General features: G+C 69.9%; 59 protein-coding genes and 1 tRNA gene (1 of these 60 cut by a window edge). 23 read left to right on the top strand and 37 right to left on the bottom strand.

The window, feature by feature from the left end; genetic code table 11:
* The 7 genes from ACFPFQ_RS36845 to ACFPFQ_RS36815 all read right to left on the bottom strand — a co-directional run.
* On the bottom strand, positions 1–1,560 hold the 5' portion of the coding sequence (locus ACFPFQ_RS36845) for a Z1 domain-containing protein (RefSeq protein ID WP_379627382.1). It extends 1,401 nt beyond the left edge of the window; the window shows 1,560 of its 2,961 coding nt (coding positions 1–1,560); its start codon is at positions 1,558–1,560; the stop codon falls past the left edge of the window.
* Positions 1,557–2,546, bottom strand: coding sequence for a PD-(D/E)XK motif protein (locus ACFPFQ_RS36840; protein WP_379627380.1), 990 nt, complete (start codon positions 2,544–2,546; stop codon positions 1,557–1,559). The genes ACFPFQ_RS36845 and ACFPFQ_RS36840 overlap by 4 nt, the downstream gene beginning before the upstream one ends.
* A complete protein-coding gene (locus ACFPFQ_RS36835; RefSeq protein ID WP_379627378.1) occupies positions 2,539–4,041 on the bottom strand; it encodes an ATP-binding protein in 1,503 nt (500 codons plus the stop codon). Before ACFPFQ_RS36835 ends, ACFPFQ_RS36840 begins: the two co-directional genes overlap by 8 nt.
* A complete protein-coding gene (locus tag ACFPFQ_RS36830; protein ID WP_379627376.1) occupies positions 4,035–4,334 on the bottom strand; it encodes a hypothetical protein in 300 nt (99 codons plus the stop codon). The genes ACFPFQ_RS36835 and ACFPFQ_RS36830 overlap by 7 nt, the downstream gene beginning before the upstream one ends.
* Before the next feature lie 1,754 nt (positions 4,335–6,088).
* Positions 6,089–6,625 (bottom strand): MauE/DoxX family redox-associated membrane protein, encoded by a 537-nt coding sequence (locus ACFPFQ_RS36825; protein WP_379627375.1) that lies wholly within the window; start codon positions 6,623–6,625, stop codon positions 6,089–6,091.
* Complete coding sequence (locus ACFPFQ_RS36820; protein ID WP_379627373.1) at positions 6,622–6,963, bottom strand: hypothetical protein; 342 nt, start codon at positions 6,961–6,963, stop codon at positions 6,622–6,624. The genes ACFPFQ_RS36825 and ACFPFQ_RS36820 overlap by 4 nt, the downstream gene beginning before the upstream one ends.
* Before the next feature lie 819 nt (positions 6,964–7,782).
* Positions 7,783–8,172: a helix-turn-helix domain-containing protein gene (locus ACFPFQ_RS36815; RefSeq protein WP_379627530.1), complete on the bottom strand. Its 390-nt coding sequence runs from the start codon at positions 8,170–8,172 to the stop codon at positions 7,783–7,785.
* A gap of 308 nt (positions 8,173–8,480) precedes the next feature.
* Between ACFPFQ_RS36815 and ACFPFQ_RS36810 the strand changes: the two genes are divergently transcribed.
* Positions 8,481–8,867: an SCO5389 family protein gene (locus ACFPFQ_RS36810; RefSeq protein WP_379627371.1), complete on the top strand. Its 387-nt coding sequence runs from the start codon at positions 8,481–8,483 to the stop codon at positions 8,865–8,867.
* A 67-nt stretch (positions 8,868–8,934) separates the two neighbouring features.
* Here ACFPFQ_RS36810 and ACFPFQ_RS36805 read toward each other — a convergent pair whose 3' ends face one another.
* Positions 8,935–9,699, bottom strand: a complete 765-nt coding sequence (locus ACFPFQ_RS36805) for a GntR family transcriptional regulator (RefSeq protein WP_379627369.1) — start codon at positions 9,697–9,699, stop codon at positions 8,935–8,937.
* Between the two features lie 147 nt (positions 9,700–9,846).
* Here ACFPFQ_RS36805 and ACFPFQ_RS36800 point away from each other — a divergent pair, with 147 nt between their 5' ends.
* The 14 genes from ACFPFQ_RS36800 (at position 9,847) to ACFPFQ_RS36735 (ending at position 17,281) form a co-directional block, all read left to right on the top strand.
* Positions 9,847–10,224, top strand: coding sequence for a hypothetical protein (locus ACFPFQ_RS36800; RefSeq protein ID WP_379627367.1), 378 nt, complete (start codon positions 9,847–9,849; stop codon positions 10,222–10,224).
* 14 nt (positions 10,225–10,238) lie between these two features.
* Complete coding sequence (locus ACFPFQ_RS36795) at positions 10,239–10,385, top strand: hypothetical protein (RefSeq protein ID WP_379627365.1); 147 nt, start codon at positions 10,239–10,241, stop codon at positions 10,383–10,385.
* 170 nt (positions 10,386–10,555) lie between these two features.
* On the top strand, positions 10,556–10,804 hold the full coding sequence (locus tag ACFPFQ_RS36790) for a hypothetical protein (RefSeq protein WP_379627363.1): 249 nt from the start codon (positions 10,556–10,558) through the stop codon (positions 10,802–10,804).
* On the top strand, positions 10,804–10,995 hold the full coding sequence (locus ACFPFQ_RS36785) for a hypothetical protein (protein ID WP_379627361.1): 192 nt from the start codon (positions 10,804–10,806) through the stop codon (positions 10,993–10,995). Before ACFPFQ_RS36790 ends, ACFPFQ_RS36785 begins: the two co-directional genes overlap by 1 nt.
* Positions 10,932–11,396: a M50 family metallopeptidase gene (locus tag ACFPFQ_RS36780; RefSeq protein ID WP_379627359.1), complete on the top strand. Its 465-nt coding sequence runs from the start codon at positions 10,932–10,934 to the stop codon at positions 11,394–11,396. Before ACFPFQ_RS36785 ends, ACFPFQ_RS36780 begins: the two co-directional genes overlap by 64 nt.
* Before the next feature lie 19 nt (positions 11,397–11,415).
* Positions 11,416–11,730: a hypothetical protein gene (locus tag ACFPFQ_RS36775; protein WP_379627357.1), complete on the top strand. Its 315-nt coding sequence runs from the start codon at positions 11,416–11,418 to the stop codon at positions 11,728–11,730.
* Between the two features lie 4 nt (positions 11,731–11,734).
* On the top strand, positions 11,735–11,920 hold the full coding sequence (locus ACFPFQ_RS36770) for a hypothetical protein (protein ID WP_379627355.1): 186 nt from the start codon (positions 11,735–11,737) through the stop codon (positions 11,918–11,920).
* A gap of 121 nt (positions 11,921–12,041) precedes the next feature.
* A complete protein-coding gene (locus ACFPFQ_RS36765; protein WP_379627353.1) occupies positions 12,042–13,511 on the top strand; it encodes an FtsK/SpoIIIE domain-containing protein in 1,470 nt (489 codons plus the stop codon).
* The gene (locus tag ACFPFQ_RS36760) at positions 13,508–13,774 is read left to right on the top strand and encodes a hypothetical protein (protein ID WP_379627351.1); all 267 of its coding nucleotides are present in this window, start codon (positions 13,508–13,510) and stop codon (positions 13,772–13,774) included. Before ACFPFQ_RS36765 ends, ACFPFQ_RS36760 begins: the two co-directional genes overlap by 4 nt.
* Complete coding sequence (locus ACFPFQ_RS36755; RefSeq protein ID WP_379627349.1) at positions 13,771–13,989, top strand: hypothetical protein; 219 nt, start codon at positions 13,771–13,773, stop codon at positions 13,987–13,989. Before ACFPFQ_RS36760 ends, ACFPFQ_RS36755 begins: the two co-directional genes overlap by 4 nt.
* Complete coding sequence (locus ACFPFQ_RS36750; RefSeq protein WP_379627347.1) at positions 13,986–14,420, top strand: hypothetical protein; 435 nt, start codon at positions 13,986–13,988, stop codon at positions 14,418–14,420. Before ACFPFQ_RS36755 ends, ACFPFQ_RS36750 begins: the two co-directional genes overlap by 4 nt.
* A gap of 94 nt (positions 14,421–14,514) precedes the next feature.
* Positions 14,515–15,936: a replication initiator gene (locus ACFPFQ_RS36745; protein ID WP_379627345.1), complete on the top strand. Its 1,422-nt coding sequence runs from the start codon at positions 14,515–14,517 to the stop codon at positions 15,934–15,936.
* Entirely contained in the window at positions 15,933–16,142 is a 210-nt protein-coding gene (locus ACFPFQ_RS36740; RefSeq protein ID WP_379627343.1) for a helix-turn-helix domain-containing protein, read from the top strand. The genes ACFPFQ_RS36745 and ACFPFQ_RS36740 overlap by 4 nt, the downstream gene beginning before the upstream one ends.
* Positions 16,139–17,281, top strand: a complete 1,143-nt coding sequence (locus ACFPFQ_RS36735) for a site-specific integrase (RefSeq protein WP_379627341.1) — start codon at positions 16,139–16,141, stop codon at positions 17,279–17,281. The genes ACFPFQ_RS36740 and ACFPFQ_RS36735 overlap by 4 nt, the downstream gene beginning before the upstream one ends.
* A 155-nt stretch (positions 17,282–17,436) precedes the next feature.
* Here the strand turns inward: ACFPFQ_RS36735 and ACFPFQ_RS36730 are convergent.
* From ACFPFQ_RS36730 to ACFPFQ_RS36675, 12 genes are all read right to left on the bottom strand, one after another.
* Positions 17,437–17,510: transfer RNA gene (locus ACFPFQ_RS36730), tRNA-Pro, on the bottom strand.
* A gap of 216 nt (positions 17,511–17,726) precedes the next feature.
* A complete protein-coding gene (locus tag ACFPFQ_RS36725) occupies positions 17,727–18,929 on the bottom strand; it encodes a sensor histidine kinase (protein ID WP_379627339.1) in 1,203 nt (400 codons plus the stop codon).
* A gap of 28 nt (positions 18,930–18,957) precedes the next feature.
* A complete protein-coding gene (locus ACFPFQ_RS36720) occupies positions 18,958–19,626 on the bottom strand; it encodes a response regulator (RefSeq protein ID WP_379627337.1) in 669 nt (222 codons plus the stop codon).
* Between the two features lie 72 nt (positions 19,627–19,698).
* Complete coding sequence (gene der / locus ACFPFQ_RS36715) at positions 19,699–21,114, bottom strand: ribosome biogenesis GTPase Der (protein WP_379627528.1); 1,416 nt, start codon at positions 21,112–21,114, stop codon at positions 19,699–19,701.
* A 26-nt stretch (positions 21,115–21,140) separates the two neighbouring features.
* Positions 21,141–21,803 carry a lysophospholipid acyltransferase family protein gene (locus tag ACFPFQ_RS36710; protein ID WP_379627335.1) on the bottom strand — a complete coding sequence of 221 codons (663 nt, stop codon included), beginning with the start codon at positions 21,801–21,803 and terminating at the stop codon, positions 21,141–21,143.
* A complete protein-coding gene (cmk, locus tag ACFPFQ_RS36705) occupies positions 21,800–22,471 on the bottom strand; it encodes a (d)CMP kinase (protein ID WP_379627526.1) in 672 nt (223 codons plus the stop codon). Before cmk ends, ACFPFQ_RS36710 begins: the two co-directional genes overlap by 4 nt.
* A 184-nt stretch (positions 22,472–22,655) precedes the next feature.
* Complete coding sequence (gene aroH / locus ACFPFQ_RS36700) at positions 22,656–23,018, bottom strand: chorismate mutase (protein WP_379627334.1); 363 nt, start codon at positions 23,016–23,018, stop codon at positions 22,656–22,658.
* 3 nt (positions 23,019–23,021) lie between these two features.
* Positions 23,022–23,807: a pseudouridine synthase gene (locus ACFPFQ_RS36695; RefSeq protein ID WP_379627332.1), complete on the bottom strand. Its 786-nt coding sequence runs from the start codon at positions 23,805–23,807 to the stop codon at positions 23,022–23,024.
* 20 nt (positions 23,808–23,827) lie between these two features.
* Complete coding sequence (gene scpB, locus ACFPFQ_RS36690; protein WP_379627330.1) at positions 23,828–24,520, bottom strand: SMC-Scp complex subunit ScpB; 693 nt, start codon at positions 24,518–24,520, stop codon at positions 23,828–23,830.
* 10 nt (positions 24,521–24,530) lie between these two features.
* A complete protein-coding gene (locus ACFPFQ_RS36685) occupies positions 24,531–25,391 on the bottom strand; it encodes a segregation and condensation protein A (protein ID WP_379627328.1) in 861 nt (286 codons plus the stop codon).
* Positions 25,392–25,416: 25 nt separating this feature from the next.
* A complete protein-coding gene (locus tag ACFPFQ_RS36680; protein WP_379627326.1) occupies positions 25,417–26,307 on the bottom strand; it encodes a ParA family protein in 891 nt (296 codons plus the stop codon).
* 201 nt (positions 26,308–26,508) lie between these two features.
* Positions 26,509–27,942: a lipopolysaccharide biosynthesis protein gene (locus ACFPFQ_RS36675; RefSeq protein ID WP_379627324.1), complete on the bottom strand. Its 1,434-nt coding sequence runs from the start codon at positions 27,940–27,942 to the stop codon at positions 26,509–26,511.
* A gap of 349 nt (positions 27,943–28,291) precedes the next feature.
* Between ACFPFQ_RS36675 and ACFPFQ_RS36670 the strand changes: the two genes are divergently transcribed.
* The 5 genes from ACFPFQ_RS36670 to ACFPFQ_RS36650 are packed head-to-tail and all read left to right on the top strand — an operon-like array spanning position 28,292 to position 33,270.
* The gene (locus ACFPFQ_RS36670; protein ID WP_379627323.1) at positions 28,292–29,410 is read left to right on the top strand and encodes a Gfo/Idh/MocA family protein; all 1,119 of its coding nucleotides are present in this window, start codon (positions 28,292–28,294) and stop codon (positions 29,408–29,410) included.
* Positions 29,407–30,423: an NAD-dependent epimerase/dehydratase family protein gene (locus ACFPFQ_RS36665; protein ID WP_379627321.1), complete on the top strand. Its 1,017-nt coding sequence runs from the start codon at positions 29,407–29,409 to the stop codon at positions 30,421–30,423. Before ACFPFQ_RS36670 ends, ACFPFQ_RS36665 begins: the two co-directional genes overlap by 4 nt.
* Before the next feature lie 8 nt (positions 30,424–30,431).
* Positions 30,432–31,556, top strand: a complete 1,125-nt coding sequence (locus ACFPFQ_RS36660; protein WP_379627319.1) for a DegT/DnrJ/EryC1/StrS family aminotransferase — start codon at positions 30,432–30,434, stop codon at positions 31,554–31,556.
* Positions 31,553–32,692: a DegT/DnrJ/EryC1/StrS family aminotransferase gene (locus ACFPFQ_RS36655; protein WP_379627317.1), complete on the top strand. Its 1,140-nt coding sequence runs from the start codon at positions 31,553–31,555 to the stop codon at positions 32,690–32,692. The genes ACFPFQ_RS36660 and ACFPFQ_RS36655 overlap by 4 nt, the downstream gene beginning before the upstream one ends.
* Positions 32,689–33,270, top strand: coding sequence for an acyltransferase (locus ACFPFQ_RS36650; protein WP_379627315.1), 582 nt, complete (start codon positions 32,689–32,691; stop codon positions 33,268–33,270). Before ACFPFQ_RS36655 ends, ACFPFQ_RS36650 begins: the two co-directional genes overlap by 4 nt.
* 75 nt (positions 33,271–33,345) lie before the next feature.
* Here the strand turns inward: ACFPFQ_RS36650 and ACFPFQ_RS36645 are convergent, their stop codons facing one another.
* From ACFPFQ_RS36645 to ACFPFQ_RS36635, 3 genes are read right to left on the bottom strand one after another with little or no spacing between them, the layout of a single operon-like run.
* Positions 33,346–34,719 (bottom strand): glycosyltransferase, encoded by a 1,374-nt coding sequence (locus ACFPFQ_RS36645; RefSeq protein WP_379627313.1) that lies wholly within the window; start codon positions 34,717–34,719, stop codon positions 33,346–33,348.
* Complete coding sequence (locus ACFPFQ_RS36640; protein WP_379627311.1) at positions 34,716–35,861, bottom strand: glycosyltransferase family 2 protein; 1,146 nt, start codon at positions 35,859–35,861, stop codon at positions 34,716–34,718. The genes ACFPFQ_RS36645 and ACFPFQ_RS36640 overlap by 4 nt, the downstream gene beginning before the upstream one ends.
* 38 nt (positions 35,862–35,899) lie before the next feature.
* Positions 35,900–37,150 (bottom strand): lipopolysaccharide biosynthesis protein, encoded by a 1,251-nt coding sequence (locus ACFPFQ_RS36635; RefSeq protein ID WP_379627310.1) that lies wholly within the window; start codon positions 37,148–37,150, stop codon positions 35,900–35,902.
* A gap of 390 nt (positions 37,151–37,540) precedes the next feature.
* Here ACFPFQ_RS36635 and ACFPFQ_RS36630 point away from each other — a divergent pair, with 390 nt between their 5' ends.
* Positions 37,541–38,380 (top strand): polysaccharide deacetylase family protein, encoded by an 840-nt coding sequence (locus ACFPFQ_RS36630; RefSeq protein WP_379627308.1) that lies wholly within the window; start codon positions 37,541–37,543, stop codon positions 38,378–38,380.
* Between the two features lie 472 nt (positions 38,381–38,852).
* Here the strand turns inward: ACFPFQ_RS36630 and ACFPFQ_RS36625 are convergent, their stop codons facing one another.
* Both ACFPFQ_RS36625 and ACFPFQ_RS36620 read right to left on the bottom strand, forming a co-directional pair.
* Positions 38,853–39,707 carry a glycoside hydrolase family 16 protein gene (locus ACFPFQ_RS36625; protein WP_379627306.1) on the bottom strand — a complete coding sequence of 285 codons (855 nt, stop codon included), beginning with the start codon at positions 39,705–39,707 and terminating at the stop codon, positions 38,853–38,855.
* A gap of 172 nt (positions 39,708–39,879) precedes the next feature.
* Positions 39,880–40,653, bottom strand: a complete 774-nt coding sequence (locus tag ACFPFQ_RS36620) for a DeoR/GlpR family DNA-binding transcription regulator (RefSeq protein ID WP_379627305.1) — start codon at positions 40,651–40,653, stop codon at positions 39,880–39,882.
* Between the two features lie 52 nt (positions 40,654–40,705).
* Between ACFPFQ_RS36620 and ACFPFQ_RS36615 the strand changes: the two genes are divergently transcribed.
* Complete coding sequence (locus ACFPFQ_RS36615; RefSeq protein ID WP_379627303.1) at positions 40,706–41,098, top strand: DUF4406 domain-containing protein; 393 nt, start codon at positions 40,706–40,708, stop codon at positions 41,096–41,098.
* Between the two features lie 21 nt (positions 41,099–41,119).
* Here ACFPFQ_RS36615 and xerD read toward each other — a convergent pair whose 3' ends face one another.
* Both xerD and ACFPFQ_RS36605 read right to left on the bottom strand, forming a co-directional pair.
* Positions 41,120–42,031, bottom strand: a complete 912-nt coding sequence (gene xerD, locus ACFPFQ_RS36610) for a site-specific tyrosine recombinase XerD (protein WP_379627301.1) — start codon at positions 42,029–42,031, stop codon at positions 41,120–41,122.
* A 68-nt stretch (positions 42,032–42,099) separates the two neighbouring features.
* Positions 42,100–43,086, bottom strand: a complete 987-nt coding sequence (locus tag ACFPFQ_RS36605; RefSeq protein WP_379627524.1) for an LLM class F420-dependent oxidoreductase — start codon at positions 43,084–43,086, stop codon at positions 42,100–42,102.
* Positions 43,087–43,212: 126 nt separating this feature from the next.
* Here ACFPFQ_RS36605 and ACFPFQ_RS36600 point away from each other — a divergent pair, with 126 nt between their 5' ends.
* Positions 43,213–43,734: a DUF1707 domain-containing protein gene (locus tag ACFPFQ_RS36600; RefSeq protein ID WP_379627299.1), complete on the top strand. Its 522-nt coding sequence runs from the start codon at positions 43,213–43,215 to the stop codon at positions 43,732–43,734.
* A 10-nt stretch (positions 43,735–43,744) separates the two neighbouring features.
* Here the strand turns inward: ACFPFQ_RS36600 and ACFPFQ_RS36595 are convergent, their stop codons facing one another.
* From ACFPFQ_RS36595 to ACFPFQ_RS36550, 10 genes are all read right to left on the bottom strand, one after another.
* Positions 43,745–44,371 (bottom strand): NUDIX domain-containing protein, encoded by a 627-nt coding sequence (locus tag ACFPFQ_RS36595; RefSeq protein WP_379627297.1) that lies wholly within the window; start codon positions 44,369–44,371, stop codon positions 43,745–43,747.
* Positions 44,368–46,095, bottom strand: a complete 1,728-nt coding sequence (locus tag ACFPFQ_RS36590; RefSeq protein ID WP_379627295.1) for a CTP synthase — start codon at positions 46,093–46,095, stop codon at positions 44,368–44,370. The genes ACFPFQ_RS36595 and ACFPFQ_RS36590 overlap by 4 nt, the downstream gene beginning before the upstream one ends.
* A gap of 154 nt (positions 46,096–46,249) precedes the next feature.
* On the bottom strand, positions 46,250–47,167 hold the full coding sequence (locus ACFPFQ_RS36585) for a copper transporter (RefSeq protein ID WP_379627293.1): 918 nt from the start codon (positions 47,165–47,167) through the stop codon (positions 46,250–46,252).
* A complete protein-coding gene (gene steA / locus ACFPFQ_RS36580; RefSeq protein ID WP_379627291.1) occupies positions 47,164–48,348 on the bottom strand; it encodes a putative cytokinetic ring protein SteA in 1,185 nt (394 codons plus the stop codon). The genes ACFPFQ_RS36585 and steA overlap by 4 nt, the downstream gene beginning before the upstream one ends.
* A 167-nt stretch (positions 48,349–48,515) precedes the next feature.
* Complete coding sequence (gene recN, locus ACFPFQ_RS36575) at positions 48,516–50,333, bottom strand: DNA repair protein RecN (RefSeq protein ID WP_379627290.1); 1,818 nt, start codon at positions 50,331–50,333, stop codon at positions 48,516–48,518.
* Between the two features lie 33 nt (positions 50,334–50,366).
* Positions 50,367–51,284 (bottom strand): NAD kinase, encoded by a 918-nt coding sequence (locus tag ACFPFQ_RS36570; RefSeq protein WP_379627288.1) that lies wholly within the window; start codon positions 51,282–51,284, stop codon positions 50,367–50,369.
* Positions 51,281–52,075 carry a TlyA family RNA methyltransferase gene (locus ACFPFQ_RS36565; protein ID WP_379627522.1) on the bottom strand — a complete coding sequence of 265 codons (795 nt, stop codon included), beginning with the start codon at positions 52,073–52,075 and terminating at the stop codon, positions 51,281–51,283. The genes ACFPFQ_RS36570 and ACFPFQ_RS36565 overlap by 4 nt, the downstream gene beginning before the upstream one ends.
* Before the next feature lie 5 nt (positions 52,076–52,080).
* Complete coding sequence (locus tag ACFPFQ_RS36560) at positions 52,081–52,281, bottom strand: hypothetical protein (RefSeq protein ID WP_379627286.1); 201 nt, start codon at positions 52,279–52,281, stop codon at positions 52,081–52,083.
* Complete coding sequence (locus ACFPFQ_RS36555; protein ID WP_379627284.1) at positions 52,278–53,342, bottom strand: HAD-IIA family hydrolase; 1,065 nt, start codon at positions 53,340–53,342, stop codon at positions 52,278–52,280. Before ACFPFQ_RS36555 ends, ACFPFQ_RS36560 begins: the two co-directional genes overlap by 4 nt.
* Entirely contained in the window at positions 53,339–54,415 is a 1,077-nt protein-coding gene (locus ACFPFQ_RS36550; RefSeq protein WP_379627282.1) for a hypothetical protein, read from the bottom strand. The genes ACFPFQ_RS36555 and ACFPFQ_RS36550 overlap by 4 nt, the downstream gene beginning before the upstream one ends.
* Positions 54,416–56,128 lie beyond the last annotated feature (1,713 nt).

The following is a 56,128-nucleotide window of genomic DNA, read 5'->3' as shown; positions in this document are numbered from 1 at the left end:
GTGAACCAGCATCGTGTGGTGTCGATGGAGCTTGCCTGTCTTTGCCTCGCGGAATTTCTTGATGGCGCCGCTAAGGACCCAGGCGTCGAGAGCCTCGCCGAGTTCCTTCTTCCGAAGTCCGGGGTCGTGGTCCGCGGCGCCCTCGATGGCGCGAACGTAGGCGAGTTCGTTCGAGGTGGCGATGGACTTGGGTGTGCTCTCCCAGTCGGGGTCGATGTCATGGAACTCCTGGACTCCCATGTACTCAGGCGGCCGCGGCAGAGACAGCACAAAGTCGGACGGGAACAGGTTCGTGTCGTCGTCGGGGTCGATGAACACATTGGCGAACGGCGTCGCGGTGTAACCCACGTACTGTGCACGTGGGATGATCTCGGTGATTTCGGTGATCAGCTTGTTGATGATCGTGCGGTCGTTCGACTTCTTGGGGTCCTTAGTGTTAACCGAGGCGAGGTCCGATTCGTCATCGATGATCAGCGCCGGGAGCTCTTTAAGCATGGACTGCATCGGCTTGAGGTCCTTAATGAGCTTCCTGAGCGGTGCCGAGTTCTTCTTGATGATCACCACGTATGCGTCTGTGTGGAAGAGGTTCTCCACGGCGTTGAGTGGCTTGGTCTTGTCTAGACGGTCGTACCGGAGTTGCGACATGCCCTGCGGAAGACTCTTATAATCTCCCTTGTGGGTGGTAACGCGTCGGATCCGGACAGCGCCGGGCTGGTCGAGCGCTGCCTGGGTGTGCTTGACGAACTTGTCTGCGAGCCAGTCCTCGTCCTGCTGATAGTCAAGTCCCTTGGCGACCTCGACGTCGCTGGGCTCCTGCCCGGCAAGCACATTTTCGACGCCCATCAGTTCCATGTCGATGCGGCGCTGAGTCTGGGCTCGAAGAATCTCAATGGTACCAGTCATGACGATCACGAGGCGATAGCCCGCATCGATGGCCTTGGCGATCACGCCCGTGAAGTTGGCGGTCTTGCCGCTCTGGACGTAGCCCACCACGAGGCCCTTAGTCGGCTTGATCTCGGCGCGGATCGGGTCGGTGAGTCGCTCAACCACGGCGTCGGTGCTCCGGTCGAGGGTTGTGATCGAAGACGCCGGCCACTTCTTGACCTGGGTGAGGTACTTCTCGTAGTCGTCCCAGTAGAGGGTGCTGCGCTTGTGGCGTGCCTCTTCGTACCAGGGCTCGAACTCCTTGGTAATGACGATGATGTCTTGGACGTGCACCGGAATCTTCTCCCGGAGCATCCCTTCAGCGTGCTGGCTGAGACCGAGCTTATTGACGACCGCGACGCGACGGGCGATGGTGCCCGACCCCGTTTCGGTGCTGTGCGGGTCGTTGAGCTTGAGATCCTCGCTGGCGTCCCACTTAGCCAGTGCGAGACGCAGTTGGATCACGCCTGCGTCATTCGGCGGAGCTGATTCAACGAACTTGAGGAGCTCATCCTCCGAGACCGGCTGATTTGCGAAGAGTGTCAGCATCGGCAGGAGCGGCGCCGGAGCCTGTTCGGCGAGGCCTTGGAGAAGGTTCTTCAGGGGCTGGGACAGGTTGGGAGCGTCCACGCTCATGGGGCTTCCTCCGGGGGATTTACAAGACCCGCAAGAGGGCCAGGCAGGGTTTGATTCGTGAACTGGGTGACATCGACTCGGTACGACAGGTCGCTCACGAACTCCATGTTCGGAATGACCTGGATCAGCCGCTTGAGTGTGAACGCTGGGAAGCGGTCGTCCACGTCATAAGCACACGGCTTGGTCCGCTTGGTCCAGAAGGTGGTGTAGAGTTCCTTGTCTTCATCTTTCCAGCCCCATGCTTCGAGCGCGTCGTCCACCCTGGGCCGGTAGCCGCCTGACTTCGCGCGAAGCTGGGAGACAATCCGCGAGAGCGTTCGGCCACCCTCGTGGTTGCTCCGTGTGAGCTGAACTGAGATCAGGCTCAGTGGCACGCCGCGCAAGGGAACAAGCTGCGTGAAGCCGTGCATCATGTGTCGCCGCTGCTCACCGGAGGTCGTCTTGATCTCCAGATGGACATCGTTGAAGACGAAGTCGTGCTCCTCGTTCAGCGGTCCCTGCCACGACTCCACCGCTGGGCCAACGCCGATCTCGCCGATCAGATATTCAAGCACCAGCAGTTCGCCGAACAGCCCCACTTCCTTGTCCTGGCTGAGTGCCGCCTTGCCCGCGAACATGCTTCGATGCTTCGCAATGGCCGTTGCCGCGGCGGCAGCCAGCGGCTCACTCCGAAGTTGCACTTGGTCCGCAATGCTCGTCACCAGACCGTAGGCAGCATGAAGATTGTCCTCGACCATGACGGTCAGTTCGGCCACGTCGCCCTGGTCCGATGTGATCACCCTGAAGCTGATGTTCTGCCACTTGGCGACGTCGGGCTCGGGGGGCGTGAACGGCGTGGTGAGGGTGATGATCCCGTTGACGGGATGGATGTCGAGGGTGCACTCCGGCCTGCCTGCGATGGGCAACACGATGGGGTTGGCGGCGTCCCAAAACGCGTCGACGTTAGCCAGTGAATAATGGCGCGCATCTTTGATGGGCTCACTCACCACGCATCTCCTCTTCAGCCTCGACAGCCGCGCCGAGGATAGCGCGCCACAACGCAATGTTGTCTTTGTCCTTCGGGCCCAGGTTGGTGCCTTCGAAGATATGGTGAGTAAGAAGGAACATCAGAGCCTTGGTGACGGGCGCATCGTTCAGGCTCCCCCCGCTCGGCGCGAAGAGGTAGCGGTAGCGCTGGTTCAGCAGGAGCGTCCTGTTGCCGAAGTCAATGTCGAAGAACTGTCCCTCAGCCAGGCGGGTCCACCGAATATCGAGAGCCTCGGACTTATTCAGGCCCAGCTCGGCCTCGATTTGCTTACGTACAGCCGGCGCAAATCCCCGGGTAGGCGCGATGACCGGATGGCGCCGCATTACTCTCTTGTTGGCAGTCTTGTACGTATCCTCGACGTCGGCTAGAAACTGATCAAACGTAGTGCCGTCGGCGGCCTTGGCACTACCCAGGGCATCTCGAAATCGTGGCTCGAAGCGCAGCCCGGCCTTCTCGGGGTTCATCGTCAGAAAGGTACCGATGGCCAATGCGTCGTCGATGACCACGCGACCCAGCTGTCGCTGGACAGATTCGTTTGCCACCTCTGACCAGCCGCCCACTTGCAGGAGGCGGTCATTTCTGTAGATGTAAAATCCCTGGAACTTGTCGCCGGACTTGCCTTTGATGCGGAAGCCCGGGATGTCCGTCTTGCCCGGCCAGATGTGACACTGGAGTGCCACTTCCTGCCTTCCCGCGGTCGCGACGATTGTCTTCGGGTATCCGGGCCGTCCAGAGTTGGCGTAGCAGAACGGGTCGATGGCTTTGACGGGGGTGCCAATGGCATCGTCGGCGTACCCCAACTCATCGACGACGATGTCGATCTCGAGGAGCTTCCTCGTGATCAGCCGGTGGAACGTCACGCCCAGGTGCGAGCGGACCTTCAGCTCGGTCTGAGTCATCCACGTGCGTGCCTCGTCGACATTGGCGCCGCGGTAGGTGCTCCGCAGTGCCGACCAAACGATGGTGGTCCCCCACTGCAGATTCACCTGCATTGCGCGCTTGATTTGTGCAGCAGCCGCCGCCTCCCGAGACAGGCGCTCACAGGAGAAATCCCTGGAGAAGTCTGTACGCCGAATCCGTCGGCCAACCGAGATTGCGCCGTTCTTGCTCGACCATACTGTCAGCACATCGCTGTGACTGAACGAGGCAGCCTTCAGCCCCATACCGAAGTGGCCAAGGTCGTTGTCGCCATACGCCCGCTGGTGCCCGAGGGTCATCGCCTTGTCGGCAGCCTCGGCGTCCATTCCCTTGCCGTTGTCGACCACCTCAACCTGGACAAGCCGGTCGTCCTGGGTGAGGAGCCGGATCGAGATCCGGGTGGCCTCAGCGTCCAGGCAATTATCGACGAGATCAGCCATCGCAGACTCGAAGGTATGGTGGGTGCCGAGGCTCTTGACCAGGCCCGCGTCGGGCTTGAGCTTGATTGTCTCGACAACGTCCGATTCGACTACCACTCGATGTCCCCGAACTCACTGACGTCGACTCTGAGAAGCCGAGTGTTCTTCTTAATTGTGCGTGCGACGCACCCGCTGAAGCCAAGCGAGTTCCCCGCACGAACATAAATGAGGATCTCGACGTTCTCGGCGAGCTCAGCGAAGAGCACGACATGGGCCGCAGCCCGGGCCTGCCAGGCCAACCCGAGGTCAAGCGTCAAGCGGTGCAGCCGAATGCTCTTCTCCTGAGCGGACCCCTTGTTGATCGCCTCCAGTGGCCGCGAGACTTCCATCAACTTGCGCTTCGGCGGCACCAGTGCTCCATCGTCGTACCACGAGCACTCCGGTGCGCTCGCTCAGAGGTTCAACCTATCGAGAACTTCCGACATATGCCGAGACTTCGGCGATGAGCTACACGTGCGGGCGGCTGCGGCGGACCAGAACCGGAAGTTTGCGCCGTTGGCAGAACGAGACGGTCCCGTCGGGTTCGGGCTGGCGGCGCCCAGAAGGCCACGCTGCGGACCGTCCCCATGCTGACCAGGTGCACCGGCACCCCGACAATTCGCCGATCGTTGGCCCACTGGCCTGCGGCAGATCGGGCCAGCGCTGCGTGCCGGGTCGTAGCGGTGTAGCCGGTGGGTGCCGAGCCGACGGCGACTTGTGCACCGTAGGGCCCGTTGACCCGGGGCGGCAATGCTGGGTGGGCCAGGGCAAGATGATCTTGGGCGGGTCGAATCCGCGTGAGCTGGTGACCTCCGTGAAGAGCTTGACGGCAGCCGGCCAGTGGTTCTCGGGGATGGGGCCTGCGGCGGCCCAGTTGCAGACCTGGAGGATTTTCGGTGAACTCCAACATGGAATGTTGCGGGCGTACAAGGCGGACTGGGCGAGGACAGGGCGGTTCAGCCGCCGACGCAGCCGGTGCCGTCGTGGCCGATGTTGGGCATGATCGGTTGTTCGGCGTCAGGGTTGACCGCGCCGCCTGCGGAGCTATACAACACTCGATCGCCACCTACGCAGGCAGGCAGCTGCCCCCTGCACCTGCGCCCAACCTCGGCGGATCACGAAGATCGGGCCCAGGAAAGTCACCGAGTGATGTCAGTCACACTTGATCACTTTTGGTCTTCGACCGATAAGAACACCGCGCCACCTTTGCCCCTTAAGACAATACTGCCGACGGTCCGCTCCAGATTCGCTCCTGTTTAACACTCAACATCCATAATGGATGGTCCGCCAAGATCCAGAAGAGCGGCCGGCAAGATCGCGACCGAACAGTGTTTTCGCAGGTAGAAATGCTGATGGGCGGTGTCTCCGTCGAGAAGACACCGCCCACCATGCCGTCGGGACGACAGGATTTGAACCTGCGACCCCTTGACCCCCAGGCACGTCCGCGGGTGATCTGACCGGCCGGTCACCGGCGGAGTGCTCGCGTTTTCGTCCGTCCACGTCCAGGCGGATCCACGCGATTACGGCTCGGTTGTCACTCAATTAGACACTCGGTCGCAACCCCGTGATCATGGCCCTGACCTGCGCGTCGACCGGGCACTCGATCCAACCACGCGCGGGGCCGAAGCGCCATCTCCTCGACCTGGCGCAGCCCGATCACGCCGCGGATAGGGGGCAACCCTCCCCCAAACACGAGTACCTCGACAGGCGACCGACGGAGTCGTCGCCGTCTCCCCCGGCCCCGTTGCCAGGCTTGCCCCCTGTCCGCGGCGTGATAGCCCTCTGGGAGGTCGTGGAGATGGCGCGCACCCCCGCCCACCCACCGCTGGACAGCTACCAGCCCGCGGACCCCGTCATCTCCGAGACCTGCCCGCCCGGCGAGGGCATTGCCTGAGTCCGTCGTCAAGCAAACCGTTGGGTTCGAGCGGGGTCGAACCCAAGCCTAGCTCTCAACTTCGACGTCGGCGTCCCAAGCGATATTTCCGATGATCCGGCGTGGGCACCGCGGACATCCTGCGCTAGGTCTCCACGCATGACGGGCACATCGACGCCGGTCGTGGCGATGCGAGCCCGCGTTGGCCGGACACCTCAACAGCCCAAGGTACAATTTGTCATGAGAGCATTGCTAGGCCACGGATTGCACCAAGCGGCCGCATGTATTGCGATAACACCCATAGGCGAAAACAGCGACGGGGACGGCAATCGAAACGGCCGCTGCCGTGCCGCGAAGGTAGCCAGTCCCGTGTGGCAGTACTGCCCACAAGAATGCAATAGATGCCTGCGTGATTGAAGTCGTGACTGCGGCCGAAAGCCCTGATCGGCCTACCGTACGGGCCACTGGAATCCCGGAGCAGCTGCAGGAAATTCGTCCAGTTCGCGTCGTTACGATGACCTTGTAGGCGCCGAAGGACAGGAACATAATAGCAGTCGCGAATCCGATAGCCTGAGGGTACGCGTCGAGCGCAAATGCCGCCGATAGCAGGACTTCAACTATCGATACCAGGATGATAACTGGCGCGGCTGCCCGCCGTGGGATCAACCTCTCGGCCGCAACCCCGAGCGAGGACACTCGCCAAGCCGTCATTTTTGCGATGCCAGTTGCGGCGAGAGTGAAGATTAAATAGCAGCCAAGTGATTCGCGAATGACTACCAATGCAATCATCGACCAAAATTTTCCAGTCCGGCATCGCCTGGCTCGCGTTCGATCGTGAATCCGTAAACGATCCGTGTCGAGCCAGGATCATACTGCCGGAGGTGCTCCAAGGAGACTTTGACCTCGCTCTGGTTGGCAGTCGTGGCGAGCTTACTGTCCGAGGTGATCTCTGACATCTTGCGTAGCTCGTCTCGTACTCTGTCTGACAGGACGATCGAAACTTCGTAGCGCCCTTCCGACCGGCGGAGCACGTCTTCTAAGAGTTCGCCTGGGTTAGCGGTTCCAGCGGCGGCAGTTCGGCTCGGATTTTCGGAGTTTACTACATCTGCATAGGTTTGAAGCTTCATGGGAATGCACTTCCTCTCAGGCGCCCCCGCAGGGGCCTAGACTCTCGAAGACGGTCTTGCAGAAGGCTCCCGTGGTCGAATCATACGCATAGTATATGCCGAGGCAATTATAGCCTGTGCCAGAATGGCAGTAGTCATATCGACCGCATGAGTTGCCCTGGTAAACCAAGTACATGCTCTGGCATCCGGCCAGCACCGCCGCATTCGCGTTCGGAGGATTCGCAAGAAGCTGGATTGCCGGTATCGCGATCGCCAGGCCCCCTATGAGTCGTTTGACGAACTCGCGCCTAGTCTTGCCGTGAAATGGAAGGCGTCCTGGCGGTTCTGAGGATTCATCATGGGACACTTCCGGATCCATCTTGGTCCCTCCGTCGAAACGTGTGCAGGGGCGGCCGAAATCTCCTGGGCCGGGCCTGGTTAAAGACCTCGCCTCCTGTGGTTGCTAAAGCTAACAGGAAGGCGATCGTCAGTGCTAGGGATCACAGAGTGCTCACCTATCGATGGGGGCGATAGATCCAATCGGGTGAAGTCGGGGAGTTCAAAGTCGTCACGTATAGCGACGACAATAGTTCATCTCGCAAGTATTTCCACGTAAGTAGGTAGGTATTGAATCTCCCTGGAGGGTGTCGCTATGGGTTGGCCAAGCCCCTGGGGGTTCGACCCGTAGGAGGGCGAGGCCTGTGGTTGGTCATAAGGCCCCTTGTGCGGCGAGCCTCCGCGGGCCGCGCGCCGCACGGGGACCGGCCGGAGGCCGCATGCCCCGGGTGGCGGAGAGCGGCGCGGCGCCGGAGGCGCCGCCTTGAACAAGTAGGGAAAGTCTCAACACGCGACCTCTGGGGCAGAGGCGTGCTCCGTCCGGTTAGCGGGCGTCGACTGAGAGCCGCACGGCGACGGTGGCAGTGAGCAGGGCCTTGATCGGCGGGTCGCTTGCGCATGTGGACCAATGGCTGACGGCGGACTCCGCGGGCGGCGTCGCGCGAGCGAGGTCGAGGATGTGTCCTCGGATCTCGGCAGGTACCTGCTCGTACGGGATGCCGGGGGCTTACTGAGGAGCGCCACTGTTCCCCCGAACTCATACCTCGCGAGCGTGGCGGCCACGGTTGGTCGCGTGACGCGCGCCCGGTCCATGATCTCGCGATGCAGCAGTCCCTCAGCGCGCCACAAGACGGCCCGGGCACGCTTCGAGACATCGGCTGGCGCGCCCCTCACTGGCGGCGAGCGCTTGCAGCTCGGCACGCGGGCCGGGCGTCAGTTCCACGCGCGCAGCCCCTCATCGTCGATCGTCACGGTCAGTCCGAGAGACGATACCGGCTAAGCACCGGGCCAAACACTAGGAAAGCGGTGGTGAGCGCGCTTATCGGGCGCGTGTTTCCTACTCGGATTTTCGACTTGGCGGTGACAATGCGCAACGTGCGAATCTCTGCATGTGTAGGAAACCGCCCGTCCGGGTGATTCGACCACGCCGTGTATCCCCGTAGCGTGCGTCGTTGTCCGCGTGATCTATCCCAGGAGGCTCGGTGTCCCTCACGGTTCCGCCAGAACTGTTGGAAAAAGCTCAGCAAGGTCCGGTTTCCGACGATGATTTTGTGACCTGCATCCAAACGTCGCTACCGTACGCGTGGGGAATGATCGAGCGCCTGGCCAAGGAGCTCGACGCCAGCGGAGATGCGTCCGTGCAGAACCTTGAGGCACCGCCAACCGCCACGGACCAGGGTGAAGTGTTCCGGCTCGTCGGCAGTGACGCCATGCGCGGAGCAGTACAGCGACACTTCGGCGTGCGGCTGGCATTCCAAAACTGCCACAAGGTGGGGCTGTTCCGCCCGGAAGCAACCGAGGAGTATGAGCGGTTCATCTCTCCGCGCGCACAGCTCTTGAATCAGCGGCCTGAGTTGGTGAACTGCTAGGCGGATCGCCTAACGCAAAGGGCGCGACACCCGAAACATGGGTGTCGCGCCCTTACCCGTTTGTCGGCTAGTTGGATAGAGGCTCCACGGTTAGCGAGTACTCCAACTTGTACTGGTTAGCCGCAAACAGGAGATCGGCCGTCTCGATCGGCAGCTCGCCTGCGCAACAAATGCGCACGGCCAGGATGACCGGGATGCCCGGCTTGAGCGCCAGGAGTTCCGCTTCGGATGGGCGTGGCATCCTCGCGTGCAGTCGCTCAGTCACGCTGGTTGGGCGGAGATCGATGGAGGTGAAACGGTCGACGATCCCGGCCGCCATGAGGGGTCCCTCCTCCGGCCGCTCGATCGGGGTTCCGCGCGTAAGGGCAAGCGGCTCGTACGACGTCACGATCATGATCGGCTGGGCGTTCACGTAGGAGACGTACTGCGTGCGCATCACCTCATCGCCAACGCCGATCTTGAGACGCCGAGCTACCTCCAGCCCCGCCCGCTCTGGCACTGTGTCGTGGTCGTACGTCGGCGTCTGCTCGCTCGCGAGCGCCTCCTCCGCAAACGGCATGCCTGGGTTCGTCCGGTAGTGCAGCGCCGAACGACGAACCAGCGGGTCATAGAGCCGGACTGTCGCCCGTCCGCCCTGCGCTCGATCGATCAGTCCTTCTGCTTCTAGCAAGTCGAGGGCGCGCCGCACTGCGATGCGTGAGGCCCCGAAGGTCTCGCCCAACTCCTCCTGCGTAGGCAGGCGTTCACCCGGCGCCAGCGTCCGGGCCAGGATCTGGTCCCGGAGGGCGCCGGCGATGCGCTCGTACAAGTACTCGGATGTCGGTTCTGTCATGTGCCTGGTGATGCTCCTAGGTCGTGGCTGTCGATCAACATCCTAGTTGGCATGCCAAGTTCTTGGCAAACTCACCAACGCGTGATAGTCTTGGCATGCCAGGTTGAAGTTGACATACCAAGAGGCGTCACGAACCAGGAGGTAGTTGTGAAGGACATCCGAGTGGATCTGGGGAACTACAAGCTGACGGTCGTCGAGCCGCCCGCACCGAAGTTCAAGCAGAACGACAACGGCCAGGCGGTAGCGGCCGTGGACCGCGAGGGGCGACAGATGTTCGTCGTGGCGCTGTTCGCGAAGCAGATCCCGGCAGTGGGGGAGCGACCGCAGAAGGGTGAGGAGATCTCGGTGACGCTCGTGGACGACCCGGGACCCGGGATCGACGAGGGCGCACGAGTAGTACTGATCAACCCGACTGTGTCGCCGTACCGGATCGACAGTGCGCGCGGCGTGAATGCTGGCATCTCGTTCAAGGCGCAGAGCGTGGCCCCTGCGCATGCTCCGTCCCCGCGCCCCGACAAGTCCTAGCCCGGATGGACACCGTGAGCGTCGAGATAGACCGGCACATCGCTCGCGCGGCCCGACACGACATCGAGCTGACGCCGTCGGATTTCCGGCTGATCGACGGCGGGTGGTACCTCGACGGAATGGATCCCGCCGAGTGGATCGACGCCATGACGATGGACTGACGCCGCCTCAGTCCCCGGCAAAGTCACAGTAATGCCTCGCTGATAGCGGGGGTACGTCGCGGGCAAGTCTCGGCCCGGTCGGTTCTTTGATAATTCCACAGTGGCTACACCCATGCCCGAAACCGGCCCGACAGCCGTCCGGCCGGACCATTCATCCAGGGAGTACGGGAATGGACAGAATCTGTCATGAGTGCTCCGGTTCCGGACAGTGCGATGCGTGCGACGGCTACGGCAGCCTGCTCGCAACGTCGGGATCCGAGAGTGAGTACGACGGTATCAACTGCCCTGTTTGCAGCGGCACCGCGCAATGCGTCGAATGCTGCGGCATCGGCGAGATCGGCACCGAAGACACCGACAACACCGAGTCAACAGACACCGATGAGGACGCCGCACCGGCGTTCCGGGGAATGAGGCAGTGATGACCGCAGCAACGATGACCCGTCCGAGTGCGTCCAAGAATGTGGTCCGGCGCCTGGTCCGCCGACTGGAGCGGGAGCGCCGCAACTGGTCACGCGGTGAGGCGGACCTGTTCCCCACGGAGCAGGCGTGGCGGGCCGGGATCCAGGAAGGTCTGCGGCTGGCGCAGGTCGCGATCCGCAAGAGCGCCTGATCATGACTGCCACATTTGCGGCTACCCGCGAAAACGAGGTGGTCGAGCATTCGGAACGCTGGGTGACTGCCGTTCACGAGGCAGGGCACGCGATCACCGCCGAGTACCTCGGCTACCAGGTGGACGACTGCCGGGTCCGCACCGACACGACGGGCAACACCCGCCACAACGCCGAAGGAACCGCTCACGCGGTGGTCGCCGTCGCGGGTGAACGGGCCGCTCGCATCATCACCGGTTCTGGCGGCGGGTGCACCGAGGACTACTGCCAAGCCGAGGACGCCCTGAGCGGATCCGGACGCGACATCGCGTGGGCCGAGCACCAAGCCGACGACGCGATCTGGTCCTGCCGCCGCGAGATCACCAATCTGGCGCGGCGGTTGTACTACCGCGGTCGCCGCTGACACGGAAGGACACCAGGAAATGGCGACGACAACAGGGGCCGTGCAGATGACACGGCAATGGGCGAAACGACGCGCGAACAAGAAGGCGTTGGAACGGTTCGGCGAGTTCTGGCGGGCACTGCAACTGGTCGGGGACGTCCTCGCCGAAGCGGAGAAGCTCGCCAAATCAGCCGGAGATGGCGCGTGGACCCGCCGCAATACCCGGCATTGGTCGATCGCGACCGTCGATGAGGTCAAGTCCTCCATTCGGGTGTGCCGGTCCACGCTGCGGATCGTCGCAGCATCAGCGAAACGGTTCGAACCGGAGTTGATCGTCCGCGAGTGGAGGCGCTAACCCGATGTCCAATCAAGTGGACCGCATCATCGAAGAACTGGACGCATCGATGCGCACGCTGCGGGAGGCGATGCGCGGGATCCCGATCCGCCGGGGTTCGTTCAAGAAAACCCACGACAACCTGGCCCGCGATGTCGCGAAGGTCACCACCATGCTCGACGCCGCCCGGCCAGTACTACGCAAGGAATAGCACGAGTCCTGAGGTGGGGCGTCCGCTAGACGTTCTTGGCGGAATCACCAGCGGACGCCCCGCACCATCCACACCCACACAATTTCTGGAGTGAACAGTGAATCGCCACGCTACAACCACCATGCCCGGACCGCGAAGCGGCACCCCGGCCCGCACCACCCGTTCCGCCGGACGCGAGTTCCTCGCGCTGGCCTGGCTCGCTCGCCACCCACAGTTCGTCCTGATGCCCGCCGCGCTGGCCTACGGGCTGATCGCCGCCGGCTGGCTGCTCGTCACCTGCGTGGTGGCCGCACTGGTCGGGGTCACCGTCGGATGGCACCGGGCACACCCGCCCTCGTTCGACCGCTACGCCGCGCCCCGGCTGCGCACCTGGTGGCGACGCTGGACCGTCTACCGCGGTCGCCGCTGGCGTGCACTCCTCGATGAGTGCGACCTGTCCAAGGAACAGCGCCGCACCGGCAACGTCGTCTACCCGGCCCTGACCCGGGTCCGCTCGGTCACCCCGTCGATCGACACCGCCCGCGTCCGCATCGCGCCGGGGCAAGACCTCCAGATGTGGACCGACCGACTCCCCGCGCTGACCGAAGCACTGTGCGCGCACCGGATCGGTCTCTCCCGGGTGCGGCCCGGCACGGTGATGCTCATCATCGAGCGCCACATGCCGTTCACCTCGCCCATCGACGCCACGCCCATGCCCGATACCGCCGCTGAGGTGGACCTGCACGCGGTCGTGATCGGCGAGGACGAGTACGGCCAGCCCTTCCCCATCCGGGTTCGCGGCAAGCACATCCTCGGGGTCGGCGCGACCGGCGCGGGCAAGTCCGGGTTCATCTGGGACCCGCTGCGCGGGATGGCCCCCGCGATCCGTGACGGCTACGTGCGGATCTGGATGATCGACCTCAAGGGCGGCACCGAGACCGAACGCGGCCAGGCAGCGTTTCACCGCTGGGCGACCACGATGGATCAGGCCGTCGCGCTGGTCACCGAGTTCCGCGACTCCATGACCGAGCGCCAGGCGTGGATGCGCGCCAACCGGGTCCGCACCTGCCCGGTCACCCCACAGACACCGATCAACATCCTGGTCGTCGACGAGTACGCGATGCTCTCGGCCTACGGCGACAAGACCGCCGTGCGCACCGCCATGGCCTTGCTAGGTGAGGTCATGACCCAGGGCCGCGCCGCTGATCACACCGTGTGGGCATTCCTGCAGGAACCCACCAAGGACATCATCGACAACCGCGACCTGTTCAACTACCGGCTCTGCCTCGGTGTCACCACCGCCGCCCACGTCGACATGGTCCTGGGCGAAGGCGCACGTGATCGGGGCGCGCTGGCCGATGAGATCCCCGGCGACCCGCAGCACTCCGGGATCGGGTTCGCCATCAACCCCGGCTCCCGCGCACCCGTGCGGTTTCGCCTGGGCTGGGTCGAGGACCACGAAATCGACGACTTCGCCCGCTTCTGCACACCCCCACCCGCACCAACGGTGATTAACGGGGAGGTCGTGCCCTTCCGCAAGACCACCACCACCGACACCGATGACAGCGACACCGATGACAGCGACGAGTCCGGAGAGGAGAGCGCGTCATGAACACCATCCACCAGCACCGCAACCGCGAGGTCCGCCTGATCGTCGGCGCGTTCACCGTGCTCGGCGCGGTCGCACTGATCGCGACCCTGTCACCGGCCGTGCCACTGACCGCCGCCGCCCTGGTCGGTGTCGTGCTGGCCGTACGGCTCACCGCACGCAAGGTCCGGGAGCGTCGAGAAGACATCGCCGATGCCCTGACGGCCACCCAGTGGCGCGCCGAGCACTGCCGGTCTGCCGCGCATGCAGGACAGGAGGTGTCGTGATGATCGACGTCACCGGTTGGGCCCTGCTGACCTGGCTCAAGATCACACTCGCCCTCGCGGTTGGGGTCGGGCTCGTCTGGCTCGCGCTGCCCGCCGGGTCCGGCTGGTTCTGGGTCGCGGTCCTCGCAGCGTGTGTCATGGAGTGGTTCACCATCCGCCAGCTCGGCCGCGAGTGGGTCGAGAACGCGCGCTGGCACTGGTGGTGGACCCGATGAGCCGCGTCAACCGCCGCCCGGTCCTGTGCATGGGCCGCACCCGCACACCTGCCCGGCCCGACGTCGTGCAGGAAAGCCTGTGGGGAACGCCCGTCGCTGCGGAACAGCCACCGCCCGGACCGGCCCCGATCAACGATCTGGATCTGTTCACCTCGGTGGTCAAGGCAGCCACCGAACCGGGCTACGTCCTGATCGGCCCGGCGGAGCGCGTGTTCCTGCGCGACCCGTCCATCGCCCGCGACATGGTCGTGGCCGTGCCGCGCTACGAGAGCGACACCGTCTCGCAGCTCTTGGGCGACGGGCACCTCGCGGTCGGCGGCTACCACCAGGTGCGAACCGAGGGCTACGGCGGTTGGGCCCGCGCGGTGCTGGTCCCGCAACCCACCCATGCCCTGCTCAACCGCTGGGCAGCGCTGCACCCGCTCGGCTAGCAGCGCGAGCACCCCGAAGGACGCGAGACCCGCCCGGCGACCACCTACCCGGGCGGGTCTCGCACCCATGGCCGAATCAAGCAAGAGGTGATCCATGTCCGCATCCGCTGTCCATGATCACGAACCCCTCGACCTGATGAGCCACCGTCTGCGCTCACCGGACTACAAAGCCTGGCGCGCGCAGGTCCACGCCGTCGGCGGCTGCGCCCAACCCGTGCACCTGACCGGCTACAGCCGCGTCTTGGACCGCGACGGCGAAATCCTGATCGAGCGCTCCGGCCCGATCATGGGCCCGTGCGGCAACCGCCGCGAAGCTGTCTGCCCCGCCTGCTCCGACCGCTACGCCGCCGACGCCTTCCACCTTTTGCGCGCCGGGCTCGCCGGGGACGCCACCAAGAACGTCCCCGCCACCGTGACCGTGCACCCGCGCGCGTTCGTCACGCTCACGGCCCCCTCGTTCGGCGCCGTGCACTCGCGGAGGCTCTCGCCTCGAGGGTTCGTCGTCCCCTGTCCCTGCGGCGAGCACCACCACGCCGATGACCCCCGACCCGGAACGGCCCTGGATCCCGAGCGCTACGACTACACCGCCGCCGTGCTCTGGCAAGCACACGCCGGGAAGCTGTTCGACCGCTTCACTACCGCCCTGCGACGCGCGCTTGCCCAGCACCTCGGCGTGCCGGTCCGCGAGTTCCGCGACCACGTCCGGCTGTCCTACGCCAAGGTCGCCGAGTACCAACGCCGTGGACTCGTGCACTTCCACATGGTCGTGCGCGTCGACGGCCCCGACGGTCCGGCCGACCCCTGCCCCTTCGGGCTCGACAACGACGCGCTGCGAGCTGCGCTCCTGCACGCCGTCACCACGGCCACCCTGACCGTCAACCGCCCCGACGACACCCCGCTGGGACTGCGGTTCGGGACCCAGGTCGACGTCCGCCCTGTCACCCGCTCGGCCGCGCGCGCGGTCGAGGACCCCGACACCGGCGCCATCACCGACACCGCACTGGCCGGCTACATCGCCAAGTACGCCACCAAAGGCACCGGCGCCACCGACGGCGCTGACCGGCCCATCCGCGACGGCGAGCACATCGCGTTGCTCAACGTCACCCCGCACCACCGAGCGATGATCGAAACCGCGTGGGAGCTCGGCGGCCTGGACCGCTACGACGAGCTCAACCTGCGCCGCTGGGCCCACATGCTCGGGTTCCGCGGGCACTTCCTCACCAAGTCCCGGCGCTACAGCACCACCTTCACCAGCATGCGCGCCGAACGCCGCACCTGGCGACTACGTGAGGACCTCGCCCAGCTCGGCCGCGACACCCGCACCCCCGGTGACCCCGGGCCGCTGGTGCCCGACCTCGACACCATCACCGTGATCAACCACTGGGAACCCGTCCACTTCGGCCACCACAACCACGCCGAACGAGAACTCGCTATCGCGATCGCCGAACGCAACCGCGAGCAGCGCCAGCAGCAACGCAACATCATGAGCACGACCGACACCAGGAGCGCAGCATGACCGGCAAGGAGCTGTATCGCATCACCGAGACCATGACCATCCTGTCCCTCAAGCGCAGCGTGCTCTACGAGCAGCTCCGATCCGGACGGCTGCGCTCGGTCCATGTGGGCCGTACCCGGCTCGTTCCCGCCGCCGCGATCACCGACTACATCGCTCTGCTGGAGCGAGAGGCGGCGGCCTCGGCCCCGTTCGAGGTGGCGTCATGACCACCCGCCGAAGCCGCGGTGAGGGCGGCTTGCACTTCGACGACGACCGTCAGCGCTGGATCGCGACCGTGACCGTCGGGTTCGACGCCCGGGGCAAGCGGATCACCCGCAAGCGCAGCGCCACCAGCAAGACCGACGCCAAGGACAAGCTGAAGGAGATGCGCCGCGACCTCGAGGACGGGGTCGTGCTCGCGACCTCGGGCTACACCGTCACCGAAGCCGTCCGCGACTGGCTCGCCTTCGGACTCGCCGGACGCGCCCGCAGCACCGTCACGAACTACACGAACATCGCCGAGACGCGGATCGTCGCCCCGCTGGGACGGCGCAAGCTCCGTGACCTCTCCGCCGAAGACGTGGACCGGTGGCTCCGCGCACAGTCTCGCGAGGTCAGCACGCGCACCCTGCGGCTGATGCATTCCATCCTCAACCGGGCAGTCGTTCGGGCCATGGCCCGCGACAAGGTCAAGCGCAACGTCGTCGTTCTCTGCACGGTCCCAACCGGTCAGGCCGGTAGGCCGTCGAAGTCCCTGAATCTCGTCCAAGCCGAGGCGCTCCTTGCCGCTGCCACCGGCTCGACACTGCACGCCTACATCGTCTTGTCGCTGCTCACCGGTGCGCGTACCGAAGAGGTTCGGGCACTGCGCTGGGAGCACATCGACCTCGCGGGCAGTCCGGATGCCACACCGCCGGTTCCGCCGTCGATCTCCGTGCTGCGCTCCGACCGCGTGGGTGGCGATACCAAGACCAAGAAGTCTCGACGACGGTTCGCGATGCCCCGCCGGTGCGTCGACGCGCTCACCGTCCACCGCGCTCGACTCGGACGAGCTCCTGACCCGACTGCGCTGGTGTTCCCCACGAGGGCTGGCACCGAAATGGACGCGCACAACGTCCGTCGCGCCTTCCGGGCCGTCGCCAAGGTTGCCGGACTCGATGCCAGTGCGTGGACACCCCGGGAACTGCGCCACAGCTTCGTCTCGCTGCTGTCGGACTCCGGCATGCCCCTCGAACAGATCGCCCGTCTGCTCGGCCACAGCGGCACGACCGTGACAGAGCGCGTCTACCGCCACCAGCTCCGCCCCGTGCTCGAAGAAGGTGCCGACAGCATGGATGCCCTGTTCCCGACGTCTGAAGCGGGATAGTCACTCAGTTAGTCACTCAGAGGGAGAAGGACTCGGTGACCATGATCAGCGGAACGATCACGAAGACAGGCGCCAATATCGTCAGCTCGGACGTTTCCGCAGGTAGAAATGCTGATGGGCGGTGCCCCCGTCGAGAAGGCACCGCCCATCGGCCGTCGGGACGACAGGATTTGAACCTGCGACCCCTTGACCCCCAGTCAAGTGCGCTACCAAGCTGCGCCACGTCCCGGCCGCCCCCGAAGAGGACTTGACCACCTTACCGCAAGGCGGATCCTGCCCGTTCGGCCGGTCGTTGCTCCCCCCAAGGAAGCTTGTGCTAGGCACTTGCTGACCGCGGCGCCGGTGACCCGTCACCGCGGCCCGCCCAGTCTCGATCGCGCTTGACCGGTACACCACCGCCGTTGGTCGCCCCGCCGAGGCGACTTTCGTAGGTACTGACCAGTAGTCAGGCGTACGGGACGGCGAGTGGCTTGTCCGGGAGTGGGGCGCGCGGCGCCGGGCGCGGATCGGAGATCGGCAGCGGGGGTGCCGGGACCAGGGGGAACGCCGCACGCACGGCAAAGCCGCCGTCGTGGCTCGGGCCGGCCTCGAGCTTCCCGCCGACACAGGAGACGCGTTCGGCCAGTCCGGTGAGACCTGCGCCACCCGCGTCGAACGACTCGCGGCGTCGGCGACCGGCTTTCGGGGGGATGTCGTTGCTCACCTGCACGTGCAGGGCCTCCGCGCGCCAGCTCAACTCCACCCGCACCGGCGCTCCCGCTGCATGGCGCGCGGCGTTGGTCAGCGACTCCTGCACCACGCGGTAGACGGCGCGGCCGACCGCGGGCGCGAGCTCGGCCGCATCACCTTCGTTCACGATCTCGACGTGCACGCCTGCCGCGTGCGCGCCCGCCACCAGCGCCGCCATCTCCGACAGCCCCGCGACCTGCTCGGCGCGCCCGTCCAGGCCCAGCGCGGCACGCATCTCCGCGAGCGCGCGCTTGGCGAGCAGCCGGATCTGCTCGGCCGACTGCCGCGTCTCCTCCTCGGCGGTGGAGGCTGCGATCGCGGCCGCACCCACCGCGATCAGGGTGGCGTGGTGGCCGACGGCGTCGTGGATCTCGCGGCCGATCCGCGCCCGCTCCTGCGAGCGCGCGGCCTCCTGGGAGGCCGCCAGCGCAGTCTCCCGCGCCCGCTCCAGGTCGCGCAGGCTCTCGGTCAGCCGTTCCCGCGTGGTCATCAGCAGGCCCATCACCGCGGGCGCCACCGCGTAGAGCGCCACGAAGGCGAACGTCAGCACGATCCGCTGCCACGGCAGGTCCTGCGTCACCAGCACCGGGGTGACGGCCGCTGCCACCGGCAGCACCAGCCACGGCAGCACCGTGGACAGCCGCCCACTGCGCCGCCCGAACGTGTACAGCGCGACGATCGCCGCTGGCCAGCCGAGACCACCCGCGAGGCCCCACAACCCGCCCAGCACCGCGAGGCGGGGCGAGACGTGCCGCAGCGGCAGCACCGCACAGGCCACGAGCCCGGACAGGATGGACCAGCTGAACGGCGCCTCCGCGAACAGCACCGCAACGGCCGGAACCCCCACCGCGGCGATCTCGATCGCCGCGAGGCGCGCCCACCTGGGCGGCGCCCAGACCGTTCCCGCCGTCCGTGCCATCCCCGACCTCCCCCGCTCGCGGGGCCGCTCAGCCCACGCCCCAGCCCTGCGCGAGCAGGGCCGCCTGTACCCGGTTCTCCGCGCCCAGCTTGATGAGCAGCGCGGACACGTACTTCTTGACGGTAGCCTCCGCGAGCCCGAGACGGCAGCCGATGGCCGCGTTCGAGTCTCCGGCGGCGAGCCTGCGCAGCACCTGCTGCTCTCGCAGCGTCAGGTCGTTGGGGCGGGCCGGCATCGGCGGGGGTGACCTGGCCACCAGCCGCGGCAGCAGCCGCGCGGTGATCCGCGGGTCGAGCACCGCACCACCGGCTGCGAGGTCCAGCACCGCCCGTACCAGCGCGTCGGGTTCGGCGTCCTTGAGCAGGAAGCCCTGCACGCCGATCCGCAACGCATCGAGGACGTAGTCGTCCAGGTCGAACGTGGTGAGGACCGCAGCGGGCGGCGCCCCGGGCCGACCGCACAGCACCCGCAGCGCCGACAGCCCGTCGAGCCCCGGCATCTGGACGTCGACGAGCACCACGTCGGGGCGATGCTCCTCGACGGCGGCCAGCATGCCGGCGCCGTCGCCTGCCTGGCCGACGACCTGGACCGTGCCCGCCGCTTCCAGCACCGTGCGCAGGCCGGCCCGCAGCAACGGCTCGTCGTCGGCGAGCACGACCCGGACCGGGGTCGGGCCCGGCACGCTCTCCGCCACCATGGACCGAGGGTAGCCGCCGGTGGTGCCACTTGGGCTACTCGCGGTCCGCATTTGCTGCACGAACGGCCCGATCTACTTGCGGGCGCGCTTCTCCCGCACCCGCACCGAGATCCGCACCGGGGAGCCCGGGAACCCGAACTCCTCGCGCAGCCTGCGCTCGATGAACCGCCGGTAGCCCGCCTCCAGGAAGCCGCTCGTGAAGAGCACGAACGTGGGCGGCCGGGTGGCGGCCTGCGTCGCGAAGAGGATCTTGGGCTGCTTGCCGCCGCGCACCGGCGGCGGGGTGGACGCCACGACGTCCGACAGCCAGCCGTTGAGCTGACCGGTGGGAATGCGCTTGTCCCAGGACGAGAGCGCGGTGCGCAGCGCCGGCGCGATCTTCGTGACGGAGCGGCCGGTGAGCGCCGAGACGTTGACGCGCTCTGCCCACTGGACGCTGATCAGGTCGCGCTCCAGCTCGCGCTTCATCGCGGTGCGGCGGTCCTCGTCGACGAGGTCCCACTTGTTGAAGACCAGCACCAGCGCGCGCCCGGCGTCCACGGCCATCGTGATGACGCGCTGGTCCTGCTCGGCGATCGGCTCGCTCGCGTCGATGAGCACCACCGCGACCTCGGCGGACTCGATCGCGGCCTTGGTGCGCAGGCTGGCGTAGTACTCCATGCCGCTGGCCATCTTGACGCGCTTGCGCAGGCCCGCGGTGTCGACGAAGCGCCAGACCTCGTCGTCGAGCTCGACGAGCGAGTCCACGGGGTCGACCGTGGTGCCGGCGACGTCGTGCACGACCGAGCGGATCTCCCCGGAGACCTTGTTGAGCAGGCTCGATTTGCCGACGTTCGGCTTGCCCACCAGCGCAACGCGCCGCGGGCCGCCCTCACCGGACCCGAACAGCTCGCGAGGGCTCTCCGGGAGGATGTCGAGGATGGCGTCGAGCAGATCGCCCGACCCCCGCCCGTGCAGCCCGCTGACGGCACGCGGCTCGCCGAGTCCGAGGCGCCACAGCGCGGCGGTGTCGGCGACGAGCCGGTCGTCGTCGACCTTGGTGGCCACGAGCATCACCGGCAGGTCGCCGCGGCGCAGCACGCGCGCGACGGCCTCGTCGGTGGTGGTGGCGCCGACGCTCGCGTCGACGACCAGCAGCACCGCGTCGGCGGTGCGCATCGCCAGCTCGGCCTGCGCCGCGACCGAGGCCTGCAGGCCCTTGGCGTCGGGTTCCCAGCCACCGGTGTCGACGAGGGTGAAGCGCCTGCCGTTCCACAGCGCGTCGTAGGCGACGCGGTCGCGGGTGACGCCGGGGATGTCCTGCACCACGGCTTCGCGGCGCCCCAGCAGGCGGTTCACCAGCGTGGACTTGCCGACGTTCGGCCTGCCCACCACGGCGAGCACCGGCGCGGGCGCCAGCCCGACGACGTCCTCGTCGCTGCCGACGGCGAACTCGCCCTCGTCGTCGACGCTGACGAACTCGGTGGGGTCGAGCCCCAACGCGGCCATGGCCGCGTGATCCTCAGGTCCTGCGCTCACGATCTGCTCCGTACTTCATCGAGTTCTCGGACCAGCCCGGCCATGGCGGCCCGGATGGTCTCGGTGGCGGCGGTCAGGCCGGCTCGGCCCTTCGCACCGCCGACGGCGATCGGCTCCCCCACCAGCACGTCCACGCGGGGCCGGAACCGGCGGCGCCGGTCGGCGGGTCGGCGGGTGCCGCGGCACACGACGGGCACCACCGGGGCCCCGGTGGTGCGGGCCAGCCAGGCCGCACCGTGCTCGGCCGCCTCGACGTCGCCGCTGCCGCGGGTGCCCTCGGGGAACACCCCGACGACACCGCCGTCGCGCAGCACCGCCACGGCGGCCATCAGAGGTCCGCGATCGGGCGCGCCGCGACGGACCGACAGCTGCCCGATCCGCAGCAGCGTCCACCCCAGCAGGCCCGTGAACATCTCTCTCTTGATGAGGAACACCAGCCGGCGCCCCAGTAGTCCGAACAGCACCGGCCCGTCGGCGAACGAGCTGTGGTTCGCGACGAGCACGACCGGCCCGCTGCGCGGCATCTGCTCACGACCGTGGGCCCGCACCCGGAAGAACGGGACGAAGATCCAGGTGCCGAGCCAGCGGCACAGGTCGTGCAGCCAGGTCCACGATCCGGGCGGCAGTCCCGTCGAACAGGACCGGGTCGGGGCGCTCACCGCAGCAGCCCCCGCTCGTTCACCAGCTCCAGCAGGCGCACCAGCACGTCGTCGACGCTGAGGTGATCGGTGTCGAGCACGACGGCGTCGGCAGCCGCGTGCAGCGGCGAGATCTTGCGCGTGGAGTCCAGCGCATCGCGGCGCTGCACGTCGGCGAGCACCGCTGCGGTGTCACGCTCGCGCCCGGCCCTGGCGTCCTGCCGGCCACGGCGCGCGGCGCGCACGGCATCGGACGCCGTGAGGTAGACCTTCAGCGGCGCATCGGGGGTGACGACGGTGCCGATGTCGCGCCCCTCGACGACGATGCCGCCTGCCGCCACGGCATCGGCGATCAGGCGGCGCTGGTGCTCCACGAGGACGGTGCGCACGGAACCGAACGCCGACACGGCACTGACCGCACCGGTGACCTCGGGGCCGCGGATGCCGGACTCGACGTCCTCGCCCGCCAACAGGATCCCGGGACCCGCCGGATCGGTGACGGAGTGCAGCGTGCCCGCAGCTGCCACCGCGACGTCGGCGGCGGCCGGATCGGCGGGGTCGGTGCCGGAGCGCAGGACGGCCAGCGTCAGCGCCCGGTACATGGCACCGGTGTCCAGGTAGGCGGCGTCGCACTCCCGGGCCAGCCGGCGCGACACCGTGGACTTCCCGGTGCCGGAGGGTCCATCCATCGCGACGACCCCGTGCAGCTTGCCGGTCACGATCGCCGACCCCTCTCCGAGCCGCCTGCGGCCCCCGCTCGCCGCATCACCGGCCGTACGCCCGCTGGTCGCGGGCCACCGACCATCATGCCGTGTGACCGGTTCGGGCCCGACAGCGGCACGACCTGGTCATTCCGGCCCGCGGGCCGGGCGGCTACTGGGGCAGGTCGGTGCGCAGCGCCGCCGCCCCGCGCAGGTAGACGTGGCGCAGCTCGGCCCGGCTGCGGGAGGTGTCGACGTGGGCGAGCAACCGCAGCGTGCGCGGCAGCGCCCCGGGCACCGCGATCTCCGACGCGCACATCAGCGGCACGTCGGTGAGCCCGAGCAGCCGCGCCGCGTACGCGGGGAACTCCGCGGTGATGTCCGGCGTGGCGGTGAACAGGATCGAGATGATGTCGTCGGACACGAGCTCGTTGCGCTTGAGCACCGCGCGGACGAGCTCGGCCGATCCCTCCAGGATGTCGTCACGCGTGTCGGCATCCACCTGGATGGCGCCGCGGATCGCTCGAACGGCCATCGGCTACATCCCCACCGACTTGTAGAGCGACGCCACCTCGGCCCGCGTGAGCGGCCGGAACTTGCCCGGACGCTGGTTGCCCAGGTAGACCTCGCCGACGGCCGTGCGCACCAGGCGCTGCACGGGGAAGCCGACCTCGTCGAGCAGGCGACGCACCACGTGCTTGCGGCCCTCGTGGATCACCAGCTCCACCATCGACCGGCCGGCGTGGAAGTCGACGAGCTTGAACGAGTCCACCGAGGCCGGGCCGTCCTCCAGCTCGACGCCCGCCTTGAGCCGCTTGCCCAGATCGCGCGGGAGCTGGCCCAGCACCTCGGCGACGTAGGTCTTCTCGACCTCGTAGGACGGGTGCATCAGGCGGTGCCCGAGGTCGCCGTCATTGGTGAGCAGCAGCAGGCCCTCGGTATCGGCGTCGAGCCTGCCGACGTGGAACAGCCGCGCCCGGGGTGCCCCGGTGTAGTGCTCCTCGACGATGCCGCGCTCGACGATCAGATCGCCCACGGTCTCGCGGCCCATGTCGTCCGACATCGCCGAGATGATGCCCCGCGGCTTGTTCAGCGCGAAGTACATGAGGTCCTCGCGCAGCACGATCCGCGAGCCGTCGACGTGCACGACCGCCGTGTCGGGGTCGACGCGCCTGCCCATCTCGCGCACGATCTTGCCGTCGACGCTGACCCGGCCCTCCGCGATCAGCTCCTCGGCCGCGCGCCGCGAGGCGACGCCGGCCTGGGCCAGTACCTTCTGCAGGCGCACCCCGTCGGGGTGGGCGCTGGTCTCGTTGGTGCTCATGTCACTACTCATCCGCCAAGTCAGAGCTCATCGATCGCGTCCACGTCGGGGAGCAGCGGCGCCAGCGGCGGCAGCTCCTCCACCGACGACAGCCCGAGGCGCTCCAGGAACAGCTCGGTCGTGCAGAACAGGGTGCCCTGCGTGGCAGGGTCGAGCCCCGCCTCCTGCACCAGTCCGCGGGTCAGCAGGGTGCGCAGCACCCCGTCGCAGTTCACCCCGCGCACCGCAGCCACCCTCGCCCGCGTGACGGGCTGCCGGTAGGCGACCACGGCGAGGGTCTCGAGCGCGGCCCGCGTGAGGCGGGCGCGCTGGCCGTCGAGCAGCAGGCGCTCGACGTAGGGCGCGTAGGTGTCGCGGGTGTAGAACCGCCAGCCGTCGCCCACCCGGCGCAGGTCGATGCCGCGGCCGGTGGCCGCGTAGGACTCGGCCAGAGCCTGCAGCGCCGGCCGCACCCGCGCGACCGGCTGCCCGAGCGCGAGTGCCAGTGACTCCTCGTCGGTGGGTGCGTCCACCACGAGCAGCAGTGCTTCCAGCGCGGACGTCAGCGTGGTGTCGTCGAGCTCCGGCTCCTCGGCGACCGCCGACTCCCCCGCCACCTCCGCGCCTGCCGACGCGTCGACCGGCGCACCCGGGAGGACGGAGGCGCCGTCGATCGACTCGCCCGCATCGGATGCGGGCGCCGCCGGGCTCGGCAGGTACGGGGTGGTGCTCACGGGACGGTCGTCACTCACGATCTGTGTCGCCGCGCTCGGAGGCGGCGCTGTCGACGGGTTGCGCGTTCGGTGTCCAGCGTACTGTGAGCTCCCCGAACGACTCCGGCTGCTCCAGGTCGATGTCGCGATCGCGGAACATCTCGAGCACCGCGAGGAACCGCGCCACCACCTCGAGCGGGTTGGCGCAGTCGGCCGTCAGCTCCGCGAACGTCGCGACGCCCAGCCGCGCGAGCCGCTCCCGCAGGATCGCGGCGTGCTCGGCCACCGAGACCTTCGCCACGTGCAGGTGGTCGAGCCCGACGGTCGGCGGCGGCTTGGGCCGGAAGACCGCGGCCGCGAGGTCGGCGAACGTCGCGGGGTCGACGCCGAGCAGCACCTCGGGAAGCAGCGCCGCGAACCGCTCCTCCAGCGCCACCGAGCGCGGGAAGCGGCGCATCGCGCCGGCCTCCAGCTCCACGAACAGGCTCGCCACCTGCTTGTACGCGCGATACTGCAGCAGCCGGGCGAACAGCAGGTCACGGGCCTCGAGCAGCGCGAGGTCCTCCGCGTCCTCGACGTCGGCGTCGGGCAGCAGGCGCGCCGCCTTGAGGTCGAGCAGCGTGGCGGCGATGACGAGGAACTCGGTGGTCTCGTCGAGGTCGGCGTCGTCACCGAGGAGCTTGAGGTGGGCGATGAAGTCGTCGGTGACGGTGTGCAGCGCCATCTCGGTGATGTCGAGCTCGTGCTTGCCGATGAGCTGCAGCAGCAGGTCGAACGGCCCGGTGAAGTTGTGGAGCCGGACCGTGAAGCGCGCGGGACCGGTCGGGACCACACCCGCGGCACCGGTCTCCTCCGGCAGTGGCCCGGCGGGCTGATCGCTCAGCAGCGTCATCGCGGCACCGTCACAGATCCGGACGTCACCGTGCGATGACCTCGCGGGCCAGCAGCCGGTACGCCTCGGCGCCGTTGGAGGTGGGCGCCCAGGTGGTGATGGGCTCACCGGCCACCGTGGTCTCCGGGAACCGGACGGTGCGGTTGATCACCGACTCGAACACCAGCTCGCCGAACGCCTCGATCACGCGCTGGCGCACCTCGCGGGTGTGCAGCGTGCGGGGGTCGAACATGGTGGCCAGTATCCCGAGGATCTTCAGATCCGGGTTGAGCCGGTCCTGGACCTTCTCGATGGTGTCCATCAGCAGCGCGACGCCGCGCAGGCTGAAGAACTCGCAGGCCAGCGGGATCAGGATCGAGTCGGCGCAGGCCAGCGCGTTGATCGTGAGCAGGCCGAGCGACGGCTGGCAGTCGATCAGGATGACGTCGTAGCGGTCGAGCACCGGCTTGATCGCGCGCCCGAGCGCCTGCTCGCGGCCGACCTCGGTGACCAGCTGCACCTCTGCCGCCGACAGGTCGATGTTGCTCGGCAGCAGGTCGAGTCCCTCGACACCGGTCTCGCGGATCACGTCGTCGACCTCGACGCCGCGCTCCATGAGCAGGTTGTAGATCGTGCTGTCGAGCTCGTGCGCCTGCACACCGAGCCCGATGGAGAGCGCGCCCTGCGGGTCGAAGTCGACCAGCAGCACCTTGCGCCCGTACTCGGCCAGCGATGCGCCCAGGTTGATCGTGGACGTCGTCTTGCCGACGCCGCCCTTCTGGTTCGCGACGGCGATGACGCGAGCTGGTCCGTGCTCGGTCAGCGGAGCCGGTTCCGGCACCTTCAAGCGGTGTCTCCCCACGGGGTCGTGCTGCAGTTCGTCCGGCTCGTCCTCGGACGACTCCCGGAGAGGGGCGAAGGGCCGCGGTGTGTTCATGCGGGCTCCGGTCTGTCGCGGGCGACCCGACATACGGGCCGGTCGGGGCAGCCTAGGAGGCTTTCCGGACGACCAGCAACGCGCCCCGCCGTGTTGTGGTCTTCCCATTGACCGAATTCGGTCGATGAGCACAGGAGGTTACCGCCCGGTCGCGCTGCGTGTCCGTTCTGTGCGTCCACGGTGGAGTGATCTCCCGGCGGGTCAGGCGGCGGGCGCGCCCCGCAGGCGCTTGAGCAGCGGCAGCGCCAGCACACCCACGGCGCACAGGGCCTGCGACACCGCGTAACCGATCGCGACCGGCAGCAGCGAAGCGACATCGTGCTGGCCAGAGGCGTCGACGGCACCGGTCGGCATGAACAGCACCACGGCGATCACGAAGAACGTGCTGATGAGCTGCAGCCGGGCGAACGCGACACCCTTGTTCATCGCCTGCCGGACACCCAGCTCGTGGGAGATCACCAGCCGCGGGATCATCCCGATGAGCAGCACCCGCAGCACGGTGGACGCCTCGGCGTAGCCGGGACCGAAGATCTGCAGGCCGAAATCGGCCAGCGCGATCCCGACCAGCACCATCGGCAGGAAGATCACGAAGATCCGCTTGCGGGACGCCGCGATGTGCGCCTTGGCGCCTTCGGGGTCGCGGGCGAGCTGCGCCGAGAGCGACTGCATGAACCGCTGGGCCGCGATGTCGACCACCATCACGGCCTGCCACGCGATGAAGAAGGCCGCGCCGGGAATCGGGCCGAACCGCTGCACGACGATGACCGTGACCTGGTTGAACAGCAACACCGTGCCCCAGTGGGCCAGCGTGGTGGGGCCCAGGAACTTCGCGGCCTCGCTGCGGCTGGGCAGCCAGCCGGTGGTGGCCTTGTTCCCGAACTTGGCGGTGTAGACCCCGCCGAGCACGGCGCTGCCGACCGTGAAGACCGCGATCGGGATCACCCAGGACAGCACGATGCCCTGCGCACCGAGGCCGGCACCGAGCGCGACGAGCAGCCCGATCCGCACGAGTGCGAAGACGATGTTGCGCCAGGACGCCCACCAGGGCTTGCCGATCGCGACGAGGCTGAAGTCGTGGACGCCCCAGAGGCCCCAGCCGACCGCGGCGATGACGAACAGGAACATCCCGAACCACAGCGACCCGTCCGGACCGGCGCCGGTGCGGGCGATCTCGGGCGCGAGCAGCATGTAGATCAGGCCGACGGCCGCGCAGGCCGGGATGATCACCGCGTGGCTGCGCCAGAACAGCGCTGCCGCGCGCTTGCCGGACTTCGGCATCCACAGCATCATCGCCGAGTCGAGGTTGAGCTGGGCCACCCCGGCCACGAGCAGGAACGCCGACACGAACGCCGTGGCGTAGCCGACGGCCTCCTGCGGCATCACACGCGCCGCGATCAGCCAGCTGATCAGCCCCGCGACCGAGCCGACGGCTCCGCTGATCGACAGCGCCAGCCCGTCGGAGAGCGCCGACTTGCCCGAGGCGGCGGCGTCCTGCTGCGCACCGGCCTCCGACCCGACCGTGGGCATCGGAACCGTGAGCGGCATGTCGACCGGCACCGCGACGGTTGGCGCCTCGCCCCCCTCGTTCTCGTACACCGAGAGCGGGGTGGTGGCGTCCTGATCGGGCCGGGTCACCGCGTCACCACGACGCCGGTCGCGGCGGCGGATGGTCCACACCGGCCTGCCACGATCGGTGGAGGGACACCCGGACCGGACCTCGTGATCATGCGCGCAGTTTAAGGGCGGCCCCGCTGCGTCCCCCGGGCGGCCAGTAGCCGACCCGGGTGAGGGAACGGGCCTCCTGTGCCTGTCGTCGAAGAGCGATGCCCTCGTGCCCGAAGTCACCCCGAAGGGGGGATTGCCAGGACGCGGAAGACCTGTCGTGGTGGGCTCCGAAGCGGCTGAACAGGGCCGGGTATCGTCCACCGGGGGCCGGAGCGACCGGCAGCGGCCGATTTTCCGGCCTGGCGAGAGGTGAACATTGGTGAAGACGAGCAGCCCGATCGGGATCGCCGTCATCGGAGGCGGCTACTGGGGGCCCAACCTCGTCCGGAACGCTCAGCAGACTCCTGGCCTGCATCTCGAGTACCTGTGCGATCTCGACGTCGACCGGGCCAAGCGCGTGCTCGGTGAGTACTCCACCGTGCGGGTGGCCGGGCTCGACGAGGTGCTCGCCGATCCGGCCGTGCAGGCCGTGGCGATCGCCACACCGGCCGCCACCCACTACGAGGTGGCGATGAAGGCGCTCGAGGCCGGCAAGCACGTGCTGGTCGAGAAGCCGCTCGCGCCCACCTTCGAGGAGGGCCGCCTGCTCGTCGAGGCCGCCGAGCGCCACGGGCGCGTCCTCATGCTCGACCACACCTACTGCTACACCTCCGAGGTGCGCCACATCCGCGACCTGGTGCGCGGCGGCGAGCTCGGTGAGCTGCAGTACCTCGACTCGGTGCGCATCAACCTCGGGCTCGTCCAGCCCGACGTCGATGTGCTGTGGGACCTCGCGCCGCACGATCTGTCGATCTTCGACGCGATCCTGCCCGACGACGTGTACCCGGTGTCGGTCGCCGCACACGGCTCCGACCCCGTCGGGGCCGGCCACGCCTGCGTCGCGCACCTCACGCTGCGCCTCTCCAACGGCGCGCTGGCCCACGTGCACGTCAACTGGCTGTCCCCCACCAAGATCCGCACGTTCGTCGTGGGCGGATCCAGCCGCACCGTCATCTGGGACGACCTGAACCCGGTGCAGCGCCTGTCGGTGCACGACCGCGGCGTCGAGCGCACGAACCCGGCCGACGTCGACCCCGACGCCCGCCGCCAGACGTTCGTGTCCTACCGCACCGGAGACACCGTCTCACCCGCCCTGCCCAACCTCGAGGCCCTGCGGTCGGTGATGGTGGAGTTCGCCGCCTCAATCGCCGAGAACCGGGCGCCGCTGACCGACGGCTGGTCGGGCCTGCGGGTCCTCGCCATCCTCGAGGCCGCGTCGATCAGCCTCGCCAAGGACGGCATGTCCGTGCCGATCCGCACCGTCGAGGGCCACAGCCCCAGCGGCGGCACGATTCCGATCGAGGCCTCCCAGCGCGGCCGTGGAGAGGTGACGGTGTGAGCAACCCCGAGAACGCCACCAGCGCGGCCCAGCCGGTCGCGGGCCAGCGCATCCTGGTCACCGGCGGCGCCGGCACCATCGGCTCCACGCTGGTCGACCAGCTCGTCGCGGCCGACGCAGCCGAGGTCGTCGTCATCGACAACTTCGTCCGCGGCCGTCGCGAGAACCTCGCCGACGCGGCGCAGGCCGCGGGTGACCGGCTCGTCGTCGTCGAGGGCGACATCAACGACCAGAAGCTCATCGGCGAGCTCACCGACAGCAAGGACCTCGTGTTCCACCTGGCCGCGCTGCGCATCACGCAGTGCGCCGAGGAGCCGCGGCTGGCGCTGGAGAGCCTGGTCGACGGCACGTTCACCGTCATCGAGGCCGCGGTCGCCGCAGGCGTGAAGAAGGTGATCGCGTCGTCGTCGGCGTCGATCTACGGGCTGGCGGAGTCGTTCCCCACCACCGAGCGCCACCACCCGTACAACAACGACACCTTCTACGGCGCCGCGAAGGCGTTCAACGAGGGCATGCTGCGCAGCTTCCACGCGATGAACGGGCTCGACTACGTCGTGCTGCGCTACTTCAACGTGTACGGCCCGCGGATGGACACCCACGGCGTCTACACCGAGGTGCTGATCCGCTGGATGGAGCGCATCGCCCGCGGCGAGTCGCCCCTGATCTTCGGCGACGGCAAGCAGACGATGGACTTCGTGCACGTGCACGACATCGCCCGCGCCAACATCCTCGCCGCGCAGGCCGACACCACCGACTCGGTCTACAACATCGCCACCTCGGCCGAGGTCAGCCTGGCCGACCTCGCGTCGGCGCTGCTGGCGGCGATGGACTCCGACCTGCAGCCGGAGTTCGGCCCGGCCCGCGCGGTCAACGGCGTCACCCGCCGCCTCGCCGACATCACGGCCGCCGCGAAGGACCTCGACTGGCACCCGGAGATCACCCTGGACGCGGGCCTGCGTGGCCTGGTCGAGTGGTGGAAAGCCGAGAACGCCGCCACGGCGGGCCGCGCATGATCCCGGTCATGAAGCCCCTCCTCGGTGAGGAGGAGGCCGCCGCCGTCGCCGACGTCGTCCGCTCCGGCTGGGTGGCGCAAGGGCCGCGCGTCGCGGAGTTCGAGCGCGCCTTCGCCGCGTACGTGGGCGCCGAGCACGCCGTCGCCACGTCGAACTGCACCACGGCGCTGCACCTGAGCCTCTACGTCCTCGGCCTCGAGCCGGGCGACGAGGTGATCTGCCCGTCGTTCTCGTTCATCGCCACGGCCAACGTCATCCGCTACGTCGGCGCGGTGCCGGTGTTCGCCGACGTCAGCCCGGAGTCGGGCAACCTGACGCCGGAGGCGGTCGCCGCCGCGATCACGCCGCGCACCCGCGCGGTGCTCGCGGTGCACCAGGGCGGCCAGCCCGCCGACATCGCGGCACTGCGCGCGGTGTGCGGCGACATCCCGATCGTCGAGGACGCCGCCTGCGCCGCCGGTTCCACGCTGCGCGGGCGCTCCGTCGGTGAGGGTGCGCTGCTCGCCGCGTGGTCGTTCCACCCGCGCAAGCTGCTCACCACCGGTGAGGGCGGGATGATCACCACCGACGACGCCGACCGCGCGGCGCGCATGCGCAGGCTGCGCGAGCACGGCATGAGCATGTCGGCCGCCGATCGGCACGCGGCCGGTGGTGTGGTGCTGGAGTCGTACGAGGAAGTCGCGTTCAACTACCGCATGACCGACATGCAGGCCGCGGTCGGACTCGTGCAGCTGGGCAGGCTCCCCGGGATCGTCGCGCGCCGCCGCGAGATCGCGGCGCGCTACACCGAGCTGCTCGAGCCGCTCGGGCTGCGCGTCGTGCGCGATCCCGAGCACGGCACCAGCAACCACCAGTCCTTCTGGGTGGAGCTGCCCGAGGGCGCGCCCGCCACCGTCGACGTGCTGGGTTCGCTCGCCGCCGCCGGCGTCTCCGCCCGCCGCGGCATCATGGCCGCGCACCTGGAGCCCGCCTACGCCGGGCACCCCCACGGGCCGCTCCCGGTCACCGAGCACCTCACCACCCGCACGGTGATCCTCCCGGTCCACCACGAGATCACCGAGGCCGACCAGCAGACGGTCGTGGCGGCGCTGGCCGCGGCGCTGCGCCTCCAGACCGCAGGAGTTCCGCGTTGACCACCCCTGAGTCGAACCCTGAGTCGAACCCTGTCGAGGCCGTTCCGTTCCTCGACCTGGCCACCCCCCACTCGGAGATCGCCGACGAGGTGAGCGCGGGCTGGGCCGAGGTGCTCGCCAAGACCGCGTTCGTCGGAGGTCCGCAGGTCAAGGCGTTCGAGGCGGAGTACGCGGCCTGGTCGGGTGTGCAGCACGTCGTCGGGCTCGGCAACGGCACGGACGCCATCGAGCTGGCGCTGCGCGCGCTGGGCCTCGGCCCCGGCGACGAGGCCATCCTGCCGGCCAACACGTTCATCGCCACGGCCGAGGCCGTCGCGCGCTCGGGCGCCACGCCGGTGCTCGTCGACGCCGATCTCGACACCGCGCTGATCAACGTCGAGGCCGCCGCCGCCGCGGTCACCGACCGCACCCGCGCGGTGCTGCCCGTGCACCTCTACGGCCAGACCGCGGCCGTCGAGCAGCTCCGGGCGCTGCTCCCGGAGCACGTGGCGATCCTCGAGGACGCCGCGCAGAGCCAGGGCGCGAAGCGCAACGGGGTGTCGGCAGGCAAGCTGGGCGACATCGCCGGCACGAGCTTCTACCCGGGCAAGAACCTCGGCGCCTACGGCGATGCGGGCGCGGTCCTCACCGACCGCGACGACCTCGCCGCCGCCGTCGGGCTGCTGCGCGACCACGGCTCGCCGCGCAAGTACGAGCACGCCGTGCTCGGTTTCAACAGCCGCCTCGACACGCTGCAGGCCGTGGTGCTCTCGGCCAAGCTGCGCCGCCTCGACGGCTGGAACGCCAACCGTCGCGCTGCCGCCGACCGGTACGCGGCGCTGCTCGCCGGCGTCGACGGCGTCGTCGCCCCGACGGTGCTGGCGGGCAACGAGCCGGTCTGGCACCTCTACGTCGTGCGGGTGCAGGAGCGCGACCGCGTCCTCAAGGAGTGCCACGCCAACAAGATCGGCGCGAGCATCCACTACCCCACGCCCGTGCACCGTACCGAGGCGTTCGCGAACCTCGGCAAGGGTGCGGGCTCGTTCCCGGTCTCCGAGCAGCTCGGCGAGGAGATCCTGTCGCTGCCGATGTTCCCGAACATCACCGCCGCGCAGCAGGAGCGCGTCGTGTCGGTGCTGGCGGACGCGGTCAAGTGACCGGAACCGAGACCGGCGTCCGCGTTCACCCGCAGGGTCTCTGCGAGAGCGACGACGTCGGTGTCGGCACGCGCGTGTGGGCGTTCGCGCACGTGCTGCCGGGAGCGCGGATCGGGCGCGACTGCAACATCTGCGACTGCGCCTACGTCGAGGGCGGCGCCACGCTGGGCGACAACGTCACCGTGAAGAACGGCGTGCTCGTCTTCGCGGGCGTCACCTGCGAGGACAACGTGTTCCTCGGCCCGAACATGCTGTTCACCAACGACCTGCGTCCGCGGGCGGCCATCAAGCGCGGACCCGAGGCGCTGCTGCCCACACTGGTGCGCAGTGGTGCCACCCTCGGTGCCGGCGTGATCGTGGTGTGCGGCACCGAGATCGGCGAGAACGCCTTCGCCGCCGCGGGTGCCGTCATCACCAAGGACGTACCCGCGCACGCCTTCGTCGCGGGCAACCCGGCGCGGCTGAAGGGCTGGGTCTGCGCCTGCGGCGACCGCCTCGACGACGCGCTGGTCTGCATCGACTGTGGCACCCGGCACGAGCAGGTCCCCGGCGGCGGGGTGCGCGCCGTACGGGCCTGAGGCTCTGAACGCGGAACGGGCCGCGGCCGACGGGGTTCACCCGTCGGCCGCGGCCCGTTCTCGTTGCGGGGACGCTCAGTCCGAGCGTTCGCGCTTCACCCGGCGGTTGGCGCGGCGGGCCTGCGCGTACAGGAACGGCCCGGCGGCGTAGCCCATGAACTCGACCATCGCGGCACCCTTGGGGAACTCGACCTTCTCCCCGAGCGCGGCCTTGGTCTCCGAGCGGATCGCGATGATGCGGCCGAACCCGGCCGGGATCCGGCGGACGACCTCCCACCGCGTCGACCTGCGCATGAGGCACTTGGTGATGAAGGCCGCGAACCCGGTGCCGTAGCCGTAGAGCTGGCGCAGCAGCTCGTCATGCCCGACGCGGTGGTGGTGCCACACGATGGCCGAGGGCTCGTAGACGATGGCGCGGTGGTTGAGGAGCGTGTTGACGAACGCGTCCAGATCCTCGCCGCCCCGGGTGCGCGCGCCGGCACCCAGCGCCTCGTCGAACCCCTCCGAGGTGTGCAGCAGCGAGCGGTCGAAGGCGAAGTTGGCGCCCGTGCCGAAGACGCCTGCGGAGAAAGGGTAGAGGGGACTGCCCTTCTTGCCCTCCTCGAGCTGGAAGACCTGCGGCTGGATGCGCATCGACCACGACGCCGCGCGGGCGTCGAAGTACGCCTCGGCCGACGTGCTCATGCTCGCGCTGCAGACCAGGCCGGTGACGCAGCCGACGTCGGTGCGGCGGCCGAAGCCGCGCACGATGCCCTCGACCCACTGCGGGTCGACCGACACGTCGTCGTCGGTGTAGGCCACGATCGCGCCCCGCGCCTCGCCGAGGCCCTTGTTGCGGGCGTAGGACAGCCCGGCCTGGGGCTCGACCACGTACCGGAACCGATCGTCGGCCGCCATGACCTTCTCGACGACCGCCCGCGTGGAGCCGTCGCTCGGCGCGTTGTCGACGACGATGACCTCGAGCCGCGGGTACGTCAGCGCCCGCAGGCTCGCCAGGCACCGGGGCAGCATCTCGCTGCGGTTGTGCGTGCAGACCACGATCGACACGAAGCTGTCGGCCACGACGCGGCTGGGGCAGCCGTCGGTGGGCCCGGGCAGCGGCAGGTCGGCGACGTGCAGGCCGTCCAGCACCGGGTGCCCCTCGCCGACCATGTGCTCGTTGATCTCGTCGGACCACTGCTTCCAGGCCAGCGCCAGCAGCTGCTCCCGGTCGACGCTGCCCCGCACCGCCGGGACCGTGGCGTAACCCAGCGGCTCACCGTGCAACCGTACGAGCGCCCGCACCTTCGCGTGCTCGGGCGACTGCGGCGCCACCGACGTGACGGCTCCGCTGCTCGCGAGCTCGATCTGGGCGCACCACGTGCCGCCGCGTTCGTCCGAGTCGCCGCTCTCCCCCGTGCCGCTTTCCTCCGCGACGAGGTCCTCGACCCGATGATCCTCGTTGATCACTGTCCTGCCACCTTCGATTTCGCGACCTCCCGAGCCCGCGCCGCCACCCGGGAGAGCCGATCCGGCAGCGGGCCGAGCCGGTGGTTGAGCGGCGTGAGGTAGGACGTCACCCTGGCCCGCAACTGCGGGACGGAGCGCCGGGCCCGCACCGCCTTCATCGTCAGCGGCAGCGCGCTGTCGCGCAGCCCGGTGGTGAGGCCCCGGTGGTAGAAGCGCCGCAGCTTCTCCACCTCCGGAGCCGCCCACGTCCGATCCTTCTCCAGCGCGAACTCGCACAGCTCCTCGAACCCCTCGGTGTCCTGCAGGAACGCCTGCGGGGCCCAGCGCAGCGCCGTACGGGCGAGCGCGCGCCGGGCCGTGGCCATGAGCTCGTCGATGCCGGGTACCGACTCGCCGGCGGACTTGCGCCATTCGTCGAAGGCCGTGGAATCGCTCTGCAGCTGGCCGGTCCAGTGCCGGCTCGGCTCCTGCGACATGTTCTGCCCGTGCACGCGGTAGAACGCGGCCCAGGGACCGGACACCTCGACGACATCGCCGATGCTGGCCAGCCGCAGCCACATCTCCATGTCGGAGCTGTACGGGACGTTCGGGTTGTACCCACCGGCGGCCCGCTGCGCGGTGTTGCGGACGATGACCTCGGGTGAGCGGGCGTTGGTGACACCACGCCGGCAGCTCATCGCGAGCCAGTCGCGGCCGGGGTACACCACCGACTTCACGTCGCGCAGCTTGCGCACGGTGGGCAGCAGATCGCCCTCGAACACCCGCACCGGCCCGAGTGCGAACGATGCTGCGGGCGTGCGCTCGAGCAGGTCGATGCCCCGATCCAGCCAGCACGGTGCGAGCGCGTCGTCGGCGGAGAGCAGCACGACGTAGTCGCCTTCGGCCTGCTGGAGACCCTCGTTGGCGGTGGCGATCAGGCCACGGTTCTGCTCGTGGCGGACCACGCGGATCCGTGGGTCGAGACGCGGCAGGGCTTCGACGACGCTCCAGGAGTCGTCCGGGGACGCGTCGTCGATCACGAGCACATCGATGTCCACGTGCTCGTTCCGAAGGACGCTCTGCACCGTCTGCGTCACGTAGCGCCCGTACCGGTAACAGGGCACGACGACGCTGACTGTCGGGCGTCTTCCAGTGGATCCCACTGCTCTCGGCCGTTCCTCTCTCGCCAGGGGTACTCGGGCTAGATCCGCGGGACCGCGGGTAGCTGGACCGTATCGGCGTCGGCAGGACTGACCAACGGCGCCGTCTCGCGGAAGACCCGGATCAGCGGGATCACCACGACGAGTGCCGAGACGATCTCGGCGATGAGGTACGCGAGCGCGACGCCGTTGATCCCCATCCGGTCCACCAGCAGGGTGGCCAGCGTGATCGTGATGACCGTGGCCCCGAGCTGGACAGCGACCACGCGTCCCATCTGCTGCCGCAGGCGCGCAGTGCTCAGGTACAGGCTCGTGATGATCAGGAACGGGATGGCGCACGCCAGCAGGCGCATGACACCGCCGCCCTCGATGGCGTAGGACGGGTCCTTCAGCAGGCCCAGCAGCCACGGCGCCACGAAGAGGAGGAACGGCACGCCCGGCACCGCCACCAGCACGCTCAGCTTCGCCGTGCGTCGCAACAGCACCGCAGCCTTCGGGCTGTCGTGCGCCACCTCGACCATGTAGGAGGACCCGATGTTCCACAGCAGCATGTTGAACGCCTCGCTCAGCATCCACGGCAGCGCGTAGTACGCGTTGGCCGTTGTGCCCAGGTGCGCCAACACGATCAGCGGCAACAGCATCGGCACGATCACGACCATCGCGCCCGTGGCGTACTCGCCGAGGAAGATCTTGAGCAGCGCCGGGCGACCGGGCAACGGAACGACATCGGCCGACGGCGGAGCGCGCCGCGGCAGGACACGTCGCACGATGATCGGGCTGACGATCAGCACCGCGACCCCGGCTGGCAGCACCCACGACAACACGATGCCGTTGTCGGGGAGCAGCTGGATGAACACGACCAGCAGCCCGAGCTTCACGAGCGCGAACAGGAGCTGCTCGAGCGGCACCCATATCGACGCGCGCAGCCCGGTGAGCACCCAGTCCTGCAGGACGAACAGCGCCAGCACGACGCACACGAGCGGGAACAGCGCCCGCTCCTCCCAGCTGTGGAACAGCTCGTCGGAGGCGAAGAACAGGGCGAACCCGGAGCCCAGCACGAGCGCGACGACCACGGCGATGCCGTACCCGCCGAGCACGAGCTTGCGGGAGCGCGTGCCGGCGCCCGCGATGAAGCGGCTGATCACGAGTCCGACGTTCTGGCTGGCGAGCACGCTCAGCAGGGTGGCGGTGGAGAGGATCACCGAGGCGCGACCGACCTCGGCGGCCGGAAGGCCCGTGGCCACGGCCCAGAACGCGAGTCCGACGAGCGCCGTGATCGCAGATGCCAGCATCAACGCAAACGCATTGCGTTCGAGGCTGGCACCGAATCGACGACCACCCATCAGTTAGGTCACCCTTTTCAGCGGTCGTGTGATTGGACATCAACATGCTACTGGCCGACCCGGTCGGGCCCGCGCGGCCCCAGTAGCTGCGACCCGTGCTCCACCACGCAGCGATCGGGCTCAGCGTTCTCTCAGTGGAGGGGGTGCATTCTGCGCAGTTGCGCGATCTCGAACGTCTCGGGAACCGCCGCCCGAGAGGCAGGCGGCCGCCCTGTAATCTGCGGCTCGGTAAATCTCCGACGCAGCATCCCGCCGCCACGAGGCGTCGCGCGCTCCGCGGTCCGAACGGGACCGGGCGACGTCAGCAGGCGACCGCGCGACGACAGGAACAGCACTCGTATGAATCGGTCGGTTGCCTCGTCCATCCGCACGCTCGTCGGCCGCTCCAGCGTGGCCCAGGCGGCGTACCCGCACCTCGTCAAGGGCCGGCTCGGCACGGAACGCTGGGCGCTGAGCCTGCTCGAGCGCGGGCGCTCCGCCTCGCGGCCCACCACGCCGAGCAAGCGGGCGCGCATCGTCGCCTACCACTCCATCGGCACCTCGGCGTGGGGGGTCAACGACGTCACGCCCGCCGACTTCGAGCGGCACCTGCAGATCGCCGTCGATGACGGCTGGACGTTCGCGACGCCCGCGGAGGTGCTGGCCCGGCCGGCCGAGCAACTGCTCGCCATCACCTTCGACGACGGCGTCGCCACGGTGCTGGACAACGCCGTTCCGGTGCTGCGCCACCACGGCGTGCCGGCCACGATGTTCGTGGTCACCGGCTGGGCCGACGGCGGGCACGAGAACGGCTACGCCCACGTGCTCGACTGGAAGGGCGTCACGGCGCTGCAGGACGCGGGCATGACGCTGGCGAGCCATTCCACCACCCACCCCGACTTCGGGAAGCTCAGCGTCAGTGACGCCCGCCGCGAGCTCGAGACCTCCCGCGAGCGCATGCGCACGATGCTGGGCCTGGACACCGTGGAGTTCGCCATCCCCTTCGGACAGTCGGCGAACTGGACCGCGGCGGCGCAGCAGGCTGCCACCGAGGCGGGTTACACCACGGTCTACGCCCAGTCGGTGGGCACCCGGCCGCAGGGCACCGTGGCCCGCACCTTCATCACCAGCTTCGACAAGCCGCTCGTCTACCGGGCCGCCCTCGGCGGGGCGTTCGACAACTGGGAAGAGTGGTACTAGGTCGACGCCCGGCACCCAGCGCCCCTTGCAGGAAAGCCACTTTCCTGCAACGTCATTGCGGGAAAGTGGCTTTCCTGCAATCCGAGAGCCTGCGCGCCGGGCGGGTGATCAACGCGCACAGGTTCGGGTTGGATCATGAGCCAGTGCGCGCTCGGCCAACGGCGCGAAGATCAACGCCTACTGGGTCATGGTCAACACGGAACCAGTAGGCGTTGATCACCGAATCGCACCTCCCCGCCGGGCCATGCAGCGCCGCTCGCGGGGCCTGATCCGCGTGAGCCGCACCGGAGCGCCTGCGCGAGGGCCGTGGCGTGCGCTCGCGCACGCCGGTGGTTGTTGTGCCCTCCCGCCGACCTGGCTCAGCCCGATCACGCGCCCGACCAGTGCCGGATCCCATCGCCACGGCGGCCGCGGGCCCTGACGGACTTCCTGCACACCACCCGGCGGCCGCGGTGCGCAGCTCCGGGCAGGCTCAGCTGCTGACGGGGTACTGCTTCACCCAGTCGACGTCCATCGTGGACTGGCGCACGGAGGTGGTGTTGTCCTCCGGGAAGAAGTCGAGCTGCACGGTGAGGTGCATCGGCCGCGGCGGGAGCTTGTCCTTGTCGTTGTTGCGGAACCACTCCTTGCCGTCCAGGTAGGCCACGACGTGGTCGGGGGTCCACTCGATCGCCCAGTTGTGCCACTGGGTGGCGTCGACGTTGAGCGTGCCCTGCACCTTCTGGTCCTGCTTGTCGTCGTCGGCGTAGTGCAGGAAGAAGTTGCCCTCCTGGCGCGTGGGCTCCGTGAGCTCCATGAAGTCGATCTCGCCACCGACCGGCCAGTCCTCCGCGTCGGGCCACAGCAGCAGCAGCGCGTGGTAGGTCGGGTCGCTCGCCGGCGCCCGGACCCGCCCTTCCCAGCGGCCGTACATCTGACCCTTGCCCCAGGCGAGACCGCCGGTGGTCGCCTGGTCGTCGCCCGTGATCGTGAGCATGCCGTCGTGCACGGTGATGGCCGAGGGCGAGCGGCGACCGTTGCCGCCGTGGCCCTCACCGTCGTAGGGACGCCACGGGCGCTCGAGCTTCGAGCCGTCGAACTCGTCGACCCGGTTCGGCTCGCCCCAGCCCATCAGCTTCGCCGCGCTCGTGTCGGCGCCTGCGCTGCCGGTGGCGGTGCTGGTGCCGCCGCCGGTGGTGGTGCCGCCGGTCGACGGCGTGCTGGACCTCGTCGTGAGGACGACGACCGTGGCCACGACCGCGAGGACGACCACCGCTCCGACGCTCAGCAGGATGGTGCGGCCCGACGTGCGGCGGGGTGGTTCCTCGGTGCTGGGCGGGCCGGCCACGCGAACTCCTGGATCGATCGGAAGAGGGTCGAGAAGGGGGGTTGCCAGGCGGGGACGAGGCCCCGAAGAGCGCTGCCGAGAGTAGCCGAGCAGGTTGATCGCGGCGCGCCGACCACCAGGAACGCGCCCCCATCCGGCCGAACACGTCAATCCGGACATGCACCGTGCGTCATCATCGTGCGGCACCGGCCCGCGCATCGATCACCGTGACGCCGACCGCGACGAGGTCCCGCATAGCCGTGCTCTCCGGGTCGGCGTCGGTGATCACCCCGGTGACGTCCGCGAGTGGCAGCACGGCGAACCGCGACGCCGCGCCCACCTTCTCGGCACTCGCCAGCACGTACGTGTCGGCGGCCCGCCGGCCGAGAGCACGCTTCATCGCGGCCTCGTCGGCGTCGCCGGTGGTGAGTCCCGCCTCGTGGTGCACGCCGGTGACACCGAGCAGGAACACGTCCGCGGAGATCGCCTGCGCCGCCTCGACGGCGGCGGCGCCGCAGCTGACCATGGAGTGCCGGAACAGCCGCCCACCCAGCAGGTAGACCTCGATCTCGCGGTGTTCGCCCAGGGCGACGGCCACGGCCGGGCTGTGCGTGATGATCGTGGCCCGCAGGTCGGTCGGCAGTGCCGCGGCGACCGCGAGTGCCGTGGTGCCGCCGTCGACGACGGCGGCGGTCCCCGGCGGGATCAGCCGCGCGGCCACTGCGGCGACGCGCTGCTTGCTCGCGACGGCCACCTCCCGGCGCGTGCCGAGGTCGGCGATGGCGGGTGAGACCGGCAACGCACCGCCGTACACGCGCTGGCACAACCCGGCCGCGGCGAGTTCCCGCAGGTCCCGACGCACGCTGTCCTCCGAGACCCCCAGCTCGACGGCGAGGTCGCGCGCCACGAGGCGCCCGTCCGTCCGGAGGCGGTCAAGGAGCAGGTCCCGGCGCTGCGCGGCCAACATTCTGCACGTTCTCCCTTGTTTCTGCCGACTTCTGCACGTTACCGTGCCGACCGTGAACAAGCCACTGCTGATCCTGATCGCCGGCCCCTACCGCTCCGGCACCGGCGACGACCCCGAACTGATGGCCGCGAACCTCGCCCGGCTGGAGGAGGCGGCCTGGCCCATCTTCCGCAGCGGTCACCTCCCGATGATCGGCGAGTGGGTGGCCCTGCCCGTGCTGAGCTCGGCCGGGGCGAGCGGCCCCCTCGATCCACTGGGCGAGCAGGTCATGTACCCCACGGCCGAGCGGCTGCTGCAGCACTGCGATGGCGTGCTGCGGCTGCCCGGGGCGTCGCAGGGGGCCGACCAGGACGTGGCGATCGCCCGGGAGCGGGGCATCCCGGTCTGGACGAGCGTCGACGACATCCCCGGCGCCACCCTGACGTCAGCAGGGCGTCCCTCCTGACATCCCGGGGGTGGGCGAGCCTCAGCCCCGCGCCCGCGGATGGCTGGTGGCGTACACCTCGCGCAGGGTGTCGACCGTGACGTGGGTGTAGATCTGCGTGGTCGTCACCGAGGCATGGCCCAGCAGCTCCTGCACCACCCGGACGTCGGCGCCACCGGCGAGCAGGTGGGTGGCGAAGCAGTGGCGCAGCGTGTGGGGTGACACCGCGGCTGAGAGCCCGGCCACGTCGGCGGCCGCCCGCAGCGCGTGCCAGGCGCTCTGCCGCGACAGCCGGCCGCCGCGCGCGTTGAGGAACACCGCGGGGGTGCCCCGGCCCCGCGCGGCCAACCCCGGCCGGGCCTGCACCCGGTAGGCGTCGACGGCCGCCAGCGCCGGACGCCCGATCGGCACGATCCGCTGCTTGCCGCCCTTGCCGCGCAGCAGCACCGTGCGCTTGGCCTCGTCCAGGTCGTCGACGTCGATACCGACAGCCTCGGAGATGCGCGCGCCCGTGGAGTAGAGCAGCTCCAGCAGCGCGCGGTCCCGAGCGGGGCCGGGACCGTCGCCGATGCAGCCCGCGAGCAGCTGCTCGACGTCGTCGACGGTCAGCGTCCTGGGCAACCGCGACGGTAGAGCGGGCGGGGTGACCTCGCGGGCGACGTCCTCGGTGACCAGCCCGTCGCGCAGCGCGAAGCGGTGCAGCCCCCGCACCGCAGCTAGCGCACGCGCCGCCGAGGACGCGGCGAGCGGGGCCGGACCGCTGCGCAGCGCCGCGACGAACCCGCTGACGTCGGTCTCGCACACGGCGTCGAGGTCGTTGATGCCGTAGGTGGCCAGGTGATCGAGGTAGCGGCGCAGATCGGTGCCGTAGGAACGCAACGTGTTGGCTGCGCTGCCGCGCTCGACCGTGAGGTGGTGCACGAAGGCCTCCACCGCACGTTCCGCCGCACTCACCCCGTCGCACCCACGCGGCCATGGTGCCGCAGCCCCCGCTGCGGCACCACCACGGCTCGCCGGACGGCTCAGACCAGGTGCGGGATGACCTCCTGCTCGAACATCTCGATGCCGGAACGGTCGTAGGCGGCCTCGCCGAAGTTGCAGATCGCGTACGTCATGCCGGCGTCGCGCAGGGCGCCGAGCCGGTCGACGATCTGCTGCGGCGTGCCGTGGCCGAGGCCGGTGAGTGTCGGGACCGACCGCTCCACGGCCTTGGCGCCGACGTGCGGCTCGATCCGGTTGCGCCAGTCCTCGATCCGCTTCTTCGCGTCGTCCTCGGTGGAGCCGATGGTGATGTTGTAGTTGACGGAGCGGACGATGTTGTCGAAGTCGGTGCCGACCGTCTCACAGTGCTTGCGGAGCAGGTCGGACTTGTGCGTGAACTCCTCGACGTTGTTGCCGACGAAGTTGGTGTACTTCGCGTACTTGGCAGCGATCTTGAGCGTGACCTTCTCGCCGCCGCCTGCGATCCACATCGGGATGCCGCCGGCCTGCAGCGGCAACGGCTGCACGATTGCGCCGTCCACCTGGTAGTGCTTGCCGGCCAGCGTCGCCTTTCCGGTGGTCCAGGCCTGCTGCATGATCTGCACGCCCTCGTCGAGCATGCCCAGGCGCTCCGGCGCGGCCGGGAAGCCGTAGCCGTAGGCCTTCCACTCGTGCTCGTACCACCCGGCGCCGATGCCCATCTCGACGCGGCCGCCGGAGATGATGTCGGCGGTGGCGGCCACCTTCGCGAGGTAGGCCGGGTTGCGGTAGCTCATGCACGTGCACATCTGACCGAGCCGCACCCGCTCGGTCACCGCGCCGAACGCGGAGATCAGCGACCAGGCCTCGTGCGTGGCCTGGTCGGTGGGGACGGGGACGGTGTGGAAGTGGTCGAAGACCCAGAGGGACTCCCAGGGACCGGCGTCGGCGTGCTGCGCCAGGCCCTTCATGGTGGCCCAGTGGTCCGCGGGGTCGATACCGACGAGGTCGTGCCGCCAACCCTGGGGCACGAACATTCCGAAGCGCATTCCAGCCATGCGACAACCCTAGACCGGAGGATGCTCCGGTACCTGTCGGAGCCCGACTCCACCATTCCGGTCACGGGTGCGCCGGAAGGTCCACCCTCGGGGCCGACCGCCGGTACCGTCGACGGGGTGAGCACGTTCGAGGTGCCCCCCATCCGCATCGGCAACGATGAGCGGCAGGCGGCCGTGCAGGCGCTGGGCGAGCACTACGGCCAGGGCAGGCTCGAGTCCGACGAGTTCGACGAGCGGGTGGCCGCCGCCTACGCCGCGCGCACCCACGTCGAGCTCGACATCCTCTTCGCCGACCTGCCGCGCCCGTCGACGTCCGGACCCGTGCCCGCGCTGCCGCCACCCCCGGTCATGCTCGCGCCTCCGTGGCACCAGATGCCGACCGCCGTCGTCCCGGCCCCCTACGGCATCGAGCCGCACACCGGCATGCCGTACTCCGATCGCTCGAAGGTCGCCGCCGGCGTGCTGCAGATCCTGCTGCCGTTCGGGGTCGGCCGGTTCTACAGCGGCCACATCGGCATGGGCATCGCGCAGCTCGTGCTCTCGTTCATCGGCATCGGGGTGCTGTGGTCGTTCCTCGACGGCATCCTGATCCTGCTCGGGCGGCCGATCGATCCCTACGGTCGGCCCCTGCGTCCCTGAAACCGGCTGTTCAGGACCTTCGCGCAGCGAACCGCGTCGGTCGGTCCTGCCACGGCGCATCCAGCGGGCGGGCCGCCGCCGGCGCCCCCGCGATCGCGTGCGCCGCCAGCACCCCGGCCACCGTGATGGCGTTGACGATCGTGCCGCTCAACACCATCCGCACGGCCACCGACAGCGACACCCAGCGGGTGGAGAGGTCGGCCTCCTCGTCGTCGCCAAGGTCCGGACGGCCGACCTCGGTGAGGTCGCGGGCCAGGAAGATGCGCACCGACTCGTCGGAGAAGCCGGGCGACGTCGTCAGGTCGACCAGCACCGACCAGTCCGCCGCTGCCAGGCCGGCCTCCTCGGCCAGCTCCCGCTTCGCCGCCTCGACCGGGTCCTCCCCCGCGACGTCGAGCAGCCCGGCCGGCATCTCCCACAGCCGCCTGCCCACGGGGTGGCGGTACTGGTGGAGCATCATCAGCCGGTCGTCGGCGTCGAGCGCTGCGATCGCCACCGCACCCGGGTGCTCGAGGACCTCGCGCACCGCGACGCGGCCGCCGGGCATCTCGACCTCGTCGGCCCGCAGCGCCATGACGCGACCGGTGTAGATGTCCTTCGACGCGTGCACCGGGAAGTCGTGCCGGGGAGTTGTCATGATCCGTTCACCGATGCTCCCGCCGCGGCCTTCGCCGACGTCCGGCCCTTGGCCGGCAGTTCGACAGGCAGCCGGTCGGCCGCACGGTAGTTCAACGCCGCCTTGACGAAGGCCTTGAACAGCGGGTGCGGGCGCGTCGGGCGACTCTTCAGCTCGGGGTGGGCCTGCGTCCCGACGAAGAACGGGTGCACCGACTCGGGCAGCTCGACGAACTCCACGAGCTTGCCGTCGGGCGACGTGCCGCCGAACACGAGCCCCGCCTCCTCCAGCCGCTTGCGGTAGGAGTTGTTCACCTCGTAGCGGTGGCGGTGGCGCTCGGAGACGTCGCGCGAGCCGTACGCGGCGGCGACGACGGTGCCCGAGCCCAGTTTGGCGGGGTAGGCGCCCAGGCGCATCGTGCCGCCCATGTCCCGCTCCCCCGCCACGACGTCGAGCTGGTCGGCCATCGTGGAGATGACCGGGTGCGGGGTGCGCTCGTCGAACTCGGTGGAGTTGGCGTCGTCGAGACCCGACAGCGAGCGCGCCGCCTCGATCACCATGCACTGCAGGCCCAGGCACAACCCCAGCGTCGGGATGCCTCGGGTGCGCGCGTGGCGGATGGCGCCGAGCTTGCCCTCGATGCCGCGGACCCCGAAACCGCCGGGGACCAGCACACCGTCGATGCCGTCGAGCGCGGCCGCCGCGCCCGCGGGCGTGCGGCAGTCGTCGGAGGGGACCCAGACGATCTCGACGCGCGCGCGGTGGGCGAACCCGCCCGCGCGCAGCGCCTCGGTGACCGACAGGTACGCGTCGGGCAGGTCGACGTACTTGCCGACGAGCGCGATGCGCGCGGTCTCGTCGGGGTGGTGGACGCGGTCGAGCAGGTCGCCCCACACCGTCCAGTCGACGTCGCGGAACGGCAGGCCCAGCCGGCGCACCACGTAGGCATCGAGGCCCTCGCTGTGCAGCACGCGCGGGATGTCGTAGATCGAAGGCGCGTCCGGGCAGGCGACCACGCCGTCGGTGTCGACGTCGCACATGAGGCTGATCTTGCGCTTCATGTCGTCGGGGATCTCGCGGTCGGCGCGCAGCACGACGGCGTCGGGCTGGATGCCGATGTTGCGCAGCGCCGCGACGGAGTGCTGCGTGGGCTTGGTCTTCAGCTCACCCGACGGGGCCAGGTAGGGCACCAGCGACACGTGCAGGAAGAAGCAGTTGTCACGGCCGACCTCGTGGCGGACCTGGCGCACCGCCTCCAGGAACGGCAGCGACTCGATGTCGCCGACCGTGCCGCCCACCTCGGCGATCACGACGTCGGGGGTGATCCCGTCCTCGTCCGGCTCGCCCATGGCGAGGATCCGGTCCTTGATCTCGTTGGTGATGTGCGGGATGACCTGGACGGTGTCGCCCAGGTACTCACCGCGGCGCTCCTTGGCGATCACCGTGGAGTAGACCTGGCCCGTGGTGACGTTGGCCCGGCCGTGGAGGTTGCGGTCGAGGAACCGCTCGTAGTGGCCGATGTCCAGATCGGTCTCGGCCCCGTCCTCGGTGACGAAGACCTCGCCGTGCTGGAACGGGTTCATCGTGCCGGGATCCACGTTGAGATAGGGATCCAGCTTCTGCATCGTGACCCGCAGACCACGGGCCGTGAGGAGTTGTCCGAGGCTCGAGGCCGTCAGACCCTTACCCAGCGAGGACGCTACCCCGCCGGTGACAAACAGATGACGCGTCGCGCGAGGCTGCACGGGGTTTCAGGGTACATAGCGCCCCGCCCGCCCGCGCCGCTGCCCCCGCGCGCCGCAGGCAACTCGCCCGTTCGGTACCCCCGGATCCCGTCGAGAACGACGTTAGCGTGATCAACAGAGCCTTTTGATCATGACAACGTCGTTCTCGACGGGGTCAGGCGGCGGGGGCGGCGCCGTCGGCTGCCGTGACGGCCGTGCCGTAGCGGCCCGCGCGGCCGTCGAGCTGTTCGCGCAGCGCCAGCACGGCCGAGAGCTGGCCGGACCCGGTCTGCAGGTCGTCGACGGTGGACAGGCCGTTGGTGATCGACGGATCGGCGCGCGCGACGCCGACGACGCCCGTCGCGTCGGCAGAGCCGGCCCGTCCGGCGAGCACGGCGCCGCCGCCGCCCGCCCGGTCCAGCGCGGCCGCGAGCCGGGCGACGATGGCCGCGGCGTCACCCGCGTCGACGCCGGTGAGTGCGCCGCCGGTGAGCACGATCGCCAGGTTGGCCCGGGCCGGGACGTCACCCGGGCGCACGAAGCCGGCAGAGGCGAGCCCCGTCAGCACGCTGCGCGCCTGGTCCGGGGTGGCGCCGGGCGCCAGCAGCACACCGCCCAGCAGCCCGCCCGCCAGCGTGCCCGCGTCGGAGGCCGCCGGGAGCTTCGCCCCGGCGGGCAGCAGCTGGGCCGCGAGCGCGCGCAGCTGGTCGGCCCGGCCCGGATCACCGACGGCCGCGGTGAGCGCCACCTCGCCGGTGACGGTGGCCCCGGCCTGCTTGATCAGGGTCGTGACGGCGTCGCGGTCGGCGGGGTCGGCGCCCGAGGTCACGAGCGTCACCGTCTGGCCGGTGAGCAGGCCGCGCACGGCGCCCGGCCCGATCCGCTTGGCGAACTCGTCGGACGAGCGCTGTGCGGCCGCCAGGCTGTCGCGCTCGGCCGTGAGCTGGGCGACCTTGCCGCCGAGGCTGTCGCGCTCGTTCGACACCGCCCCCAGCAGCCGGTCGGAGACACCGCTGGAGCCCACGACGATGCCGATCGCGAGCGCGAGGAAGACCGCCGCGATCGAGACGGCGTGGTAGCGCAGTGAGATCACACGAACCAGCCCTTGATCTGCTCGACGAGCCCGTGCCAGCCCTGCGCCAGCAGGCCCAGCACGGCGTCGCCGGCATCGGAGACGAACAGCGCGACGATCCCGGCGACCACCGCGGCGGCCACCAGCAGCAGGATCGCGCCGAACGGGGTGCGGCTGCGGTAGAGCGACGCGATGACGCGCCCGTCCACGAGCGTGCCGCCCAGCTGCAGCCGGGTGAGGAAGGTGGAGGCGTTGCTGCCGGAGCGGCCGCGGTCGAGGAACTCCGCCATGCTCGCCGACAGCCCGACGGTGACCACCATCGCGGCGTTGTGGTGCCCGGCCAGCAGCAGCGCCAGGTCCTCGGCGTTGGCGGAGCTGGGGAACGTCACGGCGCCCGCGCCGAGGTCCTGCACGCGGTGCAGCCCGGGGGCGTGCCCGTCGGCGAACGCCGGCACGACGACGTCGGCGCCGCACGTCAGCGCCTCGGTGGAGATGTCGGCCGGGTCACCGACGATCAGGTCGGGCTTGTGCCCCGCGGCGAGCAGCGCGTCGGCGCCCGCTCCGACGCCCAGCAGGACCGGGCGGTACTCCCGGATGTAGTTCTTGAGCGCGGCCAGGTCGGCGACGTGCCCGAACCCGGCGGCGACGACGAGCACCTGCTTGCCGGCCAGTTCGACGTCCACCTCGGGCACGCCGGCGCCGTCGAGCAGCAGGGACCGCTCGCGGCGCATGAACTCGATGGTGTTGGCCGCGAACGCCTCGAGCTGGTGGGTGAGCCCGGACTTGGCCTCGACGAGCGCATCGGCGACCGAGTCGGCGTCCTGCAGCGTGCCCTCGACGAGCCGCAGCTCCCCCGCGTACACGACGCCGTCGTGCAGGCGGATGCGGCTGCCGTCCTTGATCGCGTGCATCGCGTCGGGACCGACGGCGTCGATCAGCGTGACGCCGGCCGCGACGAGCACCTCGGGCCCGAGGTTCGGGAACCGCCCGGAGATCGACGGCGACGCGTTGACGACCGCGGCGACCTCGGCGGCCACCAGCGCGTCGGCGGTGGTCCGGTCGAGGTCGACCTGGTCGAGCACGGCGATGTCGCCCGCCTTGAGCCGACGCAACAGGCCCTCGGTGTTCCGATCGACGCGCGCGACGCCGGACAGCCCAGGCAGCTCGGGACGCGAGCGGTGCAACAGGCCGGACAGCTTCATGTACTCACTGTGACAGCCGGTGCCCCGGATGCCAGGAAGGCACGCCGGGCGATCACGATGTGTGCTGGTGACCATGGCCCGACTTCGCACGAGTTCTTCGGTCGTCGCACGGGGTGGGCGCTGTGCGACGACCGGTGAACGTGTGCGACGTCGGCGTGGGTGTGCGGTTACGACCCGGCGGGCGCCTTCTTGCGGGTGCTCTTCTTCGCGGCGCCGTTGCGGGGTGCCGCGGCCCGATCGGCCTCGCGGTGGGCGCGGGCCGCTCCGAGCAGCTCCTCGGCGTGGGCACGGCCGGTGTCGGTGTCGTCGAGACCCGCGAGCATGCGGGCGAGCTCGGCGATGCGCTCGCCCTCGGCCAGCGTGCGCACGCTGCTGCGGGCCGCACCGCTGCCCCGCACCGTCTTGTCGACGACGAGGTGCCGATCGGCGTAGGCCGCGACCTGCGCCAGGTGGGTGACGACGATGACCTGGTGGCGCGCCGCCAGCTTGGCCAGCCTGCGCCCGATCTCGACGGCGGCCCGGCCGCCGACACCCGCGTCGACCTCGTCGAACACCATGGTGGGCACCGGGTCGGCACCCGCCAGCGCTACCTCGAGCGCCAGCATCACGCGCGAGAGCTCACCGCCGGACGCGCCCTTGTGCAGCGGTTGCGGTCCGGCCCCGGCGTGGGCGACCAGCCGCAGCTCCACCTCGTCGACGCCGTCGGCACCAGCCACGAGCGACGCCCGCCCGACGCGCAGCGCATCCGCGGCACCGGGACCGGCCTCGCGTGGTGTGACCACCACCTGGAGCCGGGCGTCGCCCATGGCGAGGCCGCGCAGCTCCGCGGTGGTGTCCTCGGCCAGCTGCAGCGCCGCCTTCGTGCGTGCACCGGTGACGGCGGCCGCGTGCTCCCCCAGCTCGACGGCCAGCTCGTCGCGGCGGGCCGCGAGCGCGGAGAGCGCCTCGTCGGAGGTGTCGAGGTTGGCCAGCCGGGCGCGGGCGTCGTCGGCCCAGGCCAGCACGCCGTCGACATCGGCGGCGTACTTGCGCGTGAGCGCCTTGAGCTCCGCCTGCCGCGACAGGACACCGGCGAGCCGCTCCGGATCGGCGTCGAGCCGATCGAGGTAGCCGGTGAGCTCGGCGCCCACGTCGGCGAGCAGCGCGAGCGCCTCGCCGAGCCGGGAGTCGAGCGCGGTGAGCTCGGGGTCGTCGGCCGCGGCGAGCCGGTGGCGGGCCTCACCGATGAGCGCCAGCGCGCCGAGCATGTCGGACTCGCCCGTCTCCTCCGCCCCGACGAGCGCGGCGTGGGCCGCGGCGGCGGTCTCCCGCAGGTCGTCGGCGGCGGCGAGGCGGCGCCCGAGCTCGACCAGCTCGGTGTCCTCACCCGGCTGCGGATCGACCGAGGTGATCTCGGTGAGGCCGTGGCGCAGCAGATCGGCCTCCTGAGCCAGCCGCCGCGCGCCGTCACGGCGCTCGACGAGCTCGGCGCCGAGGCGCTGCCACTCGGCCCGCACCTCCCGGTAGCGCTCCAGCGGCTTGCCGACAGACTCCCCCGCGAACCGATCGAGCAGCGCCCGCTGCTCGGCCGGGCGCAGCAGCCGCAGCTGGTCGTTCTGACCGTGGACGGCGAGCGTGGCCTCCGCGAGGCGGCCCAACACGCCGACGGGCACCGACCGCCCGCCCAGGTGGGCGCGCGAGCGCCCGTCGGCGCTCACGGTGCGCACCGCGATGAGCGTGCCGTCGTCGTCGGCGTCGGCACCCACCTCGTCGGCGACGGCCATGGCGGCGGCATCCGCGGTGAACCGGCCCTCGACGACCGCGCGCGCCGCGCCGTCGGCGACGCGGGACGCCTCGGCCCGGCCGCCACCCAGCAGCGACAGGCCGGTGACGACCATGGTCTTGCCCGCTCCGGTCTCGCCGGTGAGGACGGTGAGCCCCGGATCCAGCTCCAGCGTGGCGTCGTCGATGACGCCGAGGCCCTGGATCCGCATCTCGGCCAGCATGGGTGGCAGCGTACGGAACGCCACCGACGACTTTCAGTCGGTGGTGCGCGGCGCGCCGCGCCATCCCCTGACGGGGAGGTCGAACTTGCGCACCAGCCGGTCGGCGAAGGGCTGGCCGTCGAGGCGCACCATCCGGATCGGCAGCGCACCACGCTGCACCTCGACCCGGGCACCGGGCGGCAGCGTGAAGGTGCGCCGGCCGTCGCAGACCAGGACCGCGGGCGGCCCGGTGGCGTCGATCTCGATCGCCACCGCGCTGTCGGGCGAGATCACCATGGGCCTGGCGAACAGCGCGTGCGCGTTGCTCGGGACCAGCAGCAGCGCCTCCACCTGCGGCCAGACCAGCGGCCCGCCCGCCGAGAACGCGTAGGCCGTGGATCCGGTCGGGGTCGCGCAGATGACGCCGTCGCAACCGAACGCCGACACCGGACGCCCGTCGACCTCCAGCACGACCTCGAGGATCCGCTCGTGCGAGCTCTTCTCGACAGTGGCCTCGTTGAGCGCCCAGGTCCTGGCGAGGATGTCGCCGCCGCCGCAGACGGTGGCGTCGAGCGTCATCCGCTCCTCGACGGCGTAGTTGCCGTCGACGAGCGCGTCGAGCGCGTCGTCGAGCGACTCCTGCTCGGTCTCGGCGAGGAAACCCACCCGGCCCAGGTTGACGCCCAGCAGCGGCACCCCGACGGGGCGGGCCATCTCCGCGGCGCGCAGCAGCGTGCCGTCGCCGCCGAGCACGAGCACCACCTCGGCGCCCTCCGCGCAGCCCGGGCGGCCCTCGACGATGCGCGGCTCCAGCCCGACCGGCAGCCCGCCGTCCTCGACCTCGGCCCATTCCTCGCCGATCACCCGCAACCGCACGTTCGACTTCGCCAGCCTGCGCGCGACGGCCGCCGCGCACCGCCGGTTGGTCTCGCGGCCGGAGTGCAGGACCACGAGCACTTCACGGGGTGTCATGCCGGTCCCTCCGCTACAGCTGTGGCCAGCGCACCGTCGCCGGCGTCGGTGCCGTGCCGGGCGAGCTGGAGGAAGAACTCGACGTTGCCGGACGGGCCGGGCAGCGGGCTCGCCACGGCACCGCGCAGGACGAGTCCCAGCCCGCGCGCCGACGCCGTGACATCGGTGAGCGCCGACAGCCGCAGCCCGCGGTCACGCACCACCCCACCGGTGCCGAGGCGCTCGCGGCCCACCTCGAACTGCGGTTTGACCATCGGGAGCAGCATCCCGTCCGCTGCCGTGCAGGCCGCCAGCGCGGGCAGCACCGTGCACAGCGAGATGAACGACAGGTCGGCGACGGTCAGGTCGACCGATCCCCCGATCTGCTCCGGTGTGAGCGCGCGGACGTTGGTGCGGTCGTGGACCTGCACCCGCTCGTCGCTGCGCAGCCGCCAGACCAGCTGCCCGTACCCGACGTCGGCAGCCACCACGTGCGCGGCGCCGCGGTCGAGCAGCACGTCGGTGAACCCGCCCGTGGAGGCACCTGCGTCCAGGCAGCGCAGCCCGGTGACGTCGACGCCGAACGAGTCCAGCGCGCCGATGATCTTGTGGGCGCCCCGGGAGGCCCACTCCCGCTCCCCGGTCTCCTTGACGGTGACCGGGGTGTCCCGATCGACCATCGTGGCGGCCTTGCCGGCCTGCGAGCCGCGGACCGCGACGAGGCCCTGCTCGATCAGCTCGGCCGCCTGCTGGCGGGACCGGGCCAGGCCGCGGCGCACCAGCTCGGCGTCCAGCCGGGCTCGGGTGACCACCGCCGTCACGCCGGGCCGGGTGAACCCGCGGCGAGCGCCTCACCCAGCGCGGCGTGGACCCGCTCGAACGCCTCGACGTGCTCGGCGGGCGGCCGGTCTCCCAGCGCGTCCAGCGCCGCCATCGCGTCGGCGACGGCGACACGCGGATCCGGCGGCGCGGGTCGCGGGTCGGAGGGGCGGGGTGGTCCCGGCAGGGGGACGGTCATGGGTGCGCTCCCGGTGGGGTGGTGGCACCCGCCACGGTAGCCGAGGACGCGCCCGCGCCGTCGGCACCGTGATCGAGACCCAGCGCGCTCAGCGCCGCGGCCGCGCCCGGTCCTTCGGCGGTGACCGTGACCGGGCCCCCGCCCGCCGCCCAGTGGACGTGGCACAGCACCCGCAGCGCGTCGATCGGATCGCCGTCGCCCGCCACGCGCAGCGCACCGGCACCGACGAACGTGACGGTCCAGCCGTCCCGGGGCCCCGGTGCCAGCTCGGCGGCGCTGCGCTCCAGCGCGCCGAGGTCGGCGCCGATGTAGTCGGGCCGCAGCGCCGCCGGGGCCGACAGCACCTCCGCGGCGCCGGAGATCCCCGTGAGCACGAGCAACGACGGCATCCCCGCGGTGCGCCCGCCCTCGATGTCGGTGTCGAGGCGGTCGCCGATCATCAGCGGCCGCTGCGCACCGGTGCGCTTCACCGCGGCGTTGACGAGCGCAGGCGCGGGCTTGCCCGCCACCTGCGGCTCCAGGTCGGTAGCGGCGCGCAGGGCCGCCACCATCGACCCGTTGCCGGGCAGCGGACCGCGCTCGGTGGGCAGCGTCCGGTCGGTGTTGCACGCCACCCACAGCGCGCCGGCCCGCAGCGCGATGCTCGCCTCAGCCAGCTGCTTCCAGCCGGTGTCGGGGCTGTGGCCCTGCACCACCGCCACCGCGTCCCCGGCTCGGGCCGCGATCGTCAGACCGACGGCCGTGACCTCCTCGACGAGCGCGGCGGTGCCCACGACGTACACGGGAGCACCCGCAGGCAGCTGCTCGGCGAGCATCGCCGCCGCCGCCTGCGAGCTGGTGGCCACGTCCACGTCGGTGGCCAGGAACCCGAGCTCCCGGAGGTGCTCGGCGACCTCGGACGGCCGCCGCGAAGCGTTGTTGGTGACGTACACCGTGCGCACACCACGCTTCGCGGCCGATGCCACCGCGTCGACGGCTCCCGGTACCGCCACGGCACCGCGGTAGAGCGTGCCGTCGAGATCGGCGAGCAGGACGTCGTGGTCGTCGAGCAGATCGGTCATTTCTCCTGGCCACCTTCCACGGGCACCGCGGTTGCGGTGGCATCAGCGTCCCCAGCCTCAGCAGCTGCCGCCTCGGCAACTCCAGCCTCAGCAACTGCTGGCTCGGGGACGTCAGCCGAGTCCGAGACCGCGTCGTCGTCCGTGCTCTCGGCAGCGACGTCCTCGATGTCCTCGACGTCCTCATCGGATTCGAGGTCGGCTGCGCTATCGGCGACGTCGTCGGAGTCGGAGTCGGAGTCGTCTTCAGCATCGTCTTCGGCGTCAGCGATCTCGTCCTCCGCAGGCGCCTCGCCCACGGCGGCGTCGGTCTCGCTGTCGATCTCGGTGGACGGCTCCTCGTCCTCGACGTCGAACTCGACCCCGTCGTCGGGCAGCTCCTCACCGGTGAGCTCGGCGATGCGCTCCGTGGCGTCGGTCTCCGTGCGCACGTCGGCGTCGACGGTGTGCACGAACCACTGCAGCGCGTCGGACTCGCGACCGGCGGCCAGCAGGTTGTCGGCGTAGGCGTAGAACAGCCGAACACTCCACGGGTCCCGCTTGGTGGCGTCGAGCTCCGGGATCTGCAGGCCGACGACGGCCGCGTCCAGCTCGCCCAGGTCGCGCCGGGCCCCGGCCACCACGATCGTCAGCTCGATCATGTCGGACCGGTCGAGCTCCTTGACCTCCGGTCCGCGCGCCAGTTCCAGCGCGCGTTCCGGGCGGCCGAGTGCCCGCTCGATGTCGGCCATCACCGCGAGGTGACCCGGACCGCCTCCCATGCGGCGGGCCGCACGCAGCTCGCCGAGTGCCTCGGCCCACTCACCTGCGTGGTAGGCCGCGATGCCGGCGGCCTCGCGGACCAGCGCGATGCGCGAGGCGCGCTTGCGGGCGAACCGGGCGTGCTCGAGCGCCTGCTCGGGGTCCTCGTCGACGAGCCTGCCTGCCGCGACGAGGTGGCGGGCGACCATGTCGGCCGTGTCCTTCTGCAGTCCGCGCAGATCCCTGCGGGCCTCGGCGTCGAGCTCCGCTGCGGTGATGCCGTCGGGCAGCTCCGGCTCGGGCACGGACGGGGTGTGGACGCCCTCGGCGCCCATGTTCGCCCGGTCCCGGCTGGGGCGGCGATCCGGCCGGTCGTCGTTGCGACGCGCCGGCCGATCGGCGTTGCGGTCCTGCCACGGCTTGCGGTCGCCCGCCTCGCGAGCGCGGTACGGCTTGGCCGCACCCTCCCGGTCGCCCCGGTACGAGGAGCCACGCGTGTCGCCGCCGGCGCGGTCGGAGCCGCCCCGGTGAGCGGAGCCGGCGTCCGAACCGCCCCGGTAGGAGCTGCGGTTGTCCGAACCGGAACGGGGCGCACCACCACGGTACGGCGAGCCGCCGCGCGGAGCACCCCCGTCACGGGGGCTCTCGCGGTCGGGACGGTCCGGGCGCTCCGGACGGTCGGAACGGTCGCGGGAGCCGGCGCCGCGATCCGGAGTGTTGCGGTCCGACGTGCCCCGGTACGAGCTGGGCCGGTCACTGCCGGGCCGGTCACTGCTCGGCCGATCACTGTTGCCGCGGTACGAATTACCGCGGTCGTCACTGCTGCGGGCCGAGCGGTCGCGGTAGGAACCGCCGGAACCGGCGTCGCGGCTCGGACCGCCGCTGTAGGAGCCACCCCGATTCGCGTTGCCCCGGGCGGAATCGCCCCGGAAGGAGTTGCTGCGGAAGGAGTTGCTGCGGGAATCACTGCTACGGGAATCGGCGCCGCGGGAATCGGCGCGGGAGGAATCGCCGCGATACGAGGACCCGCGGGGTGAATCGCTGCGGGGCGAATCGCTACGCGGGGAATCGCTGCGGAACGAGCCGCGACCCGGTGCACCGCGATCGGAACCGCCACGGGCATCTTCACGGGACCGATAGGCGTTGCCGCCGCTGTCGGATCGTCCGCGGTAGGAGGATCCACCGCGGTCGGAGCCACCGCGCTCGGTGTTGCTGCGCTCGGAGTTGCCGCGATACGAGGAACCGCCGCGGTCGGAGGAGGTGTTGCCGCGATAGGACGACGACGAGCGATCGGTCGGGCGCCGGTCGGAGGAGGAACGTTCGCCGGAGTTGCGATCCCACGAGGTGCGGTCATCGCCGCCGCGGTAGGAGGAGCCGCGATCCGCGCCACCGCGTGGTGAGTCGGTGCGCTCGCCACCTCGGTAGGAGGAGCCCCGGTACGAGGAGCCGCCACGGTCGTTGTTGCCCCGGGCGCGATCGTCGTTGCGGGCGGGGCCGTCGCTGCGGGACGGAGCATCGCGGCGGTCGGAGCCGCCCCGGGGGGCGCCGCCGCGATCGCTGTTGCCGCGGTAGGGCGTGCCCCGGTCGGCGGGCCTGCCGGCTCCGCCATCCCTGCGGTCGTTGCTGTCCCGGCCCCGGCGATCGCCCCTGTCGGGGGCACTGTCGGAGGGTGCCTGCCAGCTGCGTGCCGGCCGATCACCCTGCTTGGGTCCACCGGACCAGCCCGAGCCGACACGGCCCTGACCAGTGCGTGGGGCGCCCGAGCGGCCCTGGGAGCCACCTCGGTTGTCTGTGCCGCGGCGCGGGGACGCGCCGCCGCTTCCGGCGTGCTGGGGACGAGCTGACTTGCCTTTGGGTTCCCTGGCGCCGCCGCGATCGTCGTCTCGCGGGCGGTTATCGCCGGAACCATCCGCGATACTCACCTGTAGATGATACAAAAAAGTGGGCCCCCGCCTGACGGCGGGGGCCCACAAATGAAGTTGATGTCGGCGGCGACCTACTCTCCCACACCCTAACGAGTGCAGTACCATCGGCGCTGGAGGGCTTAG

The sequence above is a fragment of the Pseudonocardia sp. GCM10023141 genome, from assembly GCF_042653605.1.
Note: the sequence above shows the minus strand (reverse complement) of the source record. Positions and strands in the feature narration are given on the sequence as shown.

Coding starts and splice junctions, on each gene's coding strand:
- ACFPFQ_RS36620 (WP_379627305.1), bottom strand. CDS start 40,653: ATGTTGGCCGCGCAGCGCCGGGACCTGCTCCTTGACCGCCTCCGGACG.
- ACFPFQ_RS36775 (WP_379627357.1), top strand. CDS start 11,416: ATGGCGACGACAACAGGGGCCGTGCAGATGACACGGCAATGGGCGAAA.
- ACFPFQ_RS36570 (WP_379627288.1), bottom strand. CDS start 51,284: ATGACACCCCGTGAAGTGCTCGTGGTCCTGCACTCCGGCCGCGAGACC.
- ACFPFQ_RS36630 (WP_379627308.1), top strand. CDS start 37,541: ATGAATCGGTCGGTTGCCTCGTCCATCCGCACGCTCGTCGGCCGCTCC.
- ACFPFQ_RS36680 (WP_379627326.1), bottom strand. CDS start 26,307: ATGAACACACCGCGGCCCTTCGCCCCTCTCCGGGAGTCGTCCGAGGAC.
- ACFPFQ_RS36685 (WP_379627328.1), bottom strand. CDS start 25,391: ATGACGCTGCTGAGCGATCAGCCCGCCGGGCCACTGCCGGAGGAGACC.
- ACFPFQ_RS36785 (WP_379627361.1), top strand. CDS start 10,804: ATGACCGCAGCAACGATGACCCGTCCGAGTGCGTCCAAGAATGTGGTC.
- ACFPFQ_RS36760 (WP_379627351.1), top strand. CDS start 13,508: ATGAACACCATCCACCAGCACCGCAACCGCGAGGTCCGCCTGATCGTC.
- ACFPFQ_RS36560 (WP_379627286.1), bottom strand. CDS start 52,281: ATGACCGTCCCCCTGCCGGGACCACCCCGCCCCTCCGACCCGCGACCC.
- ACFPFQ_RS36635 (WP_379627310.1), bottom strand. CDS start 37,150: ATGCTGGCATCTGCGATCACGGCGCTCGTCGGACTCGCGTTCTGGGCC.
- ACFPFQ_RS36720 (WP_379627337.1), bottom strand. CDS start 19,626: ATGGTGGCGGAGAGCGTGCCGGGCCCGACCCCGGTCCGGGTCGTGCTC.
- steA (WP_379627291.1), bottom strand. CDS start 48,348: ATGAAGCTGTCCGGCCTGTTGCACCGCTCGCGTCCCGAGCTGCCTGGG.
- ACFPFQ_RS36735 (WP_379627341.1), top strand. CDS start 16,139: ATGACCACCCGCCGAAGCCGCGGTGAGGGCGGCTTGCACTTCGACGAC.
- ACFPFQ_RS36595 (WP_379627297.1), bottom strand. CDS start 44,371: ATGACAACTCCCCGGCACGACTTCCCGGTGCACGCGTCGAAGGACATC.
- aroH (WP_379627334.1), bottom strand. CDS start 23,018: ATGGCCGTTCGAGCGATCCGCGGCGCCATCCAGGTGGATGCCGACACG.
- ACFPFQ_RS36555 (WP_379627284.1), bottom strand. CDS start 53,342: ATGACCGATCTGCTCGACGACCACGACGTCCTGCTCGCCGATCTCGAC.
- recN (WP_379627290.1), bottom strand. CDS start 50,333: ATGCTGGCCGAGATGCGGATCCAGGGCCTCGGCGTCATCGACGACGCC.
- cmk (WP_379627526.1), bottom strand. CDS start 22,471: ATGGATGGACCCTCCGGCACCGGGAAGTCCACGGTGTCGCGCCGGCTG.
- der (WP_379627528.1), bottom strand. CDS start 21,114: ATGGCCGCGTTGGGGCTCGACCCCACCGAGTTCGTCAGCGTCGACGAC.
- ACFPFQ_RS36790 (WP_379627363.1), top strand. CDS start 10,556: ATGGACAGAATCTGTCATGAGTGCTCCGGTTCCGGACAGTGCGATGCG.
- ACFPFQ_RS36750 (WP_379627347.1), top strand. CDS start 13,986: ATGAGCCGCGTCAACCGCCGCCCGGTCCTGTGCATGGGCCGCACCCGC.
- ACFPFQ_RS36660 (WP_379627319.1), top strand. CDS start 30,432: ATGAAGCCCCTCCTCGGTGAGGAGGAGGCCGCCGCCGTCGCCGACGTC.
- ACFPFQ_RS36770 (WP_379627355.1), top strand. CDS start 11,735: ATGTCCAATCAAGTGGACCGCATCATCGAAGAACTGGACGCATCGATG.
- ACFPFQ_RS36820 (WP_379627373.1), bottom strand. CDS start 6,963: ATGAAGCTTCAAACCTATGCAGATGTAGTAAACTCCGAAAATCCGAGC.
- ACFPFQ_RS36550 (WP_379627282.1), bottom strand. CDS start 54,415: ATGGGCGCCGAGGGCGTCCACACCCCGTCCGTGCCCGAGCCGGAGCTG.
- ACFPFQ_RS36745 (WP_379627345.1), top strand. CDS start 14,515: ATGTCCGCATCCGCTGTCCATGATCACGAACCCCTCGACCTGATGAGC.
- ACFPFQ_RS36695 (WP_379627332.1), bottom strand. CDS start 23,807: ATGAGCACCAACGAGACCAGCGCCCACCCCGACGGGGTGCGCCTGCAG.
- ACFPFQ_RS36740 (WP_379627343.1), top strand. CDS start 15,933: ATGACCGGCAAGGAGCTGTATCGCATCACCGAGACCATGACCATCCTG.
- ACFPFQ_RS36605 (WP_379627524.1), bottom strand. CDS start 43,086: ATGCGCTTCGGAATGTTCGTGCCCCAGGGTTGGCGGCACGACCTCGTC.
- ACFPFQ_RS36765 (WP_379627353.1), top strand. CDS start 12,042: ATGCCCGGACCGCGAAGCGGCACCCCGGCCCGCACCACCCGTTCCGCC.
- ACFPFQ_RS36805 (WP_379627369.1), bottom strand. CDS start 9,699: ATGACAGAACCGACATCCGAGTACTTGTACGAGCGCATCGCCGGCGCC.
- ACFPFQ_RS36725 (WP_379627339.1), bottom strand. CDS start 18,929: ATGGCACGGACGGCGGGAACGGTCTGGGCGCCGCCCAGGTGGGCGCGC.
- ACFPFQ_RS36825 (WP_379627375.1), bottom strand. CDS start 6,625: ATGATTGCATTGGTAGTCATTCGCGAATCACTTGGCTGCTATTTAATC.